Genomic DNA, 57,671 nt, shown 5'->3' with positions numbered 1-57,671 from the left:
GAGGAGCTAACCAAAGACGAGTAGATAAAGAACCACCAGGTACTTTGTCTAAAAGTTTACCAGCTGCACGGAAGTGACCGATGTTCGTCATACAAGAACCGATGAATACTTCATCAATTTTGTCGCCTTGAACCTCAGAAAGAAGTTTTGCATCATCTGGATCGTTCGGGCAGCAAAGGATAGGTTCTTTGATGTCAGCAAGGTCGATTTCATACACTTTCGTGTATTCAGCATCAGCATCAGCTTTAAGAAGTGATGGGTTCGCTAACCATTTTTCCATGTTCTCAACACGGCGTGCCATAGTACGAGCATCGCCATAACCTTCAGAGATCATCCACTTCAACATCGTGATGTTTGAACGAAGGTATTCAGCAACTTTCTCTTCAGAAAGTGTGATCGCACAACCAGCAGCAGAACGTTCAGCAGAAGCATCAGAAAGTTCGAATGCTTGCTCAACAGTTAAGTCAGTTTCCATTTCTGATAAGTCGATCTCTAAGATACGACCAGAGAAGATATTTTTCTTACCTTTCTTCTCTACAGTTAAGTCACCTTCTTTAATTGCGTAGTAAGGAATCGCATGTACTAGGTCACGTAGTGTGATACCAGGTTGCATTTTACCTTTGAACTTCACAAGAACTGATTCAGGCATATCAAGTGGCATAACACCAGTTGCTGCAGCGAACGCTACAAGACCAGAACCCGCTGGGAAAGAAATACCGATTGGGAAACGAGTATGGGAGTCACCACCAGTACCTACTGTATCTGGAAGAAGCATACGGTTTAACCAAGAGTGGATAATACCGTCACCTGGACGTAGTGATACACCACCACGGTTCATGATGAAATCAGGAAGCGTGTGTTGCATTTGAACGTCAACTGGTTTTGGATACGCAGCAGTATGACAGAAAGATTGCATTACGAGGTCAGCAGAGAAACCTAAGCAAGCTAAGTCTTTCAATTCGTCACGCGTCATTGGTCCTGTTGTATCTTGAGAACCAACAGTTGTCATCTTAGGTTCGCAGTAAGTACCTGGAAGTACACCTTGACCTTCTGGAAGACCACAAGCACGACCAACCATCTTCTGAGCAAGCGTGAAGCCTTTGCCAGTTGCAGCTGGTTGAACTGGAGTACGGAACAAGTCAGAAGCAGGAAGACCCAGTTCTTCACGTGCTTTAGTAGTCAAGCCACGACCAATGATCAAGTTAATACGACCACCCGCACGTACTTCGTCTAGAAGTACTGGAGTTTTTAACTCAGCTTCAGCAATTTGAGCGCCATCTTTGAACGCTGTAACTTTTGCAGTCGCTTTGTCAATCTTCAACGTGATTTCGTCACCCATGTTCATGTTAGCAACGTCGATTTCAACTGGTAACGCACCAGCGTCTTCCATAGTGTTGAAGAAAATCGGAGCAATCTTAGAACCTAAGCAGTAACCGCCTTCTTTCTTGTTCGGAATGTGAGCGATTTCGTCACCAAAGAACCAAAGTACAGAGTTAGTTGCAGATTTACGAGAAGAACCTGTACCAACAACGTCACCCACGTAAGCAACTTGGTTGCCTTTCGCGATTAACTCTTTGATTTGGCTTAATGGACCAACTTCACCAGGAACTTCTGGGTTAATACCATCACGTACGTTTTTAAGCATTGCATTCGCGTGTAACGGAATGTCTGGACGGCTCCAAGCGTCTTGCGCAGGTGACAAGTCGTCAGTGTTAGTTTCGCCAGTAACTTTGAAAACTGTAAGTTTGATTTCTTCTGGAACGTCTTTACGGCTAGTGAACCATTCAGCGTCAGCCCAAGATTGAAGAACAGCTTTCGCGTTTTCGTTACCTGCTTTTGCTTTATCAGCAACGTCATGGAACGCATCGAAAACAAGAAGTGTTTTCTTAAGCGCTTCAGCAGCTAAAGCACCAAGCGCTGCGTCTTCTAATAATTCTACTAAAGGAGCAACGTTGTAACCACCAAGCATAGTACCTAGTAAGTAAACCGCACGCTCTTTAGAAACTAATGGAGAAGTCGCTTCACCTTTCGCCAAAGCAGCCAAGAAAGCAGCTTTTACATAAGCAGCTTGGTCAACACCTGCTGGAACACGGTTTTCAAGCAAATCAACTAAGAATGCTTCTTCGCCAGCTGGTGGATTTTTTAATAATTCAACTAATGCAGCTGTTTGAGCGTCATCAAGTGGCTTCGGTGGGACTCCGAGTGCGGCACGTTCTTCAACGTGTTGGCGGTAAGCTTCTAGCACGGTGTTATTCCTCTTCTTTAAAAAATTACTTGCAATATCCTGCTTATAAAGCCTGCAAATAATATGGACTGCTAAATTTTACTAAAATTCCGGTTAAAAGTTAATGCAAGAAGAGTGTTTCTTTGTGATGACCATTATTTTCTTACTAAATGATCTCTCTTCTGATTACTCATTGCTCAATATGTTGTTTTATCGAACAATTCTGACATTAACATGAAGCTTTTACGGATCTGAAATAAATAAAAGGCAACAAGATGTTGCCTTTTAAATCCTTTTTTGACTATTCAACCTTAGTGGACAGTCGTGCGACCTAAATATTGTTGCAGACTTTCTCGTGTTCCTTAGAATCTGACCAGAATTTCATCATCATGTAGCATGCGGTGTTCGGCACAGGCAAAACTAATGTGTACCTGATAAATTTTGGCATGTTCATTGATCATATTTTTAAGATAGACTCGATCCCCTAAACTTAGGACGTAATGGCTGCCATTAATTACTGCAACACCATTGGCATCTTCAAGCAGAAGATCGGCATTATTCAGGTATGCGACCACTTCCATTGTTCCGCTCCTTTTGTTTTATTTATCTTATTTTTATATAAGCTTTTCTATTTTAATGCTAATTAAAATTTGTAATTAATTTCAACAAAAAAAGGGAAACTTACGCTTCCCTCTTTTTATGATCAATCTTTTTGTAGCGCCTTAAAACTGTTTGTAGTCAGGCAGATTATCTTTATCGTAAGGAGTGGCTAAACACTCATCCGTTGCTTCTTTTTTGAATTTAGCCATTAATGCATCACGATCCACTTCTAATTGATTCGCAGGATAAGCATAAACCTTCTCAATTTGAGCATCTACAAATTTCTTCGTCGTCGGATCGGTCAGTTTAGAAGCATGTTCGACCGCCGCAGTTTTCTCGATACCATTTTGACGGTCTAGCAAAATAGAGCGTGCAGCATTACCAATACTGGTACAGTAACCATGCCAGACTTCTTCAGGGGTTAGTGGCTTTTTTTCTTCACAAGCACTGAGCAAAACGGCTGAACCAAGTACAGCACCCAGAATCACGAATTTGTTCATACATCTCTCCTGTTGCGGCTATGATAATCGAGTTAAACCGAATAGGAAATCGTGCAATGACATTTCTCGTTCATTAACCGCAGCTTGAACGAATAATTTTATTCTGATCATCCACGGTTACTGTAATACGATCATTTCGATAATCCATAGTAACCAGATCATTTGGTCCGACCCGGCGAATAATTTTGGCTTTGGTTTTATTCAAAATCTGTTGATCATCAAGATTATGCATACCGACTATTTTTTTCGCTTCTTCAGGCTTGCAAATATTTTGATGATGTCTAAATAACTCCCATTCTTCTACTACAACGCCATCTGGCAACTGGCAATAACCCACTTGACCATTTGCCTCATCGCGTATTTCTAATTTTCCACCTTGTTGAACACAAAATTTGCTTGCAGGATTAGCCATTCCAATTTTTGGAGTAAGTTGCTCAGTTTGAGTGGTTTGACAGCCCGCCATGAGTGTTGCCGCTATCATCGCGATGAATATTGCAATTGTTTTCATTTTTTAATTCTTTCTTGTCCGATAAATTTTAAGTCTAGCATTTTAACAATAGGGCTTAAATTTAATTTCGGTTTATACAGTGAATTAAAAAAGGCTTCGATTGAAGCCCTTTTACCTTTTAGAATCGCCAATTGTAGAAAATATCAATGGCTTTTTCTAAAGACTGACTTGCTTCCAAATAGAGTCTTTGGTTCATCTGATATCGTAGCGTCAATTTATTGACTGGCGTAAAGACACCAACACCATAACGGATATATAAATCAGGGGTCAGATAACCTGTCACACTCACTTGAGTGTCATCACCTGTTCCTTGCGCATCAAGAGCAAGACCACTTAACCCAAATGTCTGTCCAATTTGATTGGTTAAAGCACGTGTACCACCAAGCCCTAAACTAATCCCCGCTGCAGCAATGGTATTGTTCACATCTGATTTAAAGCCTTCTGCTTGACTCAAGCTACTAGAACCTTCATTAATTCGACCTGTAATCAAGGCATTCATCGCCTCTTGTTCAGACAACCCGGCATCATTAAAGACTTGGATATTTGGACTGCTTGCAGTTCCAGTAACACGCACACCAACTGTACTGCCTGAAATGAGTTTACTTGCTTCAACCTCAAGGGTTGGGTTAGACAATGCACCATTGAAACGCGCAATTGCACGACTTAATTCTAAAGACTGCCCATAAGCTTCAATAGTAACGCGCTTACTTACACCAATCGCACCATTGGCACGCATGGCAGTTTCTAAACCGCGTTGCGTTAAGTAAATTCGCCCTAGCAATGGAATACGACTATTAAAGCCTTGGAAAATCACTTGGTTTCCTAAATTTAATTCTAAGTCAGCGCGGATATCCCATGGCTTTGCAGCCTTAAGTACCGCGAGTTGATTATCACCTTCACGTACCACTCGAACATCGGCGGATAAAGGCACTACGGATGCGCTCGATTCTGGCATTGAAATCAGCGCACGCGGAACTTCAACTTTACCATTCAAAGTTAATTGCTTACTGACGGGACGTGCATCTAAATCCATTTCAGTGTTCACAACAGCTGTGATTAATGGTGCTTGGCGAATAAATAAATTATCACCTTTGAGTTTTAAACGAATTCTAGGATCATTTTTCCAATCGATATCACCCGTTAACTTACCCACACCTCGACCACTATTGAAAGCGCCATCGATCGTCGCTTGGTTTTGACGAATAGATGAATACAGCTGAATATTCGTGAGATTAACAGGTAACGAAATCATGCTGATTGAACCATTTTTAAGTCGCATTTCGCCGTTAAATAACGGTTGAGTCAATGTCCCACTGATTTTACCTGCAAGGGATAAATTACCATCGATTTTACGCACATCCGAAATGAATGGTTTTAAAATTTTCAGTTGTACTTGACTCAGAGCAACTTCACCACGCATTGGTTTCGAATCAACAAATGGATTCACCACAACATTTGCATATCCAGTCCCAATATTCGGAGCTTTCAAATCAGCACGAAGTAATAATCCTTCACGAATACTTCGTGCAATAAGACTTACTTCATCGTAGTTCATCGTGGTGCTGATATCATCTGGATCGGCAGCTGCTAGACCGACAACACCATTACGCGTAACAAGTTTGGCATCGATTTTTGGTTGAATGCCTTGCCCCCAAGACGCTTTAGCATAACCATCCAATTTACCCGTAATTGCGAAACCTTCAGGCATAAATGCGGCAAAGTCACCAAGATCTAAATTCCGACTCACAAATGAGGCGCTACCTTTGGTCTTACTCACACGTAAGGGCTGATCAAAGCAAAGTTGGCTTTGATTACTGGTCCAGCAATGAGCACCCACAAATAATTCAGTTTTCGCAGTATTATAAATCACAGGTGCAGGTTGGGCCTGTTTCAAATGCACCCGTGCAGAGTCAAAGTCACCTTTTTGAATTTGACCTAACCAATCATTCGCAGGATTAAATCCACCTGCCAGTTGCACATAAAATTTAGACAGCTTGTTCGAGGCTTGCACTTTCAATAAATGTGCTTTTCGTGTACCAGCAATTGAGACTTCAGCGTTTTGAATCTCACGATTGCCACTTCTTAAACTGTCCATTCTTGCAGTTAATGCAGTAGGCACTGTGTCTGAAGTTGGTAATTCCCCTTGGATGTTGAGTGATTTGATACTGACAAGATCATTGAAACCAAAGTTATTCACCCTCACATTCGCAGTTGCAGACAATCTCGGTTGAGACTGCACGTTAACAAAACCTTGCGCACGACCACGTAAACCAGGATAAAGCTCAAATAATGCAGGCGCGTCAATCTTAACGCGAAGATTCTGAGCATTCCCTTCGGCTTGAATCTGATTCTGCGCATACACCAAATACAAATTATTGGCTTCAAACTGTTGTGGTAGGAAACCTGTCTGATTCGAATTAAGAATAACAGCAAGATTACCTTTTGCTCTCAGCGGTTTTTTATTGATCATGCCAGCGAGATTGAGTCGATCAATATTAATTTTTTTCAAACGATCTGACCAAACACCATCCGTTTTGATATTACCTGAAATTTCCCCTTTAACACTTGAAACAAAATAATGAGGCTTAAAGCGTATTAAAGAAGCATTAATGTCCCATCCGATTCCATTGGCTAAATTGACTAAACCATTGGCATTGATCTGACCCGCAGCACCCTGATGTTTAAATTCGGAAATATTGATGCGCTGAGGTGTGCCTGCTACACGTATTTTAAGCTGACCATCCCCTTGTGGCAGTTGGCTTGCATGTAATGCACCATCATAATTGACTGCGAAGCCTTTAAAGCCACCACCCGACTTTTCATCATGTAGAAGAATGGCTGCTGTACTTGAGCCAGTCAGCTTAATTGTTTCCGGTGGATTTTGATTGGCAAGTTGACCTGAAAGATTGATCTGATTTAACTGAATAATTTGCTGGTTAGGTCGAGCAAAGCCACTCGCTTGAATTTGTCCATTTAATAAATTTACAGGAACAGCAGAACTGATGGTTTGCGGATTAAAGTCTTTTGCATTAAGCACCGCATTCCACTTCAACTGTCTTTGATCAGATGGTAATTCAACCTTGGCATTTGCTTGTAAAGATCCTTTTCCATCTGCTTGATAGATAAATGAAGGAACATGAAGATCATTCCCTTTAAGGTCTAATTGGGCATTGTATTTGCCAGCAGGTAAAGTTCCTTTTTCATTTGCACCAACTACGGTTGCCACATGAATATTTTGTTGACCTTCAACTAAAGCAAGTTTTACATCCCCAGATTCACTACTTAACCAACCAATGTACGGAACAGCACGATCAATATTTTTCCAAGCGACATCTAGCAACATCGGATTCGGTTTATTATTTTTTTGTTCAGCTTGATTAAGATTTAAATTCCATGTTTCATATTGGTCAAAATCAATAAGTGCTGTGAGAGCTAATCCCTTCTCTAACGACCCAGCTGAGGCGATTTTGGCATCCAAACGTTCTGGCAGAAAATCTTGCACCACTTGTGGAATCACTTTATCTTTTGGATTGATTTTATCTAAGCGACCTTGCACATCCCAAGTGACTTTATCCTTCCACCCAACGACACCCGCAAGATTCAGCGCCCCGTTCATCAATTGACCATTCAGGTTTGAAATATTCAATTGATTGACGAGATCTGTATGCGCAAGCGCAGTATATTGTCCTTGAGGAATATTTTTACCAGAAATATCGGTGTTAATATCCAAATTCAAACGTTGGATATCTCCAGAAAACTTAGCAACTCCTTGTTTAGATAAGAGCTCCTGCTCTAGCATTAAAGGCCAGTGATAATCTTTAAAGTTTAAAGCACCTTGCATTGGTACATTTTTTCGAACTGGATGTACCACTGCCCAACCTGTTAATAAATCAGGGGTACGTGTGGCAATGCCCGCTTGAATGGTATCTAAAGAGCCTTTTGCATGGACATAAATATCCTCAACGTTGATCGACTTTAAAGATGGGAGTCTTACAACCGCTTGCGCATCTAACGGATATTTACCTTTAAAATCCATCTGACCTGTTGCTTTTTTTACAGACAAATAACCCATATCAAACTGCGAATCTTCAAACTTAAGCTCAGTACCTGACCATAGTGCTTCGTTTAGGATAATGTCATTAAATTGTACTTTAGAACTTGAAGTCTGAATGACCAATTGATCGATATCTGCTTGATCAACACGTAAAACAAAAGGGAGTTTAATTTCACTAAACTTAAATGGCTCATCACTTGGCGGTGACTTGTTAATGACACGCAAATTTCGGACATCGGCACGATTCAAATGAATTTCTTTATCTAATATGGCACGCCAACCCAAAGTGACATCAGCTCTATCAATTTTCACATCAACTGATTTCAGCGTCACCAATACATTTTTTAGAATAATGCCTTGAAGTAAATTTCCACCTTCATATTCATACTGAATAATCTGTTGAGTGGACAAAGCACGGTCAAGTAAGAATTTACTGCCTTTGTCTGTTGAAAACATTACGGCAAGCGAAGCCACAAAAAAGATCAGAATAAATAAAATGATCAGCAATACACGGCGCAATAAACTTCGCTGTGGCGTCACGTTTTGATCAGGTTGTTGCTCAGGTTGCTGCTCGATGTCTTCAGCCATACTTATTCCAAAAAATGATTGAGTACTTTTATTATCTTAAATATTAAAGTTGCGGCCCGATAAAGAAATGTAGACGAATCGGTTTACCAGGATCAGATATCCCCGATGCCACATCTAGACGAATTGGACCAATTGGAGAGTTCCAGCGGATTCCTGCTCCTATGCTATATTCAGTATCATTGGTAAATTTTTCATCATAAGCATTACCAAAATCACTAAATAACGCGGCGCGCCAGCCTTCTTTAAATTGGTAATTGTACTCTAAAGTCCCAATCGCACGCGCTTGACCTCCGACTTTATATCCAAATTCCACAGGGGACAAACTCTTATAGTCAAAGCCTCGTAGACTTTGGTCACCCCCTTCAAAGAATCTCAAGTTATAGGGCACTTTTTGAAAATCTTCTGTGATGATATAACCGAGGTTTGCCCCACCAATGAATTGATGATCATTGTTACTGCCTAATGAATATAAAAATTTCCAGTTCGCATTTACAATCGCCATATCAGCATCGGATAGCAGGCTTTCACTCCCCAATTGGATTTTGTAGTTTTGTTTAAATCCTTTTGTCGGATTTAATCGATTATCACTGGTGACTTTAGTGGCTTCATAACCAAGTAATAAAGATTGCTGCTCATCATTACCCGTTGCAACGACGAACTCTGGAATTTCATCCCAATTGGTATCTGGGTCAAGTGTCTCAGGAATATCACCTTCAATCGTCATACGATCTAGACGATAACGCACACCAAAAATATGCTGCCAATCACGACGCGCACCTTTAATAATTCTGTCAGCTCCGGCAACGGCGGATTCCACAATGAGATTTAATCCATTCCCAATTTCATCACGATCTTCACGCTCGTAACCACCAACTAGACTGACATAATCATTTAATGGGTGTTTATATGGAATATTATAGCGACCATCAATCGATTGTCTGACTTGTGACAACTCCAAGTTTGCATCAAATGAATGACCACGTTCATTCACAATAGAACGGCGGTACTGACTTCGTAAGCGCACACCGGTATCAGTACCATAACCAATACCCGCTTCAACACTATTTAATTTATCCGCATTCAATGTCACGATGACAGGGATTTTTTTCTCTTCACGTGCTAAGGCTTGTAAACGCTCAGTTTCTTCCTGCTTGGCTTGCGCTTGATTATCAGCATCATTACGCTCTTGCAAAGTACGACGTTCATTTCCACCCGCAAATTGAGTTTCATCTGCCACATTCTGCGTGACTTCTTCTGATGAACTTGCCTGTTGTTCAGCCTTTTCTTGACCTGTTAATAAACTTCTATCAATTTTTTGCTCATCCACTAAAGCCTGCAAATCAGGTGCGAGTTCAAGCGGCTTAATAATTGGATCAGGTTTAACAGCGTCAACAAGGCTATAGTTAAAATAACGTGAATTGGTTAAGTTGTTGGCTAATACATTTACACGCCATGCGGTAAAGTCTGCACCTTCTTGCCAAGGAGCTAAGGTTCTTAAAATATCTTCACGAATCGGTAATTTTTTTGATGGATCACTCATTCTAAACTGCACATCATCCAGCTTATAACGTTCACCTGTTTCCATCTTCAAATTTATATCTGCTTGATTTTGAGGGCGGGCCAACATGACATCGTGCATTCGCCAATAATAATCAAAGAAACCGTTGTTATTCGCCGCTTCAATGATTCGAGCTTTTGTCGCTTCGTATTTACCATGATCGAAAATATCACCCACCTCCAAATCAGGAAGCACTCGAATCACTTGCAATTGAGCAAGATTCTCCCCAGGCCCAGTAAATTCAATATTTTGTTCTCGCACCACTACTGGATTATGAGGTGTGACATTGACACGCACTCGGTTATCACTGACTTTTTCAAACTTAAATTCAGCATCGTAATAACCTACGGCTTGTGCAGCTTGGACAGTCATATTACGGAGTTGCGGGACGGCAGCATTGAAATCTGAAAATGACTCAACAGTGAATGATGATAACTTTGCTTTGATATTGTCCGCGAGTGGTTTAGGTGCGCCCGTAACATCTGCGGTAATACGTGGAACAGCAGCGGGCTGATTAAGACGTGGAGGACGTATTTTGTAGAAAATGCGTTTAAACACATTTACTTTTTCTGGTTCTTTATTTTCAGGTTCTTGGGTTTGAACGGATAATGAACGTCCTTCCACATTTTCAGACACCTCAATCTGACGATCAGACTGAATATTTTGCATCAACTGATCAATGTTGACTGGCGCTTTTGTTAACTCAGCTTCTGAAATGTCATTCGCAGGTAGATCTTGTACTTGAATGGCTGGAGTCGTCAATCCCGATCTGAAATTTTGCGCTTCCTGCTTGGCTTCTTCAGCGACTGATAAAATTTCATTGGCAAGTCGAGGGTCCACACTCTCCTCAGGCAGCAACTCCAAATCATCAAATTCTATCGGCTTGAATTGCTCTTGTGGACTCAATTGCTCTTGCTGCTGAAGCATTTCATAACTATTAAAATCATCTTGCCCACTCAACTGATCTATTTTTTGATCAATACTTTCAATTTTTTCTTTTGACAATCCCTGTTGCTGCGCAACGTTTTCTATTTTTTGTTTATTATTTTCGATGGCTTGTACGGATGTCGCAGGCTCAAGCTCCTGACTTGATACCACTGTGTCAGCTGCAAATAACACAGGTGAAGAAAGAGCACCTAAAAAAACACTTGCATATAACCATTTATTGATATCATTTGATATCCATGTGTGCTGTACACATTGGGAAAGTAATGATTTTTTAAATTGTGTTTTCGATGGCATACTGCGCTCTGAATACTTTATATTTTAAATAGAAAATACGGATTTTTCATTCAAGCTAACTGAATCAAATTTCTAGTATTTTCAAAATTTTTAGGATGAAAATATGATACATGATTTTCCGATATTGTTACTAAATCATCACATTTCTTAATAATTTTTAAAAAAGCTGAATTGTCATGCAAAAACAAGAGCATCTACTGAGTTCGCGCCGTTTTTCACCTATGTTTTTGACTCAATTTTTTGGAGCCTTAAACGATAATGTCTTTAAACAATCCTTATTGCTTGTCATTACCTATGGTTGGATTCAACAACAGACCGCAAGCGTAAGCACACTGAATAATCTAGCTGCACTTCTCTTTATTCTACCTTACTTCATTTTTTCAGCGACTGCAGGACAAATTGCAGACAAATACGAACGCTCTTTCTTGATTCGTAATATCAAATTGCTTGAAATCTTGATTATGCTGATTGGTACTGCTGGATTTTTACTCGGCAATTTATGGCTATTGTTATTTGCATTGTTCCTCATGGGTACACACAGTACCTTCTTCGGACCGATTAAATACGCCATTCTCCCTGAAATATTAAAACCAAATGAATTGATGTCGGGTAATGCTTTATTTCAATCAGGTACTTCCATTGCAATATTGATGGGGATGATCTTGGGTGGTGTAGTGATTTCAAACTCTGAAGGCAACTTAGTTTGGATCAGCCTGACGGTCGTGACCATCGCGATACTTGGTTATAGTTGTAGTCGCTTCATTCTCAAACAAAAAGTCCGTGAAAATCATATCAATGTCGATTGGAATTTCTTTCGAACCAGTTTTCAAACCATACGTTATGCAAAAAGTTTACCCCTCATCTTTACCATTTTATTGGGTAATTCTTGGTATTGGTTTTACGGCGCGACTTATTTAACTCAAATACCTCAAATGACTCAGCAAAATCTGCACGCTAATGAAAATGTGGTTAGCCTCCTCCTTACCTTTTTTTCTGTGGGTATTGGTGTAGGTTCATTGCTATGCCGAAAAATTGGTGGCTCAGAGGTCAATATTAAAATGGTGCCTATTGGTGCAGTAGGCTTAACCGTTTTCGCCTTCTATTTAGCAGGAAGTTTAGCCTTTGTTCCTGAAAGGACTGGAGATTTTATTGGCATATCAGACATGTTTAATTCTGGTATGATTTATTATCATGTGATGATTGCAGTTACTTTATTGGGGATCAGTGGTGGTTTTTATATTGTTCCGCTGTATGCCATGATGCAAGCCTATTCACCGTGTTCACATCGTGCTCGCGTAGTGGCTGCTAATAACATTATGAATGCAGTATTCATGGTGTCTTCTGCTATATTCTCCATTATTATTTTAAGTATCTTAAGTATTGATATTAAGATTCTATTCGGTATTACAGCAATATTGAGTGCTCTGTACACGATTTGGTTATTAACACGCTTAAAACCAATGTTAAAAAATGCTCAAATTGATTTAGAGGATTAAGGTTATGCGTCACTACACAGGTCTAGATAAATTTATCCATTCATTTGATCAAGCACTGCGTAGTTTGGTACCAGGCACCACCACCTCACAACGTGAAAATCCAGCAAGTCAAGCAGAGACTCATCTCGCAGTGAGTGAAGCAAGGCATGTTGCTGGACTCATGCGTGTTAATCACAGTGGTGAAGTCTGTGCTCAAGCGCTTTATCACGGTCAAGCATTGACAGCTAAGTTGCCTAATGTTCGTCGTGAAATGGAGCATGCCGCGATTGAAGAACAAGATCATTTAGCATGGTGTGAAGATCGTTTAAAAGAGTTAGATAGTCATACAAGTCTACTTAATCCTGTATGGTATGGTCTTTCTTTTGGTATGGGTGCGATTGCAGGTATTGCTGGTGACAAATACAGTTTAGGCTTCGTTGCAGAAACTGAACGTCAAGTGAGTCTGCATCTGCAACACCATCTCGATCAACTCCCACCACATGATGCCCGCTCTCGTCAAATTTTGACACAGATGAATCATGATGAACTTCAGCATCGAGATACTGCACTAAATGCAGGTGGTGTGGAATTACCAGCTGCGGTCAAAATCGCAATGACGGGTATATCCAAACTCATGACCAAAACAAGTTATTATATTTAAAAAAAACGCGGCTCATGGGCCGCATTTTTTATAGATGATGGAATCGTCTAAACTTATTTAATTCACGCTCAGCATGATTGAAATTCAAATCTAACCGCAATTTATCCTGCTTTAAGGACTTTATTTTCTTAAGATACTCTTCCCGCTTTTCTTTGGTGATTTTGTCATCCAGTAAGTAGTCTCGATAAGTTTCAATTTCTTTATCTTTAGCATCTTTGTCTTTCTTAGAACGATAGTACTGATCGGCCACATTATAAAAGGGTGCTAATTGGGCATGTAACTCTGATGGACAAACCCTATACCCACCTCTTCCATCCAAAGCTCCATCGAAAATAACTTCGGGTTGACAATATGAACGAAGCCCAAGTTGGTAACCTTTTTCATATAACTTGTGATCAGGTTCAATATTCACTTTTGAACAGGCTTTTTGATGTTTAACAATGCGATTCGAATAACCACTGCTTCCATCTTTTTCACCTATTTCCGACCATTGAGCAGTTCGACACTCTTGAGGGGAAAGCGTTGCACAACCTGAGAGGAACGCCAAAATTGCGCTTAACACAATAATTTTATACATCTTCTTGATATGGAGCTTATTTATTTTGAAGTGGCGTATTATAAAAATTAGTCCATTTAAAAGAAGCTGATTATTGTTACATCACAGCCTATTTCCGTATCAAAGACATATTTGATCAATGCTACCGTTGGACTATTCGGCGAAACTCATCCTATTTTAGAAAATGAACCATCTAGTGACACTTGAGGAAAATGATGCGCTTCATGCTCAAATAATGGATTTTCCCAAATATCAAACATTGGAATTTTAACATCTAAGGCTAATGGCATTTTTTTTGGATTAAATTGCATATTTTGGAGCGTATTTCCCCATGCAATGAGATCTACATCCAAAGAAATATCATGTGACGGACGGACTCGACCAGAAGCTTTTTCCAGCGCTTTTAAAAGATTGGTAATTTCATTGACTTGCCGCTTTGATTCTAATAAACATGCAGCATTCCAATAATCTTGTCCAACACCATCTCGACAAGGTATGACATAGATAGGAGAACGCGTAATACATCCCAATGACGCAATTTGTTTTAATGCATTCACCAGATGATTGTGCGGTTGGCTATTACTCGCCAATGCTAGCGCATAAATCATTACGGTGTCTTTCAAGACGAATTCCTACTGAATTAGCTTGTGGAATAATAGCAGGCTTACGCACAGTAATTTGGATAGACTCAATTGCTGGATATTGTTCAAACAAAGCTTTGAGGACAATTTTTGCAGCAAATTCAATTAATTCAGGTTGAGCTTTTTGAATCGTCTGAGTCGCGATTTCACAAATTTCAGCATAATTTAAAGTATCAGCGAGAAGATCTGAATTTGATGCCTGCTCTAAATCAGTCGCAATATGAAGATCAAGCAATAATGGTTGAATGATTTGCCGTTCCCAGTCAAAACATCCGATGACTGTTTCAACTTTCAATCCTTCAATTAATATGGAATCCATCTTCAATCATGACCTTTTCGTAAACTATCAAACAGTGATAGCACGCTTGACGGGAGGCGATAAAAGCAAATCCTCTTCTATTGAGGATTTGCTGTGATATTTTAACACTTGTTTAAGATTTAATGTTTCAACAAAAGATTAGGATCGATTGTTTGTACCATTTGTAAGCGCTGATCTGCATAAATATCAGTGTACGGCGCAAGAATTCTCATAAAACGATCAAAATAAAGCATTTGTTTAAACAACAATGCGAAATCCCGTGGAAAACGGATGCCATGACGCTCACCTACAGCCACCATATCCATCATGATGTCATTTAAGTCGGCTGGATTAGATGACAGAATTTGCTGAGGATCAGCTGTGAGTACACCACTGAATAATCGCTCTAAATCGTTTGCCAAAACTGTTGTATCAATTTGCGTATTGGTCATGCCCATTTTCAGCATATTTTCTGCCATCAATGGATAATTGGTATTTTGCAATGCATCCATGAAAGCAATACATGCCGTCCATACTTCAGGCTTTAATTGTCCCACAATACCAAAATCAATGAATCCAATGCGACCATCATCCAAAAGCATGAGGTTGCCAGCATGTAAATCTGCGTGGAAACTTTCACACATCATCAAACTACCAAACCATGTGTTCATGGCAGTAATCAAAACCTGTGATGGGTCTTTAGAAACTTGACGAACCACATCGAAATCCGTCAACGGCACGCCATAAAGACGCTGCATTGTCAGGACACGACGTGTTGAATATTGATGATATACCTTTGGTGCAGTCGCTTTAGTATTTTGAGTAATGTGCAGATAATTAACAAAATCATCAATATTTTTTGCTTCTTCAATAAAATCAACTTCACGAACCATACGTGTTTTGATTTCTTCAACAATATCCGCAAGTGAAGCAAATTTTACTTTAGGAACTGCCTTCTCTAGAATCTTGGTCGCCCAATGTAGGACATTTAAATCCGTATAAAGGATAGTTTCAACACCAGGTTTTTGGACTTTGATCACGACATCTTCGCCGCTCACCAATTTAGCAGCATGCACTTGTGCGATCGAAGCAGAAGCTAATGGCGTTTCATCAATAGATGCGAAAATTTCACCTAAATCGCGACCGTCAAACTCAGCATTCAAAACACTTTCAATATAGCTAAATGGGAGTTTAGGTGTCTGATCTAAACACCCTTGAAATTCCTCAACATATTCACGTGGAAATAATGAAGGCGTACTGGCAATAAACTGTCCCAACTTAATATACGTTGAACCAAGTGACTCGAAAGTTTCGCGCATTAATTTCGCATTACTCGGTTTTTCTGTCGCGTATTTAATCCCTGCTCGCGCAGCAATGACCGCAGTTTCACCTACACGGGCCACTGAGCGTAAACCATCTAACCAAATATTATTTTTCATAATGTCGATATTAAATTTCGATATGTTGAGTGTAGCAAATTAAATTGTCTTTGCGGATTGACTGATGTGACAGATTTGACATTCTTTATCCTTGTCAAAATTCAAAATTCGCTGTTGCATGTTCCTTCCATTCCATAGAAGGATCTTCTGTTTTAATGGTGTTAAATTTAACCCCAGATATAATAGCGCATGATGTGCTTGCATACTTGCCATCAGGTTAGGAGTTGTTGCTAAAACTCCTGAATCTGCACACCTTAAACTCTCATCTGCATGATCTTCTTTAGGAAAAAGACATTCATAACATGCTGATTCACCATCCACCATAAATAACTGCCCCTGCAAACCAATCGCAGATGCACTAATGAGTGGAACATTCGCATCCTTACACATTTGATTGACCAAATAACGGGTTTCAAAATTGTCACAACCATCTAACACAAGATCTTGCTGTGTAATCAGTGCGGCAGCATTATTAAAATCAAATTTAGTATTGATGTATTCAATCTTAATATAAGGATTAATTTGAGAAATTTTCTTGGCTAACACTTCAGCTTTGTAAAAACCCACATCATGATGATCAAAGGCAATTTGTCGCTGTAAATTACTAATTTCTACAGTATCAGCATCGATGAGTGTCAATTTACCCACGCCTGCTCTCGCCAATAACTCTGCAGTCAAACACCCTATTCCACCACAACCAATAATAAGCACATTGGACAGCTTTAATCTTTCTTGTGCATCAATATCCCAATCCTCTAGTAATATTTGTCTTGCGTACAACTGTAGCTCAACATCACTCAGTTCAATGCTATCACTCACCTAAACACCCTGATTACATGCTTGTATAAGCCTATGATACCGAATAAATAAGCAGTCTATTCATACAATTCTGAAGATAATTTTTACCCTAGAAGATCTGTACCTTATTGTTACAATTCGAATAGGTTTGTTTAATTTTTCTTATTTTATTTTGTACTATTAATAAACATAATCTCAATAATTGCTTCACTAGCAATTAATTTTAAAAACATCTAACTCCAATAAATGACAGTCATACTTATGAATAAAAAAATTTTTGCACTCGCTACATTATTAGTTTCGAGTTTATTCCTGACGGCATGTAAAGATGAAAAGATCACCAACATTACATACGTCAATCAAGGTTCGGATACCCAACCAGAATATATAGAAAGCACGCTTTATGATCTGGACGAAGAGAATGCTTCACCCAATCAAGACAATCGGCAAATGTTCTTGATTCTGCACTACACAGCAGTATCTAAAGACGAAACATTGGCTTTGTTTAAAGATCCTAATTTCCCTGCCAGTAGTCACTATTTTGTACCCGAATTACCAACCAATGGTAAATTTACTGTGTACCGTCTTGTGCCTGATGATAAAATAGCTTGGCATGCTGGCACGAGTTCTTGGCAGACCAACAGCAGTTTGAATGCCTCAAGTATCGGCATTGAAATTGAAAATCTCGGTTTCCCTGCAGACGATGAACAACTCCCTTTGATGCAACGTCGATGGTATCCATTTTCATCAAAACAACAAATCGAAGTCCTTGCAGATATTATTTTAAAAATAACTAAAAAATACGAGATCAGACCCGACCGAATTTTGGGGCACAGTGATATTTCTCCAGGTCGTAAATTTGATCCAGGTCCACTATTTCCTTGGAAACGTTTACATGAAGACTATAACATTGGTGCTTGGTACGATAACGACACTGTAAATTATTATCGTACCTATCATCCTTGGAAGAATGATATTGCTTCGTTACAAAGCAAATTGGCATTATACGGTTATAACGTTCCTGTCACTGGTCAATATGATCAAGTCACTCAAAATGTTGTATCTGCATTCCAAATGCATTTTTATCCTGAGAAATATGATGGTTTCGCGGATATTGAAACTGTAGCCCGCCTTGATGCATTACTTGAGAAGTATCGTAATGTAGCTCGTCCGGCGATTACACCATAAAGCATCTGAGATCAGTTTAGTCGTCTATTTAAGTGAAGACTAAACTGATTTTCATATATTATTTTGGCGCCATACGAATTGCGCCATCCAATCGAATCACTTCACCATTTAAATACGAATTTTCAAAGATATGTCCAACCAGTTTCGCAAATTCTTCAGGTTTAGCTAAACGTGGTGGGAATGGAACCATCTGTCCCAATGCATCCTGCACATTTTGCGGAAGACCTTTAAGCATCGGAGTTTCCATGATCCCAGGTGCAATAGTCATAACACGGATCTTTTCGCGTGCTAACTCACGCGCCAATGGCAAAGTCATACCAACAACAGCGCCCTTAGATGCAGAATATGCAGCCTGACCAATTTGACCATCAAAAGCAGCAACTGAAGCCGTGTTCACAATGACACCGCGTTCTTCCTCTTCCCCCGAAAGCGCATACTGTGACATTAATTGCGCAGCATATCGCAACATATTAAAGGTTCCACTGACGTTGATATTCAGTACTGTTTGGAACATATCTAAGGCATGCAGGCCATCACGACCAAGCACTTTAGCTGATGGTGCAATACCAGCACAGTTGATTAAACCATTTAATTGTCCATATTTTTCTTGTATGTGTGCAAAGAATGATTCAACTGCTTTTTCATCAGTTACATCTAGTTGAATAAATTCTGCACCAATTTCTTGACCCGTTTGCTCGCCCAAAGATGCATTCATATCAACAATTACGACTCGAGCACCCTGCTGTTGAAGATAAGCTGCTGTCGCCGCACCTAACCCAGAAGCGCCACCTGTAACAACAATCACTTTTCCTTGAATATTCATAAATCCCATTATCCATTTTTAGTTTTAGGTTGGCTTTAGGGTAATCTTCCTCCAATACGGATTCAATTTATTCAGTGACCAATTGGTCTAAATAATTCAAAATAGATATAATTTAATATTTATTTTATATAAAAATAAATCACCCATGACAATTTTTTTTGCCTTAATGACATGATTTAAAAACCATGCAGTCATCGATATTCTTTTGAATTCGGCTAATATTTAAACTATTTTAATCTTATTCATTTCGGCATTTTGCCATATCTCCTAAAGGTTCAATCATGTTTAAAATGATCGATGTCTTAGAGCAAAATTTTGCTCAAACTTTCACCCATGCACTTAATCAAGATTCAGATCAAATTTCAGAGCAGCTTCAAATGAGCATTCTGAATGCATCCGAAATAGATTTAAAAAATGCAATCAATCAATTCCTAGACACTCAAGATGCAAGTGAAACTGCACTTGCATTAGATATTTCAACTGATCGTCTTAATGAACTGAAATCTGGTATTGCGTTAAAAGATGCTTCAAAAATTTCGGACACTTTAAAGGTAGTAGCGCTATGCTTGGCTTTGGAGTCAGACTCATTAGACCTTCTAGAAGTGAGCGATATTTCAACTGAGTATTTCGTATAATGTAAGTATTGAGATCAAACTGATATGGTTTGGTCTCATTTTCACTCTTAGCCTTGCTATATTAAATTATGTGACCTTCATCTCATTGCATTAATTTATATAAAGTTCTGATAAATCACTATATTTTCACAAAACCACAATATTTATAAAATATTGATTTGATTTCAATGTGTTAACTCATAATTTTAACTTTATCAAAATTTGTTCTTTTAATATCTCATTTTCTTTTTTGTCACAAATCACCTGAAAGGCTATTTATATCGAAAATTTAGCGAATTAAATCAGGTACTTCAATGAAAAAATCGATATCTCCATTGAAATTAGGACTGTTGGGTTTAGTAATTAGTGTTGTTCATAGTGGAGCTAATGCTGCCCTCCCTAAGGAAATCAAACTGGATTATGCCTATTATGCTCCTACGAGCTTAGTGGTTAAAAATCAAAAGTTATTAGAAAAGGCTTTACCCAATACCAAAATCAAATGGGTATTTAGTCAAGGCAGTAATCGCTCCTTAGAATATCTCAATAGCGGCAGTGTTGATTTTGCTTCAACAGCTGGTCTTGCCGCTGTATTAAGTCGTGCCAATGGTAGCTCTGTTAAAACAGTTTATATCCAAAGCCAACCTGAATGGACAGCTTTAGTCGTGCCAAAAGACTCCCCGATTAAATCCTTAAAAGATCTAAAAGGTAAAAAAATTGCCGCAACAAAAGGAACTGACCCATTTTTATTCACGCTACAAGCTTTAGATACCGTTGGATTGAATAAAAAAGATGTACAGCTTGTTCATTTGCAACATCCAGATGGCAAAACGGCGTTAGAGCGTAAGCAAGTGGATGCTTGGGCTGGCTTAGACCCTTTGATGGCATCAGCTCAAGTTCAGTCGGGTGCAAAACTGCTTTATCGTAATGTAGGCTTTAATAGTTATAGCGTGTTAAGCGTCAAAGAGCCATTTACTCAATCTAGCCCAGAAGCAATTGAAGCCGTAATTAAAGCGTATGAGCAAGCACGTAAATGGGCAAAAGCCAATCCAGATAAACTGGCGCAGTTACTCGCCACTGAAGCTAAACTACCTTTAGAGGTTGCAAAACTTCAGCTTCAGCGTACTGACTTTAATCAAAACATTCCTACAGCCCAACACATTAATGCACTACAAAAATCCGGCAAAATCTTGACTGAAGAAGACTTAGTTCGTAAAGGAACAAATGTAAATCAAGTTGTTCAACAGTTATTTAATGCCTCATTCGCTCAAAAAGTGGTGACAAAATAATGGCGATCAGTGAAAAAGCGATTGAACATCGGAATATCGATGTCCATTCACAACTGTCGACAAAAGGGAATAAATGGTTGAAAGGTATTTTCCTCCCTGTATTACTGGTATTGCTGTGTGAAATTTTGGTTCGAGGTGGTGTAGTTGAACCTTATCTGCTACCTGCACCAAGTAGCTTATTAGTTTCCCTGCAAGAACTTGCTAAGAATGATTTAGGTCAACATATTTGGGCAAGTACATGGCGAGTGTTTTTAGGGTTTGCTATTGGTAGTGGCTTAGCACTATTTTTTGCAGTTTTGGTAGGACTCAATCACCATGCAGAAGAGTTTATTGAACCGACCTTTTCTGCAATTAAGTCAATTCCTAGTCTTGCGTGGATTCCTCTCCTTTTGTTATGGCTTGGTATTGATGAATCCTCAAAAATCACCCTTATTGCGATTGGTGCTTTTTTTCCAACCTATACCAATACTGTGGCTGGTATTCATGGTGTCGACCGAAAATTGATTGAGTTGGCTCAAGTGTATAGACTGAATCGCTGGCAACAAATCTACCAAATCGTTTTACCCGCAGCTTCTCCATCTATCCTTACAGGCTTGCGCAATAGTTTGAGTTTAGCTTGGATGTTCATGATTGCCGCTGAACTCATTGCAGCAACGCAAGGTATTGGATATTTATTAAGTGATGGACGTGAAACATCGCGTCCAGATATTGTGATCATTGCTATTATTTTATTGGCAATATTGGGAAAAATCACGGATACCATAATGAAAGTATTTGAATCAAAATTATTGTTATGGCGTGATGTCATCAAAAGATGAATCAATAAAAAAGCGACCTAAAGTCGCTTTTTTATTTCTAATGAGGCCATTGTGCTAAAGTCACGCGATCGTTACCACCATAATCTTTAACGGTTCTCACTTTCTTATAACCTGCTTGACGAAATAGATGCTGAACAGCGTCTGCTTGATCATATCCATGTTCAAGTACCACCCAACCTTCAACAGTCAGATGCTTCTTGGCTTGTAAAATAATTTGCTCAAGATCAGCTAAACCTTTTTTATCAGAGATTAATGCACGTTGAGGCTCGGTCGCCAAATTGTGCATATGTTCATCTGCTGGATCAATATAAGGCGGATTAGATACAATGACATCAAAAAATTGACGCCCAAACGGTTTTAACCAACTGCCTAGTACAAATTGAACCTGATCTAAGTCATGTTGCTCAGCATTAAATTTAGCGACTTCCAATGTAGGCTCATAAATATCGGTTGCTGTTAAAGACCAATTAGGACGTTCGGAAGCGAGTGACAATGCAATGGCGCCTGTCCCAGTTCCTAAATCTACAACGCGCGCATCCTCAGGCAACTCTAACTTTAAAACTGTCTCCACCAAAACTTCGGTGTCCGGTCTAGGCACCAAAGTATCGGACGTCACTTTTAAGTCCAATGTCCAAAAAGGTTGCGAACCTGTGACATAAGCTAAAGGCTCACCTGCTTCAATCCGAGCAATCGCCTCTCGATACGCCTGCTCTTGTTCTGCAGTGAGCTCTTTATCCTTCTTCATCACCAAATCGAATGAATCGATTTTAGTGATATGTTCGAGCAACCAAGCATTTTCTTGACGCTCATAACTTTCAGGCTCACCACGCAGTGCAAGCGCTTGTTGAATGTTCATTAACCACCATTCTGCTGTGCAAGCATTGCCAATTGATCCGCTTGATATTCACGATGTAAGCTATCTAAAAGCTCAGTCAAATCTCCCTCCATCACTGCATCCAACTTATATAAAGTTAAGTTAATACGATGATCAGTCATACGACCCTGAGGATAATTATAGGTACGAATACGTTCTGAACGATCACCTGAACCCACCAAATCACGGCGCATTTCAGATGTAGCAGCATCAGCTGCTGCACGTTTAGCATTCTCAAGACGAGATGCCAATAATGCCATTGCCTTTGCTTTGTTCTTATGTTGTGAACGCTCTTCCTGACATTCAACAACAGTACCTGTCGGAATATGCGTGATTCGTACAGCAGAATCCGTTTTATTGACGTGCTGACCACCCGCCCCAGATGCACGATAAGTATCAATACGCAAGTCTGAAGGGTTAATATCTACAGTCGTATCAACATCAATTTCAGGAAGAATTGCAACGGTACAAGCTGAAGTATGAACTCGCCCCTGTGATTCAGTTGCAGGAACGCGCTGAACTCGATGAGCACCGCTTTCAAATTTTAAGCGTCCGTAAACACCTTCACCATTAATTAAACAAATAATTTCTTTGTAACCGCCATGTTCACCTTCATTTTCAGAAAGGATTTCGACACGCCAACCCTGTGATTCAGCATATTTACTGTACATACGGAATAAATCACCAGAGAAAATCGCAGCTTCATCGCCACCTGTCCCTGCACGTACTTCCAGATATGCAGAGTTCGCATCATTTGGATCTTTCGGAATCATCAGAATATTCAATTCTGCCTCTAAAGATTCAATTAATGCTTTATTCTCTTTAATTTCTTCTTGTGCCATTTCCTTAAAGTCAGGATCTGACAACATTGCTTCAGCCGTTACAATATCTTCTTCCGCTTGGGTATATTTTTTCCAAACAGTGGTGATTTCAGTCAAATCATTGTGTTCACGTGACAAATTACGGAAACGCTTATTGTCGGAAATGACTTCAACATCAGCCAATAGCGCTTCTAATTCTTCATGACGATCACAAAGTTGGTCTAATCGTAAACGTAACGATTCTTTCATGTTAAATAAAATCTCTAATACTGGATTAATTTAAGGACTGCCTTAAATTAATATTTCTAAAATTGCGAGTAGTTTAACGACTCTGACATTCAATTAACATATTTATATAGAATGACTTTGCAAAACCATTTTCATTCCTTGTCACACCCAATTAATGGATAATCAAAAATTAGCTCCATAACTGCCAAGTTTAAAAACTGTTTACTGAATCAACTCTCCATAGTTTCTTCTTAATCAGCCCAATAATGCATATTGAATGATCAGTTGTAATATAAAAACAACATTGTGCAACCAAAACGTAAAACTCTAGGTTAACTTCTACATATTTAGCGCTTCAATTCTTGTTACATTGTGCTCAACGAATTATTACTCGTCCACGAACAAGGACATGGAGTCACACATGAAATTAAATACCCTATTAATGTCAGCCACCTTAGCCACTGCATCAATGTTCACGGTATCTGCACATGCAGACAGTACAGCGCGTGTCGCTGCTGCGAGTGCTTTAGGTAGTGTAGCAGGTACAGCAATTGGTAAAAACATGGGTGGCACAACAGGTGCAACTTTAGGTGCAGCACTTGGTGGTGCTGGTGGTGCTGCTGTTGCTAGTAATAAACGTAACCGTACTGAATCTGCCATCGGAGGTGCATTAGGTGGCGGTGCGGGATATACCGTAGGTAATAGTATGGGTGGAACCAATGGCGGTTATATCGGCTCTGCTTTAGGTGCTGCTGGTGGTGCTGCTCTTGGTAACAAAATTGCGAAAGACAAAGCATATGATTCACGTCAAGATCGTAAATGGAAAAAGAAAAAACATAGCCGTCGTTAATATAATCTGATTGATCGTTTCCCCTTTGAATACTCTGTATTCACCTCGATGCGCCTTAGGGCGCATTTTTTTATTAACAAATTAATTATGGATAAATTAGGGAGAGAAAAATACAAACCAGCAACTTGCTCTCCAAAATGATTGCAGAAATTTGGATTAAATTAAAACCATCAAATATAAGACTTCGACAAGGAGTTCACCATGAAATTTAATTCAAAGTTATTTGCTGCTGCGATCGCAACTGCGGCCTTGAGTACAACAACTGCTTATGCTGATAGTTCGTCTAGAGTTGCCCTCACATCTGCTTTAGGTGGAGTCGTTGGTGCTGCGATTGGTCAACAAATGGGTGGCTCGACTGGAGCAATGATCGGATCAGCGATTGGTGGTGCTGGTGGCGCAGCTGCATCAGCGAACAAAAAAGATCGTAATGCTGCTGCAATTGGTGCTGCATTAGGTGGTGCTGGTGGTTACACCGTTGGTAATAATATGGGCGGAACAAATGCTGGTTATGCTGGGGCTGCATTAGGTTCAGCTGGTGGTTCAGTTTTAGGTAAAAAAGTGGCTGAAGATCGTCGCGAAGATGACTATAGAGATCGTTATGATCGCCGTGAAAGCGGTTATCGCAATTCAAACTATCGTTATAATGACCGTAATTACAGAAGTGACAATGGTCGTCATTTAGGCTGGTATAAAAACGGTAAACGTTAATTCCAAACTCTTAGAATTCAAGCGCTCAACTTAGAGCGCTTTTTTATTTACACTTATATCGTTTTTTTTCAATATACAAATACTCGAGTTCGTATTAACATCTTTATGAGTGTTCAAAAGAGTAGAAAGTTATGCGAAGCTTAAAAGATATCGAGTTTTCAGTATTGGAACTCGCTCCTGTACGTGATGATAAAACGATTGCTTTTTCACTACAGCATGCTTTGGAGTTAGCACAAAAAATCGAACAATTGGGTTTTAAACGACTGTGGCTTGCAGAGCACCATAATATGGATGGTATCGCTAGCTCAGCTACAGCTGTGTTATTAGGCTATATCCTTGCTAACACCTCCTCTTTAAAAGTAGGTTCTGGCGGAATCATGCTGCCTAATCATGCACCACTTGTTGTAGCAGAACAATTTGGAACACTAGCAACGCTTTATCCTGATCGAGTTGAGCTCGGACTAGGACGCGCACCAGGTACAGATCAATTGACCATGCGTGCCTTACGCCGAGGTCGTCAAGAGACTGAAGATCAATTTCCACAAGACGTGCTCGAAATTTTGAGCTATTTGGGGGAACCATCGCCACATCAGAGAATCAAAGCGACACCAGGTCAAGGAACACATGTTCCCGTATGGCTGTTAGGTTCTAGCTTATTTAGCGCACAATTGGCTGCTAAACTTGGCTTACCTTATTCTTTTGCTTCTCACTTTGCCCCTCGTATGCTGGGTCAAGCGATTCAACTTTACAGAGAAAACTTCGAACCTTCTGAATATTTGGATCGTCCTTATGTATCTATGGGCGTTCCAACTGTTGTAGCTGATACTGATGAAGAAGCTGAATACTTGGCTACTAGCGCTTATCAACGTGTATTAGGCTTAATGCGTGGGCAAAGCTTAAAACTCAAACCTCCAGTTAAATCAATGGATGGAATTTGGTCTGCTCCAGAAAAGATGTCAGTTGACAATTTTTACGCAATGGCTCAAATCGGATCACCAGAAACAGTGAAACAAGGTCTTGAACAACTACTGGTGCCTTATGATGTAGATGAGTTTATTTTTACCTGTGATATCTACGATACAGACAAACGCATTCAAAACTTTGAGTATTTAATGCAAATTAAGCAAAATGCTTAGATCAAAAAATCCTGAAATGATTGAGTAATGGTTTTGATTTCAAATCTATAATTAATTACTCTTTCATTTCTTGAGTTTGTCAAACAACTATTGGCAATAAATGACATCAAATGTCCCTAAAAGACTATTCCAATGAAAAAATTCTTTTAACCAACAATATTAATTATTCATAATCAAATACTTAAAATTTGGCATTTTATATCAAACTAAAATAAGCACTTCTGCAAAACACATCACATTTTTAAGCGATAAAATTTCATGATTAAAAAATAAATACGGATGTATAACATGGCCTCTATCAACTTAGAAAAAATGTTGGATAAAGTAAAACATACTCAATGGACACTCTCGGATATTGACTGGGATGCTCCTGGCAAAGAATTAGTCACCGCAGAACAGTGGCCCAAGCTTAAAGATTTTATGGCTGATCTAATGTGGATCGAACATGTAGGTGCTCGTGCATTTTCTGCGATGTCAAAAAAAGCACCGACAGATACGCTTCGCGAAATGTATGCCATTTTCCACGCTGAGGAACAGCGTCACGCCAATGCTGAAATGGCACTGATGAAAAGATGGGGTATGCTTGAAGGCGATATTCCTAAACCCAATAAAAATTTAAGACTGATCATTGAATGGCTCGACACTTATGCTGATGAAATGCCCTTCTATATTCTAGGTGCTGTCATTCCGATGCTGGAAGTCGCTCTTGATGGCGCACTTTGCACATTCCTATTGGACACTGTAGAAGACCCAGTTTGTCATCAAGCTTTTGAACTGATTAATGGTGATGAAGCTCGTCATTTAGGTGTTGGATTTAGTGTCATGGAAGATCAAGGCTACAATAAAACCTTTATTGAGCTTTCTAAAATGGCAGCGCGAGTTGTAGATCCACGTTTATTACTTGGTATTCTTGCATACTTACCACTCATTAACAAAATGCGTGATAATGTGATTAAACTAGGTCTGCCAGAAGAAAAGCTCTATGCAGCGATGCACAAATTTGCTCGAATAGGTGGACGTACTGCAGAAGGTCGTCGTAATCCTTGGTATCAAATTATTAACTTCCATGCACGAAGTGCCATGAATCGACGTAATAAATGGTTTCATATCCCTGTCGACACCATGGTAAAAATGACTGATAAGATTCCAGAAAAATCTTTACCTAAAATCCCATCTTGGATATATGAATTAACTGCAGAACCAAAAGCAACCCACTAAAACAATAATTAGGTACAGAAATGAAAAAAAGGAATAAAGCCCACACGGATTCGTTCTTTCATAATGAAGCTGAGTATTTTTCCAACTTCAAAGGAAAAATTATCTCAGCTGAGGACATCAAACAAACCGATTTTTCAGGATTAAAGGTCGCGATTATTGGTGCCAATCAAATGTCAGTTTCACATTTAGATGTGGTTTGTCAAAATGCGCTATTCGTCAAAGTATTTCAAATGACACCTCATTTCGTTTTGCCACACACTGAAAAAGGGATTCAAAAAATTATTGCTCATCCCCTCATCGCTAAAAATAAACGATTATTTAATCAGCGAATTAAGACGACATTGGCAATACGATATTTAGATTCTCAGATTTCAGATACTTGGTTAAAAAGACAATTGATGCCAAATCCAGCTTCGTCGCAAAAAATATTTTTTAAATCCGATCATTATTACAGCGCCTTACAGCGAGAAAACTGTAAATTGATCACATGGCCAGTCGTGAAAATTACTGAAAATGCCGTTCAAAGTATGGAAGGAATCGAACACTTAGTAGATATTATTATTACAACGTACGAAAAATAACCATCATTTAGTAGATAAATGCGATTCTAAATTACATTTTATGATGAAATTATAGACACTTGAATTATATAATTTTTGAATTTTATGAGTATTTATGACGATTAATCTCTTAAAAAAAAGAAGCACAGCTAGTGCTTCTTTTTTTTAAATTAGATTTACCGATTTAACCAATCCGGCGTTTCAAGCCTGTCATTTGCAATACTCGTGTTGAGATTTCTTCAATCGACATTTCTGAAACATTTAGATATTTAATCCCTTCAGAAATATAAATACCTTCGATTGCACGCAATTCCATCTGACATTGGCTAAAACTTGCATAACGACTGTTGGCTTTGCGTTCAGATCGAATTGCCACCAAACGATCAGCATCAATCATTAATCCAAACAACTTATGCTTATGTGGACGTAAAACTGCTGGCAAACGGTTGTCATCCAAATCTTCTTCAGTTAACGGATAGTTCGCAACTCGAATACCAAATTGTAATGACAAATAAATTGAGGTCGGTGTTTTACCAGAACGCGACACTCCAATCAAAATTAAGTCCGCTTTATCATAGTGTCTTGTACGTGCGCCATCATCATTATCCAGCGCGAAATGTACAGCATCAATACGTGCCTTATAAGACTCAGAATCAGTCACAGCATGCGTTTGTCCGACTAAAGTTGTAGGGGCTGTTCCAAGCACCTCAGATAGCTTACTAATTAACCCTTCAAACACATCTAAATTAACCGCATTTGCCGTATTGATGATATCCCGAACATAGGGATCCACAAGAGTATCAAAGACAAGAGGTTGTTGGCCATCAGACTCTGCGCGCGCGTTAATCTCTGCAACGACGTTCATTGCGGCTTCTTCTGTAGTGATATACGGAATGATATGAATATCAAAATCGACATGAGGAAATTGAGCCAATAAAGAATGCCCGAGTGTTTCAGCCGTAATGGCAGTACCATCGGAAATAAAAAAAACACTTCGTTTAATATCTTTACTTTCTGCCATTAAATTAATCCTCAAATATTTGTCTAAGTACTATATAATCTTTATAGTAAACCGATCTTACATGACTGTCGCTTAGTAATGAAAGTTTGCTAAGTTTTCACAGAAAAATATCATGCCAAGATAGTGATTAATACTGCAAAAGTGGAGTAACAACTTTGGAAGCACGCGTAATCGGTCTGGAAAAATTAGGTAAACACGACGTAGAAATCGTGGGCGGTAAAAACTCATCTCTAGGCGAAATGATCAGCCATTTAGCAAATGCTGGTGTATCAGTTCCAGGTGGTTTTGCAACAACTGCTGCGGCTTACCGTGAATTCCTTGAGCAAAGTGGTCTAAATGCCAAAATTTCAGCCGAGCTCAAACAACTCAATGTTGACGACGTAAATGCACTTGCTGAAACTGGTGCTAAAATCCGTCAATGGATCGTTGATACTCCGCTTACTCCAGCACTTGAAAAAGAAGTTCGTGATGCATTCGCAACTCTTTCTAACGGCAACCCTGAGATCGCGGTTGCCGTTCGTTCATCTGCGACTGCAGAAGATTTACCAGACGCATCTTTTGCAGGACAACAAGAGACTTTCCTAAACATCCGCGGTATTGACAACGTCTTAATCGCGATTAAGGAAGTTTTTGCTTCACTTTATAACGACCGCGCAATTGCTTACCGTGTACACCAAAACTTCGATCATGACATCGTTGCTCTTTCTGCTGGTGTGCAACGTATGGTTCGCTCAGAAACTGGTGCTGCTGGTGTAATGTTTACACTGGACACTGAATCTGGTTTCCGTGACGTTGTATTCATTACTGCATCTTACGGTTTAGGCGAAATGGTCGTACAGGGTGCTGTAAACCCTGATGAATTCTATTTATCTAAGCCACTTTTAAATGCAGGTAAACACGCAGTATTGCGTCGTAACCTCGGCTCTAAACACCAAAAAATGATCTACGGTGAAGAAGGCTCTGCAGGTAAATCAGTTGTTGTTGTGGATGTTGAAAAAACTGAGCGCCAACAATTTGCTTTAAATGATCAAGAATTACAAGAACTTGCTAAGCAGGCGTTAATCATTGAGCAACACTATGGTGCGCCAATGGATATCGAATGGGCGAAAGACGGTGATGACGGTCAAATTTACATTGTTCAAGCACGTCCTGAAACTGTGAAAAGCCGTGAGAATGTCGGCACAATGGAACGCTACCTATTAAAACAAAAAGGTACAGTTCTTTGTGAAGGTCGCTCAATCGGTCAACGTATCGGTTCTGGTAAAGTACGTATTGTTAATTCAATCAAAGAGATGGACAAAGTCCAAGATGGCGACGTTCTTGTTTCTGACATGACCGATCCTGATTGGGAACCAGTTATGAAACGTGCTGCTGCGATCGTTACAAACCGTGGTGGTCGTACTTGTCATGCCGCGATTATTGCACGTGAACTCGGTGTTCCAGCGATTGTTGGATGTGGTAACGCAACAGAAGTACTTGTTGATGGTCAAGAAGTAACTGTTTCATGTGCTGAAGGCGATACAGGTTTCATTTACGAAGGCGCTTTAGATTTCGAAGTTCAACGTAACTCGATTGAATCTATGCCAACACTTCCGTTCAAAATCATGATGAACGTTGGTAACCCTGATCGTGCATTTGACTTCGCTCAAATTCCAAACGAAGGTATTGGTCTTGCACGTCTAGAGTTCATCATCAACCGTATGATTGGTGTTCACCCTAAAGCATTGCTCAATATTGACAGCTTACCTCGCGAAACACGTGCAGCTGTGATGACCCGTACTGCAGGTTACTCTTCACCGATTGAATTCTACGTTGAAAAACTCGTTGAAGGTATTTCTACACTAGCTGCTGCATTTGCTGATAAACCTGTCATCGTACGTATGTCAGACTTCAAATCAAATGAATATGCGAACTTAATCGGTGGTAAGTTATACGAACCTGAAGAAGAAAACCCGATGTTGGGCTTCCGTGGTGCAAGCCGTTATGTTTCTGACAACTTCCGTGACTGCTTCGAATTAGAATGCCGTGCATTGAAGAAAGTTCGTGATGAAATGGGTCTAACTAACATTCAAATCATGATCCCATTCGTCCGCACAGTTGCTGAAGCAAAACGTGTTATTGAACTTCTTGCTGCAAATGGCTTAAAACGTGGTGAAAATGGTCTTAAAGTGATCATGATGTGTGAATTACCAACCAATGCCCTACTTGCTGAACAATTCTTAGAACATTTTGATGGCTTCTCAATCGGTTCAAATGACTTAACTCAGTTAACGCTTGGGCTTGACCGTGACTCAGGCATCGTTTCTCATTTATTTGATGAACGCGATCCAGCAGTAAAAGCTCTTCTTTCAATGGCGATTCACGCATGTCGTAAAGCAGGCAAATATGTGGGTATTTGTGGCCAAGGACCATCAGACCACCCAGATCTTGCTCGCTGGTTAATGGAACAAGGTATCGAATCTGTTTCACTCAACCCAGACTCTGTTTTAGATACATGGTTCTTCTTATCTGAAGAAAAGACTAAACAAGCTTAATAAACTATGTTAAAAAAAGACCCATTCGTGGGTCTTTTTTTTACCACATTATTTTTTAGTAATTTTTGAGAAATTAGGTTTATGCAAATTTACTTGGCGAGAAATAATCAACAAGCTGGACCGTATACGGTAGAGCAGTTAAATCAAATGCTCTCGAGCCAACAAGTTTTACTCACAGACTTGGTCTGGCATCAAGGTATGACTGAATGGAAAGCTTTAGGTGAACTCACTCAAGGAAAATTATATTACCAACCTGAAGGCTATCAACCGACTCCACCAGTACAACAAAGCTATTCAAATCCTTCAATTGCGAATGTAAATATTCAAAAAAATACTGCTCAGCAAGAACTTGCCTCAATTGGATCTCGATTTTTAGCTAAACTCGTTGATCTGGCGCTTTGGTTGCCTGCCATGGTGATTCCTTCGTTCTTTATGCAGGAAGAACAAGTTGCTCAATTGACTGAACTTCAGCAAAAAATGCAGAATGCTAGCTCATCAGATCAAGCAATCAAATTACAGGAACAGTTATTTACACTGATTCCAATGGAAGCTTGGCAAGCAATGTTGGTTTACATTGTATTAATGCTAGCTGCTCAAGCATTTTTAATTGCGAAAAGTGGTCAGAGTTTAGGAAAAAAAGTAGCAAAAATTCAAATTGTTGATGCTGAAAATGGACAGCAAGTGAACTTAATGCGCGCATTCACATTGCGTAGTGTGATTTTTATTGTATTGAATTTACTCTTTATGCCATTCATTACCATCATTGATCATGCCTTCGGTCTAAGTCAAAAAAGACAAACTTTGCACGATAAATTAGCAAAGACTAAAGTCATAAAACGATAATTTTTATCTTAGGGGAGCAAATGCTCCCCTTTGTTTTGCCTCTGTTTTCACATCAAAAGTAATCAATTCTTCAACCAATTCCGACCAAACAAATTGGGTTTAATCCTTATATTTAAAGGCACTTTACATATAGCTTAGTTGGTCGTTATAGGGCATAATGCCCTACAACGTAGCGGTGTCATATGACTGAAATTCAGTAAATGTAATTTTCTGTTTTTCAATCATGTGACACTATAATCGCTATCCCATAATTTTATTAGGGAATGGGACTCTTCACCGAGGTTGTAAAATGAGACAAACAATTTTAGCTGTATTGTCTTTATCAACGCTTGCCGTGCTCTTAACAGGGTGTGGCGGTGATATGGTACTTCTAAACTCAAAAGGTCCAGTAGCACAAGGTCAGTCTGATCTTATGATGACTGCGATCTACCTCATGCTATTGGTAGTAATTCCATCAGCATTGATGGCTTTATGGTTTAGTTGGAAATATCGTGCGTCAAATAAAGATGCAGACTATAAACCTACATGGGCACACTCTACTATTATTGAAATCGTAGTGTGGGGTATCCCGTGTATTATTATTGGTATTTTAGCGTATTTAACATGGTGGGGCTCACACAAGTATGACCCTTATCGTCCGCTAGAATCAGAGAAATCACATTTAACTATTCAAGTTATTGCTGAACAGTTTAAATGGGTTTTTGTTTACCCTGAACAAGAAATTGCAACAGTTAACGAAGTTCGTTTCCCAGAAAAAACTCCGATTAATTTCAATATCACCTCTAACTTCACAATGAACTCTTTCTTCATTCCTCAGTTAGCTGGTCAGATTTATGCAATGGCGGGTATGCAAACTCAACTTCATGTCCTTGCGGATAATGAAGGTGTATACCGTGGTTTCTCTTCGAACTATTCAGGCTATGGTTTCACACAAATGCGCTTCCAAGCTCATTCTGTTTCAGAAGCTAAGTTCGCTGAATGGGTGTCTGCAGTAAAAGCTGGTAACGGTACTTCAATTAACCCTGAAGCTGTTCAAAAAACAGTTTTAGACCAAGCTGAATTTGCAACCTTGCGTGATGGTAACCGTTCAGAGAAACAAATCGCTGCGATGGTTCGTAACGCTAAAACCGATCTAGAGAAGCAACAAGCTGAAATTGCTCAAAAAGAAGGTCCATATAAGGCACATCCTCATCCTGTGACTTACTACTCTTCTGTTGAAAAAGGCTTGTTTGAATCAATTATCAACAAATACATGGCAAACTACCACGGTGCAGATCACTCAGCTAAAGCTGAAGGTCATGCTGTAGCTGCTGATGTAAATGCTGAACCTGCTTCTTCAGTTGTAGGGGAATAAGACATGAGCTTCTTAGGTAAGTTAAGTGTAGATGCTATCCCGTACGATCCAATCGTACAGGTAACAGTGTTAATGATGATTTTAGGTGGTATTGCAGTATTTGCTGGTATCACTTATTTCAAAAAATGGGGCTACTTGTGGAACGAATGGTTCACATCTGTAGACCATAAAAAAATTGGTATTATGTACCTTATCGTTTCTGTGATCATGTTATTACGTGGTTTCGCGGATGCGATTATGATGCGTCTTCAATTGTTCCTTGCAAAAGGCGGTGGCGAAGGCTATCTACACCCTGAACACTACGACCAGATTTTCACCGCACACGGTGTAATCATGATTTTCTTCGTAGCGATGGGTCTTGTAGTGGGTATGATGAACATTTCTGTTCCACTACAAATTGGTGCGCGTGACGTAGCATTCCCATTATTAAACTCTTTAAGCTTCTGGTTATTCGCTGGTGCTGCTGGTTTGATGATGGTTTCTCTTGCGCTTGGTGAGTTTGCGGCAACTGGTTGGATGGCTTACCCTCCTCTTTCAGGTATCGAATACTCTCCTGGTGTTGGTGTTGACTACTATATCTGGGCACTTCAGATCTCTGGTCTTGGTACACTTCTTACTGGTGTTAACTTCTTCGTTACCATCATTAAAATGCGTGCTCCTGGCATGGGTCTTATGGATATGCCGATCTTTACGTGGACATCTTTATGTACTGCAGTATTGATCATCGCATCATTCCCAGTGTTGACTGCAACAATTGCAATGTTAACGCTTGACCGTTACTTCGGTTTCCACTTCTTTACAAATGACATGGGTGGTAGCCCAATGTTGTATGTAAACTTGATTTGGACCTGGGGTCACCCAGAAGTTTATATCTTGATCTTACCTGCATTCGGTCTATTCTCTGAGATTACTTCTGTATTCTCTCGTAAGACATTGTTTGGTTACAAATCAATGGTGTATGCAACGATCGCGATTACAGTTCTTGCATTCGTTGTATGGTTACACCACTTCTTTACAATGGGTTCAGGTGCCAACGTTAACGCGTTCTTCGGTATCATGACCATGATTATCGCGATTCCTACAGGTGTGAAAATCTTCTCTTGGTTATTCACAATGTATAAGGGTCGTATTACCTTCACATCACCTATGTACTGGACAGTTGGCTTCTTAGTGACTTTCGGTATCGGTGGTTTGACCGGTGTACTTATGGCGGTTCCACCTGCGGACTTCCTTGTACACAACTCACTATTCTTAATCGCTCACTTCCATAACGTAATTATTGGTGGTGTTGTATTTGGTATGTTTGCTGGTATTACTTTCTACTGGCCGAAAATGTTCGGTTGGCAGTTAAGTGAATTCTGGGGCAAAGCATGCTTCTGGTTCTGGTTCTTCGGTTTCTACTTCGCGTTCATGCCATTGTATATCCTAGGTTTCATGGGTATGACTCGTCGTCTAAACTCGTATGACAACCCAGACTGGGATCCATATGTTGGTATCGCATTATTCGGTGCTGTATTAATCGCAATTGGTATTGCTTGTTTCATCATGCAAATCATTGTTGGTTTCTTACAACGCGAACAAACTCGTGACGTTACAGGCGATCCATGGGATGCACGTACGCTTGAATGGGCGACTTCATCTCCAGCTCCATTCTATAACTTTGCAGTATTGCCTCAAGCGAACGGTATCGACCGCTTCTGGACTGACAAAGAAAATGGTGTAGCTTACGTACGTCCTGCTAAATATGAAGATGTTCATATGCCAACTAACCGTGCTGCGGGTGTACTTATTGCACTGATCATCACTGTTATGGGCTTTGCACTTATCTGGCACATTTGGTGGTTAGCGATTGTTTCTTTCGTTTCTGCAATCATCGGCTTTATCTGGAGCTCATTCACGAAGAAAGTGGATTACTATGTTCCAGCTGCTGAAGTAGAACGTATTGAAAACGAACGTTATGCGTTACTCGAAAAACACTTGAAGAAGGACTAAGGATATGGCTGAAGTACTTCATCACGAAAACCACGAGCATGATGAACATCATCACGATGATACAGACATCACGGTCTTTGGTTTTTGGACTTACTTGATGAGTGACTTGATTTTATTCGGTACACTCTTCATCGCGTTCGCTGTATTAAGCAGTCATATTCCACCTGGCACTCCAAGTGCAAAGGATCTTTTTGCAGATTCTTTAGGTTTCGTTTTAACTGAAACTTTCGCACTTTTGATTTCATCAGTGACATTTGGTTTTGCGGTACTTGCTTCTTACAAGAAAAATGTTGGTCAAGTTCTAGCTTGGTTAGCAGTTACATTTGTATTCGGTGCAATCTTCATCGGCATGGAACTTTATGAATTTAATCATTTAGTTCATGCTGGTCATGGACCAAGCGTTAGTGCGTTCTTATCTGCGTTCTTTACTTTAGTTGGTACGCACGGTATTCACGTTACTTCTGGTTTGGTATGGATGATCGTGTTGATGATTCAAATCAAAAAATATGGTTTGACTACAATCAATACTCGTCGTCTTGCTTGCCTAAGCTTGTTCTGGCACTTCCTTGACATCGTATGGATCTGCGTATTCAGCGTAGTGTACTTAATGGGAGTATTATAATGAGTCATGATCATAATGCTGCTGGTGCATCACACGGTAACGTAAAGCAATACACAATCGGTTTTGTACTTTCTGTTTTATTGACTGTAGTTCCATTCTACATGGCAATGAATACTGATAGCTTCAGTCGTGGTGCAATTATTGCTGTTATCGGTATTACAGCTGTTGCTCAGGTACTTGTACAATTAGTTTACTTCTTGCACATGAACTCATCTTCAGAGCAACGTTGGAACGTGATTGCATTTATCTATACAATTCTAACTATTGCTGTTCTTTTAGTTGGTTCTGTATGGATCATGAACTACTTACATTCAAACATGATGATCTAAACTGATTGTCATGTTTAAAAAGTACTTATTCCTGACTAAGCCAGGAATTCTCTTTGGTAACTTTGTTACCACTTTGGGTGGCTACTTTGTAGCTACCCAAGGTTCAGTAGATTTCCTTCTCCTGCTTCTTACCCTCATTGGCACTACCCTCGTAGTTGCATCTGGATGTGTGGTTAATAACGTTATTGATCAAGACATCGACCAAAAAATGCAGCGCACTCAAAATCGTGCGTTAGTTAAGAAAACCATTTCTGTTCAAATTGCATTAGCTTTTGCTTTGCTGTTAGGCATACTCGGTTTTGGTATTTTATGGTTTTGGGTAAATGCGTACGCTTTTTTATTCGCAGTTATTGGTTTTGTCGTATATGTTGGTTTTTACAGCTTATGGACAAAACGAACAACGATCCACCAAACTGTGGTCGGTAGTATTTCTGGTGCAGCCCCCCCTGTCATTGGATATACAGCGGTCGCGAATCAATTCGATTTAGGTGCGCTACTCATTTTCTTGGGTTATGCATTTTGGCAAATGCCTCACTCATGGGGAATTGCAATTTATCGTTTTGATGATTACAAAAATGCGGGTATTCCGATTCTTCCTGTTGCGCGCTCGATTGTTCGCACCAAGATCGAATCGCTGATTTACATTGTGCTATTTGCAATCTCAATGAACGCTTTATTTGTATTTGGCTATGCAAATTGGCTTTATTGTATAATTCTCAATGTATTGACTGTTTATTGGCTATATTTAAATATCATTGGATTTAAAGCTGAAAATGATCAATTATGGGCAAAGAAATATTTTTTATTTTCTGTTCTCCTAATTACGATTATTAGTATCTGCTTTAGTTTTACTGCTACTACACCAATAAACAATCTTGTCATTTTTTAAAAGATAGAGAAGCCTCTATCTTTTTTTTATCTTCGCTTTAAGGAGTCTATAAATATCTATACTCAACACTACTTTCAAATACTTTCTAAAAGTAAGTTAATTTTCAAAATTGAATAGTCCAATTTATTTTCTTCGTCGTTATATTTTGCTTTATTTTTCTTGTAATCCCCTGCCGACATCCTTACAATACAGCTTCGCATTTTTTTGCGACACATTAAGTTTTTTTGAAACCAATAAAATTTATTTGTGACTCCTTGCTTCTAACAAATGCGTTAGGGGCTGCATAAAACCGTAAGGAGCTGACAATGCGTCACTACGAAATCGTAATTTTGGTACATCCAGACCAAAGCGATCAAGTGGTAGGTATGGTAGAACGCTATATCTCTCACATTAAAGATGCTGAAGGTCAAATTCACCGTCTTGAAGATTGGGGCCGTCGCCAATTGGCTTACCCAATTAACAAAATTCACAAAGCGCACTACATTTTAATGAACGTTGAATGTAACCAAACTACGCTTAATGAATTGGAAGAATTATTCCGTTACAACGATGCTATTCTTCGTAACGTTATTATTCGTCGTGAAAACGCAATCACTGAAGAGTCTTTATTGGCTAAGAGTGCTGAAGAAAAACGTGCGCGTAAAGCTCAACGTGAAGAAGCACAACAAGCTCAAGACTCTGCTGAAGCATAAGGAGAACATCAATGGCACGTTTCTACCGTCGTCGTAAGTTCTGCCGCTTTACAGCTGAGAACGTTACATATATCGACTATAAAGATATCGATACTTTAAAACAGTACATCACTGAAAACGGCAAGATTGTTCCTAGCCGTATTACAGGTACTAAAGCTCGTTACCAACGTCAATTAGCTCTTGCTATCAAACAAGCTCGCTACTTAGCGTTGATTCCTTACACTGACAATCATAAGTGAGGTTGAGCTGTGGATATTATCTTATTACAACGCATTAAGAACCTTGGTAAATTAGGTGATAAAGTTTCAGTTAAAGCTGGTTACGGCCGCAACTACTTAATCCCTCAAGGTAAAGCAGTTGCTGCTACTGAAGCTAATACTGCTGCATTTGAAGCTCGTCGTGCTGAACTTGAGAAGCAAGAAGCTGAAGTATTAGCTGCTGCTCAAGCACGTGCTGACCAATTGAACGAAGTAAATATCGTAATCACTGCGAAAGCTGGTGACGAAGGTAAACTATTTGGTTCTATCGGTACTCGTGACATCGCTGACGCGTTGACAAATGCTGGTCTTGAAGTTGACCGTGCTGAAGTTCGTTTACCGAACGGTGCACTTCGTCACACTGGCGAATTCAACATCGCAATCCAATTGCACCATGATGTTGTTGCTGAAGTTCTCGTTACTATCGTATCTGAGTAATTTTATGCAAAGAAAAAGAGCATGCATCAGCATGCTCTTTTTTTATCCCTAATAATTATAAAATTTGATTTAGCAAGCTGAAATTTAGACTTAGTTTTTTATTTGTTATCGATATTATTTGTTGCACTGTCTTGCTTGTGCATTTTGCATTAAGATAAGTCTCCCCTATTCATTTTCGTAATTATTGTAAATCAAGGTTTTATATGTCTCAGGCGACTGCCAAAAAAAATACGAATAACACTGAGTTAGATTTGCTAAAGAGTGAATCTTCAGCACTCAAAGAGTTTCGTACGCCTCCGCACAATCTTGCTATTGAACAGGCTGTTCTTGCCGCACTCATGACAGTAGCTGAGTCATTCGAACAGGTCAGCGATATATTAACCGAGAATGATTTTTACGCGACTCGACATAAATATATTTTTAGAGCAATTGAAAAACTTTCTAAAGAAAGTTCACCTTATGATGCCGTATTGGTCAATGATTGGTTAATCAAGCAGAACCTGCTTGATGCGATTGGTGGTGAAGAATATTTAATGCAATTGATGGCGGATTCTCCATCAAGCTTTTATAACCTTGAAACTTATGCCAATAAAATACGTGAATTTGCAACTTTGAGAAATATGATCAAAGTTGGTAATGAAATTCTACAAAATGCGTATGACACGAAAGGTCGAGAAGTCAGTGAAATTTTAGATTTAGCTGAGACCAGTATCTTTTCTTTGGCTGAACAACACAATAACAATGCAAAAGCTCAAGGGCCAAAAGCAATTAATACCGTTGTCGCAGATGTATTCGATAAACTCAACGAATTATCACAACTTGATGGGAATATTACAGGTCTGACCACAGGATTTGTGGAGCTTGATAATAAAACATCAGGTATGCAAGCTGGAGATATGATCGTTGTTGCTGCCCGTCCATCAATGGGTAAAACAACTTTCGCAATGAATTTAGTCGAAAGTGTGCTATTCAATTGCAACCTTCCTGCTCTTGTATTCTCCATGGAGATGCCTGCTGACTCTATTGCCATGCGTTTAATTTCCTCGTTTGGTAAAGTGCATCAAGGACATTTACGATCTGGCAAATTAGATGGCGAAGAATGGAACAAGGTCACAGGAACGATTCTTCAACTGCAAGAGAAGCATCTCTATATTGATGATTCTTCTGCCCTTCCACCGACTGAAATGCGCGCACGTGCAAGACGTATCGCGAAACAACACGGTGGTAAACTCGGTTGCATCATGGTCGATTACCTGCAGTTAATGAAAGTACCAGGTATGGGTGATAACCGTGTGGGTGAAATTGGTGAAATTTCTCGAAGCTTGAAAGCATTGGCGAAAGAGATGCATTGCCCTGTGATTGCACTTTCGCAGCTTAACCGCTCACTCGAAAACCGTCCAAATAAACGTCCTGTGATGTCAGACTTACGTGAATCTGGAGCAATTGAGCAGGATGCCGATTTGATCATGTTCATTTACCGTGATGAGGTATATAACAAAGAATCTAAAGAAGCAGGAACTGCTGAAATCATTATCGGTAAACAACGTAATGGTCCAATTGGTACCGTTCGACTCGCTTTTGAAGGTCAATATACGCGTTTTAGTAACTTGTCACCTGAATATTACGCGCAGAACCAAGAAGAAGAGTAATTTTGCTTTGATCAATTCTTAGTTAAGAACGCACGAATTGATCGACCACAATTATCTTTTTTCAGTTTAAAAGATTTAACCTTTCCACATGCCTCTAGGAGTAAATTAGAGTGCGCCAAGCAACGGTTTGTATTGACACACACGCATTGCAATACAATTTAAATCGCGTGAAACAACTTGCACCAAACTCTAAAGTTGTAAGTATGGTAAAGGCAAATGCTTATGGTCATGGAGTCTCAGACTGCTTAGCCGCATTGAGCCAGTCTGATGCTTTTGGCGTTGCATGTTTAGAAGAAGCACTTGAAATACGTGAATTAGGTTTTAAACAACCTATCACCTTAATTGAAGGAGTTTTTTCTGAAGGTGAAATGCAAATTGCGATTGAGCAACATATTGAAGTAATCGTTCATCATCATCAACAACTGCAGTGGTTGTTGCAAGTTAAAGATGCTTATATCGCCCGAAATCTAAAAGTATGGGTTAAACTAAATAGCGGAATGAACCGTTTAGGCTTCAAAATTGATGTAATCAAATCGATTATTCATCAATTAAAAAATGAAGGTTTTACCTGTGTACTTGCAATGCATTTTGCTAATGCAGATGTTGATCACCCTTTAAATGAACAACAAATATCTCAATTTCTTGAAGTAAAACAAGATTGTGCACCAATTTTAGCTTCATGTTGTAATTCAGCGGCAATTTATAAATACCCTGAATTGCATTTTGACTATGTTCGTCCTGGTATTATGCTGTATGGCGCAACGCCATTTGCAGATCGTGACGTCCACGCTCTAGATTTAAAACCTGTCATGACATTTAGTGCTGAGATTATTGCACTTAACTCCATTCAATCAGGTGAAGCTGTAGGTTATGGCTCAACCTTTGTTGCACAGCGACCTATGCAATTAGCAATTGTCTCGATCGGATATGGTGATGGGTATCCAAGAGCTTTTATTCGTGAGAATTCGGTTTCACTAGATGGTCAATTAACCCCAGTGATTGGCAGAGTTGCCATGGATATGATTGCCATAGATGTCACCGATCTCAACGCAAAAATTGGTGATCCAGTAGAATTATGGGGTAAACATCGTTTAGTGGATGATGTTGCTGAAGCGAATGGTACGATTGGTTATGAGTTGTTATGTCGATTAAGCCAACGTCCGAAGCGTCTCAAAATGTAATGAGCAAATTAAATCAACGTAATGCTAAACAGCATTACGTTGTAGTTCATTAAAATCCGTATCCTGAGCGCGTGTCAAAAATCGAATTAAATAATCAGCTTGATCTTGTGTAAACTGGGTAGGCGTAAATTGACTAAATCCCATATCTATTAAAGCCTGCTTCACTGGACTTTGTCGTCCTACAAACTTCATAGACCATTCTTGAAATTGTTTTTTTTCAATATTTTTTCGCTGAAATAGGCGAATTTGATGATGGCGTTTATCCCTGTGAAGCTTTTGCAACAATATATCTAGTGTGGCTTCATCACCCTCTAGACATTGAAAATAGTGCCCATCTGCATAATAAAGTGCTCCAGAAATTTGATGCTCAAAATTGAAATGACGGGCTTCAGTCAAGATTTCACGAACATCAATCAATAAGCGACTTGCATCTGCAGTTGACACACTCGCATAACTGAACTGTTGCATTGCTTCCCCTAATTTTTATAGTAATGATTTAATATTCAATGCAACTCAATTTAATCTAAACTTAACCATAAAGCAAAATTATTGCCAATAGTCTTCTGTTGGACGTGGCAAACCGTTTAATCCTTGACGCAAAGTATCTGACCAAAGTTTACTAATAGATGAGAAATATGGATCATCATCATGAATACGTTTAGACAATGGAATCGCAAAACTATCTTTTTTATAGATACATGCATCTAGTGGTAAGCCCACAGAGACATTAGATCTAAGGGTTGAATCAAATGAAATTAAACCGCATCTTAATGCTTCATCTAGCTCAGTATTGTAATTTAATGCACGATCTAAAATTGGTTTACCGTATTTACTTTCCCCAATCTGAAAAAAGGGCGTATCTGACGTCGCATTGATAAAATTACCCTGAGGATAAATATTATATAACTGAATATCCTCCCCTTGAATTTGACCAGAAAGTAAAATCGTACAGTGATAATTACTTTGCTCTAGTTGATCAGTAGTCACATCCATAATGACTCGTTTTAAAGTATGACCAACCAATTCAGCCATCTCGAACATGCTATTCACACTATACAAATTAGGTTCGTGTTTTAAATCTAGCTGATTCTGCAAATGTCCTATAACGGCTTGTGTCGTCGCCAAATTACCCGCAGTTTGTATACAGATAAAACGCTCACCCTCAATACCGAAAAGATAGAGTTTACGAAATACAGAGATATGATCTACACCTGCATTTGTTCGCGTGTCACTGATACAAATTAAGCCATCACGTAAACGCATAGCACAACAATAGGTCATTGAAATATCTCTTCAAAATTTTGTTCTAACACGGTAATACCTGAACGATGGTCGTCATACTCTCCACGCCACCAGCTTCTCGCACACCTCTGATAGGTGCAACGTCCCAATAATCACGCCCTAATGCAATATAAATGTGTGAACTTGGCGTATAGAGCTGATTGCTAACATCAAATGTATACCAAAGTCCATCTATATAAGCTTCAGCCCAAGCATGGCTCGCCAAATGACTCATTTCCGGAACGTAAAGATATCCAGAAACATAGCGCGCAGGAATATTTAACTCTCTACACATACCTACAAATACATGAGTATGATCCTGACATACCCCTTGTTGATGATGGAATGCATCTATTGCTGTAGTATTCACTTGAGTAGAATCTGAAATATATGGCATATGCTCAAGCAATGCAGAACTTAAATGTTTTAATTCATCACGAGTCTTTTTACTTACATGTTGAGCTGCAAAAGCTTTCATTTCAGCATCACATTGAGTCGCTGGGGTAATTTGTAGAAAAATACCGACTGGCACTTCTGACTCAATAGCTTGTTCTGAAACTGTATCGATTTCAATGATGCCCTGCGCCATAATACTTAAATTTTGATATGCATAGCGTTGAGTCGAAGTGATCCAAATATTATTAAAGGCATCTTTTGCTTCGACCTTATAACCAGGAATACTCACTGACCAAGCATCTACTTTTTGGTGAGCATTACTTTGAGGACACATTCTTATATATTGGATACTATTTTTTGCTGTTTCCGTATATTGATAATGGGTTTGATGATTAATCATCAATTTCATGCATCCACCTCAAATAAACATTGCACCTGATCATTCAATTGGTAAAAGCTATTAGCATTTGGATGCGCTACAAGATGTTGCCAAGCCTCATCTAAACTGTCCCATCCTTTGGACTTCAACAGTTCAATCACAACACCTAAAGAATTGACTGTAGAATTAACATCCTGATTCAATCTTATTTCACGATCAAGATTTTCGAAATATTGTCCTAGACTAAAAAACAGAAATATGTCTTCATTTTCAGCTTCTAGAATATCGCTACACTCATCAACAACAGTACAAATTAATCCTGCATTTTGTGTCGCTGTATCCACTATCTGTTTTAATTCTGAATAAGCCTGAACTGACAATACACCACGTAAATCTTGAATATTATTTTTCACATATTCAAATTGTTGAAAAAAAGAAGCTGGCTGATCATTACTCAGAATCAGCTCATTGAGCGAACACGCATTAAAAGCAGGTAAGCAAAAAGCATGGGCATACTGCAATGCTTGAACATCATCTTGAAATGGAAACTGACCACATAAATGTTGAATACGAGATAAATAACGGCCAACCCAGTAAATATTTTGTGCATTGCTGTTTAATATAATCATGACAAGCTCCTGGTTGTATATTTATGAATGTAGCGGATCTATAACCCACGTATCTTTAATGCCACCACCCTGCGATGAATTTACAACTAATGCCCCTTCTTGCATCGCAACTCGGGTTAAACCTCCCGGCACGATTTCTGTACGATACGGTGAACTTAAAATAAACGGTCTTAAATCAATATGGCGTTCAGCGATGCCGAATTCAGTTAAAGTGGGAGCGACTGAAAGCGCTAAAGTTGGTTGTGCAATGTAAGCATGCGGCTGTGCAATTAACTTTAATCTAAATTGTTCAATTTCTTGTTCGGTCGCTTTAGGACCAATTAACATGCCATAACCGCCTGAACCTTGCGCCTCTTTAACCACTAACTTTTCTAAATTACAAAGTACATAATCGAGTTCTTCACGTTCACGACATTGGTAAGTCGGTACGTTATTTAAAATTGGCTTCTGGTTTAGATAGTAATCAATCATTTTATCGACATAAGGATAGATTGATTTGTCATCTGCTACCCCCGTGCCAGGCGCATTTGCAATCACGACATTGTGTTGTAAGTATGCAGACATTAGGCCAGGTACACCTAATGTACTGTCTGGCATAAAACACAATGGATCAAGAAATCCATCATCTAGGCGTCGGTAAATTACATCGACTTGTTTTTTACCCCAAACGGTTTTGGCATAGACCTTAGCATTTTCAACAAATAAATCCTGACCTGTAACTAGAGGAACATCCATCTCACGTGCGAGGAAGCAATGCTCATAATATGCACTGTTATATCGACCCGGTGTAAGCACCACGATAAATGGATTATCTACTTCAGCATTTTCCTCGAGTATTTGTCTTAAAAGTTGTGGGTATTGCTCTACACCTTGTAAATTTGATGACTTACAAAGTTCGGGCATCATTTTTTCACTAATTTTTCGACTTTCCAACATATAAGACACGCCTGATGGTGTTCTTAAATTGTCTTCTAATACAAAGAAGTCACCTTGCTGATCACGAATAATATCGATTCCGCTAATTTGACTATAAACTTTACCTTTCAATGAATGTTTATACATCAATGGTTGGTATGCCTCATGAGTGAGCACTTGCAGCTCAGGCACTAAACCATCTTTTAAAATCGCCTGATTATGGTAAATATCATCTAAAAAAAAGTTCAATGCTTGCACTCTTTGTGCACAGCCTTGCTCTATTTTGTGCCATTGTTGTTTGGCAATTACACGTGGAATTAAGTCATAAGGAATAATACGATCTGTACCCTCAGCATCACCATAGACTGTAAATGTAATGCCCTGATAGAGGAAATGTTCCTTCGCTTGATGATTTAATGATTTCAGCTCATCCAAGCTTCTTTCACATAACCAATTTTCGATTTTGCTAGATGCCTCTAAGCCAATCGTTTTATCATCTAAAAGTTCATTATAAAATTCAGATTTAAGTTGATCGAACAAGTACGCAGTGCTGTTTTGTTTAACTTCGATCTGCTTAGATTTTTCGAAAGCTTCGACGGTATGATCAGCCTTAAAATTTGCGAGAATTGAAGTGGTATCTTTTTCCTCTTTTAGCATACATACCTCTTAATTGTTATCAATTGTAAACAAAATTAAGCAATTTCAATGCCAAAAATTTACCTATTCATCTATTAATGCCCCATTTTTGAAGCATTCACAACGAAAAATGGCCTAAAGATGTATCGAAATATAGTCAATAGCTTCACTTTCCATGCTTGCTTATCTCTTAAAGATTTTTTATTGTGTGTTTGAAAAATATTTTCTCTTTATTCATTAGTTGATTATGTCCTCTCAAGAAAAAGAAACATCGAATAGCTTATATCGACAGTGGCAAATTCTTTCACGCTTAACCACTGGTAAATGGATGGGTACACGAGAGTTGCAAGAGACCCTGCAAAGAGAAGGTATTGAAATCAGTTTAAGAACCATTCAACGTGATTTAAATCAAATTTCTCAAAGATTTCCTATTGAGAGTAATAAAACTGTACCACAAGGTTGGCGTTGGCGATCAGATGCCCCAATTCAAAGCTTGCCGCATATGACCAGCTCACAAGCCGTCACCTTCATGATGGTTGAAGAACATTTGAAGCATTTGCTTCCACCAAGTTTAATTGAGGAGATGAACCCTTGGTTCGAGCTTGCAAAACGCAGCTTATCTACACAAAACAATGTACGTCAATGGATTAACCGTGTCCGTATTGTTCCAGCAAGCCAGCCCTTGATCCCTCCTGTTGTAGAGAAACATGCGCAGCAAGCCATTTATGAAGGTCTATTGCAAGATAAACAGATCGAATGCATATATCGTGCGCGTGGACCTGAAAGTGAAGAACGTAGTTATACCTTAAACCCGCTTGCATTAGTTCAAAAGGGTTCAATCATTTATTTGATTTGTACTCGACATGACAAATCAGAAGTTCAAACCTTTGCTTTACATCGTTTTAAATCTGCAAAAGTTCTAGAGCAACGCGCCTTACACCCTGTTGACTTTGATATTGATGCTTACATTGAATCTGGTGCGCTCGGCTTCAGAGTTGATTTCAATAAACCCACTGAGCTCGTTCAACTCGAACTCTTTATGAATAAAGCTGATGCACTTTACTTTTCCGAAAGCCAACTCAGTAAAGATCAATCCATCACACAAGTATCTGATGATCTCTTTAAAGTGGTCGCTAATGTGCCCTTTACTTCACAATTGGTTTGGTGGCTCAGAAGCTTCGGCAAAAAAATTATTCGTATTGAACCACTCGATGTATTTAACGCCGTTCATGAAATTGAAAATTAAAAAAGAGCCAAATTGGCTCTGAAGATTTTTTATTATCATATTTTCAGTATTGCGCTGATTTCTTATTGTGTTGAGTTTAAATACGTGAACTAAACTCCCCTTTAGCCCACGTACACTTTTCAATGTCGTTGGATTATGATTTACATCGTGCAGCATGCAATTTCATAACCATTATAACGAATACGCTTCATCGTCATGGCCTTTCCTCTTTGTTGTGAACGTAGAATCAATATAAGGACATCAACTTGGATTGAGAAATAATCATAATTTCTTTATTAATCTCTATTCTTGTTAAACGTAAATAATAAATTATTTATCTTATTTATGAATAAATCGTTATATGAGGATCAAAAAAACCCGCATCAAGCGGGTTTTTTGGACTGCAACAGGCTTAAGCAGATTTTTTAGTTTGTGCATTCTTACGAATCGTAATCATCACCAATTGAACAGCAGCAGGTGTAACGCCCGGAATACGACTTGCTTGAGCGAGAGTTTCAGGGCGAACTTCTTTGAGTTTCAAAGTAATTTCACGAGATAAACCAGATACCACGTCATAATTAAAATCAGCTGGAATCTTAGTCTCTTCTAAGCGCTTCATTTGCGCTACATCCTGATGCTGACGGTTAATATAACCCTCATATTTAACTGCAATCTCAATTTGGTCACCCACTTGAGCAGAAACATCAGAACCAGTGAGTTCCGCAATTTGAGCAAAAGTAATGTTCGGACGTTTCAACAAATCAATCGCAGAACATTCTTTAGAAAGATCCGCACCTGTCATTTCAACGAATTTTTTACCCATTGGATTGTTAGGTGCAGCCCAAAGATGTTGTAAACGACCTGTTTCACGCTCAACCGCTTCCATTTTTTCGCAGTACGCTGCCCAACGCTCGTCATCCACAAGACCCATTTCACGACCGATTGGTGTCAAACGTTGGTCTGCATTATCTTCACGAAGCATCAAACGGTATTCCGCACGTGAGGTAAACATACGGTAAGGTTCTTTCGTACCTAAAGTGATTAAGTCATCGACCAATACACCCATGTACGCTTCATCACGCTTCGGTGTCCATTGTTCTTGATCCCACGCACGGCGTGCAGCATTCAAACCTGCAAGTAAACCCTGTGCACCGGCTTCTTCATAACCTGTCGTACCGTTAATTTGACCCGCAAAGTACAAGTTATTAATCGCTTTAGTCTCTAAAGTGAATTTCAACGCTTGTGGGTTGAAATAATCATACTCAATGGCATAACCCGGGCGCAGGATATGCGCATTTTCCATACCACGGATTGAGCGTACTAATTCAAACTGGACATCAAACGGTAAAGATGTAGAAATACCATTTGGATAAAGTTCATGTGTATCTAGGCCTTCAGGCTCTAAGAATACTTGGTGAGAATCTTTATCGGCAAATTTATGAATTTTATCTTCGATTGACGGACAGTAACGTGGTCCTACACCTTCAATCACACCAGTATACATCGGTGAACGGTCTAGGCCGCCACGAATAATATCATGAGTTTTTTCGTTGGTATGCGTGATATAGCAGTTGACTTGCTCTGGGTGCATAGATGCATCACCCATAAATGACATCGTTGGTGATGGGAAATCACCCGGCTGTGGTGTCATGACAGAGAAATCTACAGAACGTGCATCAATACGTGGTGGCGTACCTGTTTTTAAACGACCTACTGGCAATTGAAGCTCACGTAAACGGTGCGCTAAAGAAATTGAAGGTGGATCACCTGCACGACCGCCGCTTGATTTCTCAAGACCAACATGAATCACGCCACCCAAGAATGTACCAGCGGTTAACACGACAGTTTTCGCATCAAAGCGAATCCCCATTTGTGTTACCACACCTTTAACGGTATCGCCGTCAACAATGAGATCATCTGCTGCTTGTTGGAAAATATCAAGATTGGCTTGGTTTTCTAATGTTTCGCGAATAGCCGCTTTATAACGTACACGGTCAGCCTGCGCACGCGTTGCACGAACTGCAGCACCTTTACGTGAGTTCAGAATACGGAACTGAATACCACCCTTGTCTGCTGCGAGTGCCATCGCACCACCTAAGGCATCAATTTCGCGAACAAGGTGTGATTTACCAATACCACCAATCGCCGGGTTACAGCTCATCTGCCCTAAAGTCTCAATATTATGAGTTAAGAGTAAAGTCTGTCGACCCATACGTGCCGCAGCAAGCGCTGCTTCTGTACCAGCGTGTCCGCCACCGATAACAATGACATCGTAAACTTTAGGATAATGCATAGTGGTATATGAGGAGATAAAAATAATGACAGAAAATTATAGCAAATTTTGTTTGCCTTGAGACAATCGAGAACGATTTAATTCTAATTTTTTTGAAGTCCAATAATATAAACCATTTTGATATAAAAATTTATAAATTTTGCAGATTTAAGTGATTTTTTAACAATTTAGAAAATTTATTTACAGCATTGCCCTTCCATTGATTTGACTATTTTTTCAACATATTCAAGTCATATTTTTTAACAAGAGTATACGAACATGAAAGTCCAGTTATTTACGATGTCAATGTTATGTTGTTTGGGTCTAAGCGTAAGTAGTATGAGTATTGCGAATGACAAAGTTGATAATGCCTATAATGCCAAACAATTCCAAAGCGTATGTAAGGGTAAAAGTGAAGGCGATGCTGTCAGTTTCCCGTATAAAGGAATAATTTGGAATGGTACTTGCCAAACTCAATTTTTCCCTACCCAAAGTAAAGATTTGAAAGGCAATGAAGAGCAGCTTAATTCAGCCTGTAAGTCTGATGCAGCGAGTGTTTCCGTGAATATTGAAGGTCAAGAATATAAAGGCAAATGTGCACTCGGATATGCGCCACCGATGCCAAAAGCGTCTTAACCTATTTTTTTAAATTCGACCGTTTATGCAACCAATTGAAAAATTGGTTGCTTTTATTTATTGATAACGATAAAACCAAATTAAAAATAACGATCTATTTATAAATAACACAACAAAATTCAGGATGAATTTATGGACACAGGGATCCTTACGATTTTTTTACCTTTAGCACTTGCAATTGTGATGGCGGGTTTAGGACTTGAACTCACTGTTCAAGATTTTCTACGCGTTCGTAAACACCCTAAAGCAGTGCTCATCGCATTATTTTCCCAACTCGTCATTTTGGTTGGCGTTGCATTTATTATATGTAAAATACTCAATCTTTCGCCTTACTTGGCTGTCGGCTTAGTGTTGCTTGCTGCCTCACCAGGGGGTGCAACAGCCAATCTATTTAGCTATTTATACAAAGGTGATGTTGCCCTCAACATCACCTTGACTGCGATTAATGCCATTATTGCTGCAGTGACCTTGCCGCTTATCGTGAATTTTGCAATCACACATTTCATTCAGGATTCAACTCAAATTGGTCTACAATTTAGTAAAATTTTACAAGTGTTTGCCATTATTCTTATCCCAGTTGCCCTCGGTATGTTTGTGCGCTACAAATTTCCAAATGTTGCAACTAAACTAGAAAAACCAGTGCGTATTTTTGCCGTTGTATTCTTAGTGTTAATTATTGTCGGTGCAGTACTTTCTGAACGTGCCAACATTATGAATTATCTTGCTCAAATTGGTTTGGCGACAGCGTTATTTTGTATCGCAAGTCTTAGCGTCGGTTATTTTCTCCCTCGCTTCTTTGGTGTACCGAGTTTTCAAGCAAGAGCGTGTGCTTTTGAAATTGGTATCCATAACAGTACTTTGGCCATGGCGATTGCAATCACGATAATGAATAGCAGCGAAATTGCGATGCCAGCAGCTGTTTATTCAATCTTTATGTATATCTTCGCTGCTATTTTCGGCATGTTGCTGAATCGTTTTGCACCATTAGACCATCCGGCTGAGTTAACTCGAAACCACTCATAAATTAACTGATATTAATTGAGTTAACCAACTCATCTTAAAGGCACTGTAATCGTGCCTTTATTTATGCTTCAGGTTTTATCTGCATTCTTAAAGCGAATACAGTACAATGCTAACTCTCGTATTGCATATTTAGGTTTTTTTACTGTGAAGTGGTTACAAATCCATATTACTGTCGATCAAGCACAAGTTGATTTTACTGAAACATTATTATTATCTCTTGGTGCAGTCAGTGTGACGCTAGATGATGCAGAGGATCAAGCGTTATTAGAACCACTTCCAGGTGAGACTCCACTTTGGAACAAAGTCATCGTAACGGGTATTTACGCTCAAGAAGATGATGAAGAAATCGATGTCGTCGCACTAGAAACTTTCATTAAAGACCAGATGCCTGAAGCGCCTTTACGTTCTGAGTTTATCGAAGATCAAGAGTGGGAACGCACTTGGATGGATGCATATGAGCCAATTCAAATTGGTGAAAAATATTGGATCGTTCCTGAATGGATGGAAGCTCCTGAAGCGGATGCGGTCAATATTAAATTAGATCCAGGCTTAGCTTTTGGTACGGGTAATCATGCTTCAACATTCCTCTGCCTACAATGGTTAGGTAAAACCGATGTAAAAGACAAAATCGTCATCGATTACGGCTGTGGTTCTGGCATTCTAGGTGTTGCTGCCCTATTGCTGGGTGCAAAAAAAGTATATGCGACAGATATTGATCCTCAAGCTGTACTCGCTACACAACAAAATGCTGAATTAAATGGCGTTCTCGAAAATTTATATGTCGGCTTACCTGAAGAATTTAATCAAGCACTTGGTGAGCAAAAGGCAGATGTATTTGTCGCAAATATTCTTGCTGGCCCACTGATAGCACTTGCTGAGGAGTTTTCAACACTCATTCAACCTGAGGGTGAATTCGCACTAGCCGGTATTATTGAGGAGCAAGTTGATGATGTTTCTCGTGTTTATGCTGATTTTTTTGATATATTAGACAAAGAAAAGCGTGATGAAAATTGGTACCGTCTTTCTGGGAAACGCCATAAATAAGTAGAGCTTAATTTAAGATATGAGTGATAAACAAACCCGCTGCCCAAATTGCTCCACAATTTACAAGGTATCAGTCACCCAGTTAACTGTTGCCGAGGGTATGGTTTGTTGTCCTAAATGTTCTGCTGAGTTTAATGCGCTTCTACATCTATTCAATCCTCAACCGAAAGTGATTGAACCTTTAATCACAGAAGCCCAAGACAGTACAGCACCATCTGAAGATGTGATTGAACCTAAACAAGAACAACACCTATTGGATATTTTCGATCGTAAAGTTGCAAATTCAAACATAACCTTGCGTACGTATTTAAATAACTTAAATACGTTCAATCATGATCCGATTACCAACTACCCTTCTTTAAATCTTTCATCATCAATCCATGCCAATAGCCAATCAAAACCAAGAACTAGGCTTTATATTGCGACATGGGCGATCGTAAATACAATTTTAGCGTTATTACTGGTTTTTCAATTTTTATGGTTTAACCCAAATGTATTGCAACGCTCACCTGCGCTAAATCAGGCATTTATATCAGCATGTAATTTATTTAATTGTGACACGCTCGATGAACGCTATACCCATATAAAAGTACAAGACCTCAATATTGAGTCAACATCAGCGATATCTACTGTTTTTTCAGGTCACTTGGTGAACCAATATAGCAAAGGGTTAAAACTGCCTCTGTTGAAAATAAGCATTTATCAACAAGGGAAGCTGATTTCATCCTCTATTAAAGCACCCAATGAATATTTAGTAGAAAGTTTGCATGGAATTACACGAATTCCTCAAGACAGTCCATTTGGTTTCAAATTTAGTATAAATTTTTCCCAATCTGAGTTTGACAATTATAAATTGGAAGTTATACGACCATAAGATCAAAAAAAACGATAAAAAAATTAAAAAAAATGTAGTTTTCTTGCTCACTTTTTCATAGACAATGGTATGATACGCGCCACGAAAGCTTTGTACCGCAAACTCCTCGCAATTTCTCAAAATAAATACAGTTCTGTTCATGTGCTTAATTTTTTTATTCAGCGCATCAGGGATGTTTTTTGTTTTATGTGGAACCGTAACAAATATTAAACTATTGTTACGCTTATTTTTCACTCAATTGCTCTAGTTGTGGCAAGCTAATTGTTCTTGTTTTAGAGTCGACCGTTTTAGGACCTAAAACGGAGCTCGTTTTTTTTATTTTGACCACAAATTCACTTTTACCCTAAGTGATTATTGATTCTCGGATTAACTCGCATGAATAGCAAATCTCCTATTTTTACTGCACAATCTGATGTCGCTCTTCGTATTCACGTAGATCGCGCAGTTCGCCATTATTTTGCACAATTGCAAGGCGAGCAACCATCTCAAGTTTATGACATGGTTTTAGCAGAAATGGAGAAACCTCTTTTATCTGTAGTGTTAGAATATACACGTGGCAACCAGACTCGCGCTGCTGAGATTCTAGGCCTTAACCGTGGTACTTTACGTAAAAAGTTGAAAGCTCACGGTTTAATGAGTGAATAAATGATAAAATGCTTGCGGCTTCCGCGGGCATTTTTTTTACCTGCTATTTAGCTTTTTTGTTTTAATTCTTGATAACTGTGACTAAATCATGACTATTAAACGCGCATTAATCTCTGTTTCTGATAAAACAGGCATTGTTGAATTTGCCCAAGACCTTGTTGCTCTAGGGGTAGAAATTTTATCTACTGGCGGTACTTATAAGTTGTTACGTGACAACAATATTGCTGTAGTCGAAGTTTCAGAGCACACTGGTTTCCCAGAGATGATGGACGGACGTGTAAAAACACTTCATCCGAAAATCCACGGTGGTATCTTGGCTCGTCGTGGTCTAGATGAAGCTGTGATGGCTGAACACAACATCGATGCGATCGATTTAGTTGTGGTAAACCTTTATCCATTTGCTGCAACTGTTGCAAAACCTAACTGCTCACTTGCTGATGCGATTGAAAATATCGACATCGGTGGTCCAACGATGGTTCGTGCTGCTGCGAAAAACCATGCGTCTGTAGGTATCGTTGTAAATGCATCTGACTATGCGACTGTAGTTGCTGAGCTTAAAGCTGAAGGCTCACTTTCATATGCAACTCGTTTTGACTTAGCAGTTAAAGCATTTGAACATACTGCTCAGTACGACGGTATGATCGCATCTTACTTAGGCGCTCGCGTTGGTAAAGAAGAAGGTCAAGCTGATCAATTTGCACGTACATTCAATACGCAATTAAATAAAGCTCAAGATTTACGTTACGGTGAAAATCCACATCAATCTGCTGCATTCTATGTTGACCCTGCTGCAACTGAAGCTTCTGTGTCTACTGCTAAACAGTTACAAGGTAAAGAATTATCTTATAACAACATCGCAGATACTGATGCAGCACTTGAATGTGTGAAATCATTCGCTAAACCTGCATGTGTGATTGTAAAACACGCAAACCCATGTGGCGTTGCAGTCTCTTTAGACGGTATTAAAGCTGCATATGACCTTGCATATGCAACTGATCCAGAATCTGCATTCGGTGGCATCATTGCGTTTAACCGTGAATTAGACGTTGCAACTGCACAAGCGATTGTTGATCGTCAATTTGTTGAAGTGATTATTGCACCAAGCGTTGCTGAAGGTGTATTAGAAGTTACAGGTGCGAAGAAAAACGTACGTGTACTTGTATGTGGCGAATTACCTGCAATTGACGAACGTGCTCCACAAATGGACTACAAACGTGTAAACGGTGGTTTACTCGTTCAAGATCAAGACTTAGGTATGATTACTAAAGATGATCTTAAAGTTGTGACGAAACGTGCCCCAACTGAACAAGAAATTGATGACATGATCTTTGCTTGGAAAGTTGCGAAATACGTGAAATCAAACGCAATTGTTTATGCTAAAAACCGTCAAACGATTGGTGTAGGCGCAGGTCAAATGAGCCGCGTAAACTCTGCTCGTATTGCTGCGATCAAAGCTGAACATGCTGGCCTTGTAGTTGAAGGTGCGGTAATGGCATCTGATGCATTCTTCCCATTCCGTGATGGCATTGATAACGCTGCTAAAGCAGGTATCAAATGTATTATCCAACCGGGTGGTTCTATGCGTGATGAAGAAACGATTGCTGCTGCTGACGAAGCAGGTATTGCAATGGTGTTCACTGGCATGCGTCATTTCCGTCATTAATTAATGGTTCGTGTCATGATGACTTCTCATAAGTCACCTATAACACTGATAAGAGATTTTTAATCTTGCCTAAAGTCCTCTTCTATTCATTTAGTTGAGGACTTTATGTCATTTTCGATTCATGGAGTATGAACCGATGAATATTTTAGTTTTGGGTAATGGCGGTCGTGAACATGCATTGGCATGGAAAATCGCTCAAGATGAAAAAGTAGCTAAAGTTTTTGTTGCACCGGGTAATGCGGGCTCAGCAACTGAACCAAAATGTGAAAATGTAGCACTTAACATTTTAGACAACCCTGCCATTATCGACTTTGCAAAAAATAATGCCGTGGATCTGATTGTTGTCGGTCCTGAAGCACCGCTTGTAAATGGTGTAGTCGATGCTTGTCGCGCTGCAGGTGTGAAAATATGGGGTCCTACCCAATTTGCAGCCCAATTAGAAGGCTCTAAAGCATTTGCTAAGCATTTCTTAAAACGCCACAACATCCCAACTGCTTTTTATGATGTATTTACAGAAGTCGATGCAGCTAAAGCATTTGTTGAAAAAAATGGCGCGCCAATCGTGATCAAGGCCGATGGTCTTGCTGCAGGTAAAGGCGTGATCGTTGCGATGACCAATCAAGAAGCGTTTGATGCGATTGACGACATGCTTGCAGGCAACAAATTTGGTGATGCAGGTTCACGCGTTGTCATCGAAGAGTTCTTGGCAGGTGAAGAAGCATCTTTCATTTGTATGATTGATGGCGACAACATTTTACCTATGGCTACGTCACAAGATCATAAACGTATCTTTGAAGGTGACCAAGGTCCTAATACTGGTGGTATGGGTGCTTACTCTCCTGCTCCTGTGGTAACGGCTGAAGTTTTTGAAAAAACCATGAATGAAGTGATGCGTCCTACCGTTGAAGGTATGAAAAAAGACGGGCACGTTTATACAGGTTTCTTATACGCAGGTTTGATGATTGATGAACAAGGTCAGCCTAAAGTAATCGAGTTTAACTGTCGTTTTGGTGACCCTGAAACTCAACCAATTATGATGCGTTTAAAATCATCTTTAGTTGATTTAGTTGAAGCTGGTATTGCGGGTAACTTACCTGCGGAAGCTGAATGGGATGAACGTAAAACGGTTGGTATCGTACTTGCGTCACGTGGCTACCCTGAAACGTCTAGCAATGGTGATGTGATTTCAGGTTTAGACACTGAAATGGCTGATGCTAAAGTTTTCCATGCGGGTACGAAAGCACTTGAGAATGGTGATATTGTGACTGCAGGCGGCCGTGTACTTTGCGTGACCGCGCTTGGTAATACGATTGGTGAAGCACAAGCGAAAGCTTTAGAACTTTGCCAAAAAGTTACGTTTGATGGCGTGCAGTATCGTAAGGATATTGGTTACCGTGCTATTGCTCGTGAAAATGCTTAATTTAGTTTAAGCATTAAAAAACCCCGCTAAGTGCGGGGTTTTTTGATATATTCAATTAAATATCAAACAAATACTTTATAAAAATGCGCTTTAATTTATTTAATCAACCATCTGAAGAAATACAATATTTAGGGACACCTCATACGCAAGATTGCATTGAAGCAATTGCCTTAGTTCTACAATTTGAAGAACAAGTTGAACGAGCACTTGTTTTAACTAATGATCACAATCATTGTTTTTTAATTAAAGGTTATCGAACTGTTTATCTCATTAGATATGGCTTTAGATCAGATTATATCTCAGAAGGTTATAAAGGTTTTGTTAAAGCTTTAAAACTATTGCAAAGGCATAAAATTGAAATCAAAGAGCTGCTTATATCAACTAAAGAATTTGAAATCATTAGGCAAAATGCGTTAAGTGATAGTGACGTAGAGTCTTTCTTAAATAGTTCTTATAGACGGACTAACACAATTTATGATTGCATTAGCAATTTAGATTTTATGCTTAATGAACCTTTAAAAATAAATGACTATTATCCTAGCGAATTGCCATTAAATTTAATTGAC

General features: G+C 39.3%; 52 protein-coding genes and 1 pseudogene (2 of these 53 only partly in view). 32 read left to right on the top strand and 21 right to left on the bottom strand.

Going from position 1 to position 57,671, the window contains the following annotated elements; genetic code table 11:
• The 6 genes from AC1M9A_RS01900 to AC1M9A_RS01875 all read right to left on the bottom strand — a co-directional run.
• Positions 1–2,245: the 5' portion of a bifunctional aconitate hydratase 2/2-methylisocitrate dehydratase gene (locus tag AC1M9A_RS01900; protein ID WP_481609500.1), read on the bottom strand. Its footprint begins 395 nt before the window's first position; only the first 2,245 of its 2,640 coding nucleotides appear in the window; it begins with the start codon at positions 2,243–2,245; the stop codon falls past the left edge of the window.
• Between the two features lie 341 nt (positions 2,246–2,586).
• Entirely contained in the window at positions 2,587–2,805 is a 219-nt protein-coding gene (locus AC1M9A_RS01895; RefSeq protein ID WP_481609499.1) for a hypothetical protein, read from the bottom strand.
• A 141-nt stretch (positions 2,806–2,946) separates the two neighbouring features.
• A complete protein-coding gene (locus AC1M9A_RS01890; protein ID WP_035267099.1) occupies positions 2,947–3,324 on the bottom strand; it encodes a hypothetical protein in 378 nt (125 codons plus the stop codon).
• A 73-nt stretch (positions 3,325–3,397) separates the two neighbouring features.
• Entirely contained in the window at positions 3,398–3,832 is a 435-nt protein-coding gene (locus AC1M9A_RS01885; RefSeq protein ID WP_180027654.1) for an I78 family peptidase inhibitor, read from the bottom strand.
• A 118-nt stretch (positions 3,833–3,950) separates the two neighbouring features.
• Complete coding sequence (locus AC1M9A_RS01880) at positions 3,951–8,474, bottom strand: translocation/assembly module TamB domain-containing protein (RefSeq protein WP_481609498.1); 4,524 nt, start codon at positions 8,472–8,474, stop codon at positions 3,951–3,953.
• 43 nt (positions 8,475–8,517) lie between these two features.
• Entirely contained in the window at positions 8,518–11,274 is a 2,757-nt protein-coding gene (locus AC1M9A_RS01875) for an autotransporter assembly complex protein TamA (RefSeq protein WP_481609497.1), read from the bottom strand.
• Positions 11,275–11,450: 176 nt separating this feature from the next.
• Here AC1M9A_RS01875 and AC1M9A_RS01870 point away from each other — a divergent pair, with 176 nt between their 5' ends.
• On the top strand, positions 11,451–12,770 hold the full coding sequence (locus tag AC1M9A_RS01870; RefSeq protein ID WP_481609496.1) for an MFS transporter: 1,320 nt from the start codon (positions 11,451–11,453) through the stop codon (positions 12,768–12,770).
• Between the two features lie 4 nt (positions 12,771–12,774).
• The gene (gene coq7, locus AC1M9A_RS01865) at positions 12,775–13,410 is read left to right on the top strand and encodes a 2-polyprenyl-3-methyl-6-methoxy-1,4-benzoquinone monooxygenase (RefSeq protein WP_035267094.1); all 636 of its coding nucleotides are present in this window, start codon (positions 12,775–12,777) and stop codon (positions 13,408–13,410) included.
• 28 nt (positions 13,411–13,438) lie between these two features.
• On the opposite strand, the gene AC1M9A_RS01860 is transcribed toward coq7, so the two are convergent.
• From AC1M9A_RS01860 to AC1M9A_RS01840, 5 genes are all read right to left on the bottom strand, one after another.
• Positions 13,439–13,987 carry a DUF2799 domain-containing protein gene (locus AC1M9A_RS01860; RefSeq protein WP_481589836.1) on the bottom strand — a complete coding sequence of 183 codons (549 nt, stop codon included), beginning with the start codon at positions 13,985–13,987 and terminating at the stop codon, positions 13,439–13,441.
• Between the two features lie 146 nt (positions 13,988–14,133).
• Entirely contained in the window at positions 14,134–14,589 is a 456-nt protein-coding gene (locus AC1M9A_RS01855; protein ID WP_481589835.1) for a 2-amino-4-hydroxy-6-hydroxymethyldihydropteridine diphosphokinase, read from the bottom strand.
• Positions 14,546–14,926: a dihydroneopterin aldolase gene (gene folB, locus AC1M9A_RS01850; RefSeq protein ID WP_481589834.1), complete on the bottom strand. Its 381-nt coding sequence runs from the start codon at positions 14,924–14,926 to the stop codon at positions 14,546–14,548. Before folB ends, AC1M9A_RS01855 begins: the two co-directional genes overlap by 44 nt.
• A 119-nt stretch (positions 14,927–15,045) precedes the next feature.
• A complete protein-coding gene (locus AC1M9A_RS01845; RefSeq protein WP_481586997.1) occupies positions 15,046–16,344 on the bottom strand; it encodes an ABC1 kinase family protein in 1,299 nt (432 codons plus the stop codon).
• A 39-nt stretch (positions 16,345–16,383) separates the two neighbouring features.
• Positions 16,384–17,163, bottom strand: coding sequence for a HesA/MoeB/ThiF family protein (locus AC1M9A_RS01840; RefSeq protein ID WP_481586996.1), 780 nt, complete (start codon positions 17,161–17,163; stop codon positions 16,384–16,386).
• Positions 17,164–17,403: 240 nt separating this feature from the next.
• On the opposite strand from AC1M9A_RS01840, the gene AC1M9A_RS01835 reads away from it, so the two are divergent.
• A complete protein-coding gene (locus tag AC1M9A_RS01835) occupies positions 17,404–18,330 on the top strand; it encodes an N-acetylmuramoyl-L-alanine amidase (protein ID WP_481609495.1) in 927 nt (308 codons plus the stop codon).
• Positions 18,331–18,388: 58 nt separating this feature from the next.
• On the opposite strand, the gene AC1M9A_RS01830 is transcribed toward AC1M9A_RS01835, so the two are convergent.
• Positions 18,389–19,153 (bottom strand): 3-hydroxyacyl-CoA dehydrogenase, encoded by a 765-nt coding sequence (locus AC1M9A_RS01830; protein ID WP_481596903.1) that lies wholly within the window; start codon positions 19,151–19,153, stop codon positions 18,389–18,391.
• 281 nt (positions 19,154–19,434) lie between these two features.
• Between AC1M9A_RS01830 and AC1M9A_RS01825 the strand changes: the two genes are divergently transcribed.
• From AC1M9A_RS01825 to AC1M9A_RS01815, 3 genes and pseudogenes are all read left to right on the top strand, one after another.
• Positions 19,435–19,788 carry a hypothetical protein gene (locus AC1M9A_RS01825; protein WP_481586993.1) on the top strand — a complete coding sequence of 118 codons (354 nt, stop codon included), beginning with the start codon at positions 19,435–19,437 and terminating at the stop codon, positions 19,786–19,788.
• A gap of 293 nt (positions 19,789–20,081) precedes the next feature.
• Complete coding sequence (locus tag AC1M9A_RS01820; RefSeq protein WP_481586992.1) at positions 20,082–21,053, top strand: aliphatic sulfonate ABC transporter substrate-binding protein; 972 nt, start codon at positions 20,082–20,084, stop codon at positions 21,051–21,053.
• Between the two features lie 116 nt (positions 21,054–21,169).
• Positions 21,170–21,871, top strand: a pseudogene (locus tag AC1M9A_RS01815) (ABC transporter permease); the annotation flags it as partial.
• A 37-nt stretch (positions 21,872–21,908) separates the two neighbouring features.
• On the opposite strand, the gene prmC reads toward AC1M9A_RS01815, so the two are convergent.
• Positions 21,909–22,727, bottom strand: coding sequence for a peptide chain release factor N(5)-glutamine methyltransferase (prmC, locus tag AC1M9A_RS01810; RefSeq protein ID WP_092766184.1), 819 nt, complete (start codon positions 22,725–22,727; stop codon positions 21,909–21,911).
• Positions 22,727–23,815, bottom strand: coding sequence for a peptide chain release factor 1 (gene prfA, locus AC1M9A_RS01805; protein WP_035267080.1), 1,089 nt, complete (start codon positions 23,813–23,815; stop codon positions 22,727–22,729). Before prfA ends, prmC begins: the two co-directional genes overlap by 1 nt.
• 400 nt (positions 23,816–24,215) lie before the next feature.
• On the opposite strand from prfA, the gene AC1M9A_RS01800 reads away from it, so the two are divergent.
• The 5 genes from AC1M9A_RS01800 (at position 24,216) to AC1M9A_RS01780 (ending at position 28,287) form a co-directional block, all read left to right on the top strand.
• On the top strand, positions 24,216–24,644 hold the full coding sequence (locus AC1M9A_RS01800) for a glycine zipper domain-containing protein (RefSeq protein WP_092766183.1): 429 nt from the start codon (positions 24,216–24,218) through the stop codon (positions 24,642–24,644).
• A gap of 201 nt (positions 24,645–24,845) precedes the next feature.
• The gene (locus AC1M9A_RS01795; RefSeq protein ID WP_092766182.1) at positions 24,846–25,352 is read left to right on the top strand and encodes a hypothetical protein; all 507 of its coding nucleotides are present in this window, start codon (positions 24,846–24,848) and stop codon (positions 25,350–25,352) included.
• Between the two features lie 131 nt (positions 25,353–25,483).
• On the top strand, positions 25,484–26,488 hold the full coding sequence (locus tag AC1M9A_RS01790; RefSeq protein WP_481586991.1) for an LLM class flavin-dependent oxidoreductase: 1,005 nt from the start codon (positions 25,484–25,486) through the stop codon (positions 26,486–26,488).
• 288 nt (positions 26,489–26,776) lie between these two features.
• The gene (locus tag AC1M9A_RS01785) at positions 26,777–27,706 is read left to right on the top strand and encodes a ferritin-like domain-containing protein (protein ID WP_481596900.1); all 930 of its coding nucleotides are present in this window, start codon (positions 26,777–26,779) and stop codon (positions 27,704–27,706) included.
• A 20-nt stretch (positions 27,707–27,726) separates the two neighbouring features.
• The gene (locus AC1M9A_RS01780; RefSeq protein WP_481586989.1) at positions 27,727–28,287 is read left to right on the top strand and encodes an NAD(P)/FAD-dependent oxidoreductase; all 561 of its coding nucleotides are present in this window, start codon (positions 27,727–27,729) and stop codon (positions 28,285–28,287) included.
• Between the two features lie 163 nt (positions 28,288–28,450).
• Here the strand turns inward: AC1M9A_RS01780 and ppsR are convergent, their stop codons facing one another.
• Positions 28,451–29,287: a posphoenolpyruvate synthetase regulatory kinase/phosphorylase PpsR gene (ppsR, locus tag AC1M9A_RS01775; protein ID WP_035267069.1), complete on the bottom strand. Its 837-nt coding sequence runs from the start codon at positions 29,285–29,287 to the stop codon at positions 28,451–28,453.
• 155 nt (positions 29,288–29,442) lie between these two features.
• Between ppsR and ppsA the strand changes: the two genes are divergently transcribed.
• From ppsA to alr, 12 genes are all read left to right on the top strand, one after another.
• A complete protein-coding gene (ppsA, locus tag AC1M9A_RS01770; RefSeq protein WP_035267067.1) occupies positions 29,443–31,821 on the top strand; it encodes a phosphoenolpyruvate synthase in 2,379 nt (792 codons plus the stop codon).
• An 81-nt stretch (positions 31,822–31,902) separates the two neighbouring features.
• Positions 31,903–32,664, top strand: coding sequence for an RDD family protein (locus tag AC1M9A_RS01765; protein WP_481595474.1), 762 nt, complete (start codon positions 31,903–31,905; stop codon positions 32,662–32,664).
• Between the two features lie 289 nt (positions 32,665–32,953).
• Positions 32,954–34,018 (top strand): ubiquinol oxidase subunit II, encoded by a 1,065-nt coding sequence (gene cyoA / locus AC1M9A_RS01760; RefSeq protein WP_092766177.1) that lies wholly within the window; start codon positions 32,954–32,956, stop codon positions 34,016–34,018.
• Between the two features lie 3 nt (positions 34,019–34,021).
• Positions 34,022–36,010 carry a cytochrome o ubiquinol oxidase subunit I gene (gene cyoB, locus AC1M9A_RS01755; RefSeq protein ID WP_481609494.1) on the top strand — a complete coding sequence of 663 codons (1,989 nt, stop codon included), beginning with the start codon at positions 34,022–34,024 and terminating at the stop codon, positions 36,008–36,010.
• Between the two features lie 4 nt (positions 36,011–36,014).
• Positions 36,015–36,632 carry a cytochrome o ubiquinol oxidase subunit III gene (gene cyoC / locus AC1M9A_RS01750; RefSeq protein WP_035267060.1) on the top strand — a complete coding sequence of 206 codons (618 nt, stop codon included), beginning with the start codon at positions 36,015–36,017 and terminating at the stop codon, positions 36,630–36,632.
• Complete coding sequence (gene cyoD, locus AC1M9A_RS01745) at positions 36,629–36,961, top strand: cytochrome o ubiquinol oxidase subunit IV (protein ID WP_171076771.1); 333 nt, start codon at positions 36,629–36,631, stop codon at positions 36,959–36,961. Before cyoC ends, cyoD begins: the two co-directional genes overlap by 4 nt.
• Positions 36,962–36,971: 10 nt before the next feature.
• A complete protein-coding gene (gene cyoE / locus AC1M9A_RS01740) occupies positions 36,972–37,850 on the top strand; it encodes a heme o synthase (protein WP_481608385.1) in 879 nt (292 codons plus the stop codon).
• Positions 37,851–38,155: 305 nt separating this feature from the next.
• Positions 38,156–38,542, top strand: a complete 387-nt coding sequence (rpsF, locus tag AC1M9A_RS01735; protein ID WP_035267614.1) for a 30S ribosomal protein S6 — start codon at positions 38,156–38,158, stop codon at positions 38,540–38,542.
• 11 nt (positions 38,543–38,553) lie between these two features.
• Positions 38,554–38,781 (top strand): 30S ribosomal protein S18, encoded by a 228-nt coding sequence (rpsR, locus tag AC1M9A_RS01730; protein WP_004719336.1) that lies wholly within the window; start codon positions 38,554–38,556, stop codon positions 38,779–38,781.
• Between the two features lie 9 nt (positions 38,782–38,790).
• Positions 38,791–39,237, top strand: coding sequence for a 50S ribosomal protein L9 (gene rplI / locus AC1M9A_RS01725; RefSeq protein ID WP_035267617.1), 447 nt, complete (start codon positions 38,791–38,793; stop codon positions 39,235–39,237).
• 203 nt (positions 39,238–39,440) lie between these two features.
• Positions 39,441–40,886: a replicative DNA helicase gene (gene dnaB / locus AC1M9A_RS01720; protein ID WP_035267619.1), complete on the top strand. Its 1,446-nt coding sequence runs from the start codon at positions 39,441–39,443 to the stop codon at positions 40,884–40,886.
• A gap of 110 nt (positions 40,887–40,996) precedes the next feature.
• Positions 40,997–42,067, top strand: coding sequence for an alanine racemase (gene alr, locus AC1M9A_RS01715; RefSeq protein WP_481609493.1), 1,071 nt, complete (start codon positions 40,997–40,999; stop codon positions 42,065–42,067).
• A 24-nt stretch (positions 42,068–42,091) separates the two neighbouring features.
• Here alr and AC1M9A_RS01710 read toward each other — a convergent pair whose 3' ends face one another.
• The 5 genes from AC1M9A_RS01710 to AC1M9A_RS01690 all read right to left on the bottom strand — a co-directional run bounded on the left by AC1M9A_RS01710 (position 42,092) and on the right by AC1M9A_RS01690 (position 46,324).
• Positions 42,092–42,535 carry a BLUF domain-containing protein gene (locus AC1M9A_RS01710; RefSeq protein WP_481609492.1) on the bottom strand — a complete coding sequence of 148 codons (444 nt, stop codon included), beginning with the start codon at positions 42,533–42,535 and terminating at the stop codon, positions 42,092–42,094.
• 78 nt (positions 42,536–42,613) lie between these two features.
• The gene (locus tag AC1M9A_RS01705; RefSeq protein WP_481609491.1) at positions 42,614–43,348 is read right to left on the bottom strand and encodes a proteasome-type protease; all 735 of its coding nucleotides are present in this window, start codon (positions 43,346–43,348) and stop codon (positions 42,614–42,616) included.
• A 25-nt stretch (positions 43,349–43,373) separates the two neighbouring features.
• The gene (locus AC1M9A_RS01700; RefSeq protein WP_481609490.1) at positions 43,374–44,153 is read right to left on the bottom strand and encodes a transglutaminase family protein; all 780 of its coding nucleotides are present in this window, start codon (positions 44,151–44,153) and stop codon (positions 43,374–43,376) included.
• On the bottom strand, positions 44,150–44,752 hold the full coding sequence (locus AC1M9A_RS01695; protein WP_481609489.1) for a hypothetical protein: 603 nt from the start codon (positions 44,750–44,752) through the stop codon (positions 44,150–44,152). The genes AC1M9A_RS01700 and AC1M9A_RS01695 overlap by 4 nt, the downstream gene beginning before the upstream one ends.
• A 21-nt stretch (positions 44,753–44,773) precedes the next feature.
• Entirely contained in the window at positions 44,774–46,324 is a 1,551-nt protein-coding gene (locus AC1M9A_RS01690) for a circularly permuted type 2 ATP-grasp protein (RefSeq protein WP_481596894.1), read from the bottom strand.
• Positions 46,325–46,550: 226 nt separating this feature from the next.
• Between AC1M9A_RS01690 and AC1M9A_RS01685 the strand changes: the two genes are divergently transcribed.
• Complete coding sequence (locus AC1M9A_RS01685) at positions 46,551–47,549, top strand: helix-turn-helix transcriptional regulator (RefSeq protein ID WP_035267629.1); 999 nt, start codon at positions 46,551–46,553, stop codon at positions 47,547–47,549.
• A 391-nt stretch (positions 47,550–47,940) separates the two neighbouring features.
• Here AC1M9A_RS01685 and mnmG read toward each other — a convergent pair whose 3' ends face one another.
• Positions 47,941–49,821 (bottom strand): tRNA uridine-5-carboxymethylaminomethyl(34) synthesis enzyme MnmG, encoded by a 1,881-nt coding sequence (mnmG, locus tag AC1M9A_RS01680; RefSeq protein WP_481588395.1) that lies wholly within the window; start codon positions 49,819–49,821, stop codon positions 47,941–47,943.
• 258 nt (positions 49,822–50,079) lie between these two features.
• Here mnmG and AC1M9A_RS01675 point away from each other — a divergent pair, with 258 nt between their 5' ends.
• The 8 genes from AC1M9A_RS01675 to AC1M9A_RS01640 form a co-directional block, all read left to right on the top strand.
• Complete coding sequence (locus AC1M9A_RS01675; protein WP_035267631.1) at positions 50,080–50,436, top strand: hypothetical protein; 357 nt, start codon at positions 50,080–50,082, stop codon at positions 50,434–50,436.
• Positions 50,437–50,568: 132 nt separating this feature from the next.
• On the top strand, positions 50,569–51,459 hold the full coding sequence (locus AC1M9A_RS01670) for a bile acid:sodium symporter family protein (protein WP_481586981.1): 891 nt from the start codon (positions 50,569–50,571) through the stop codon (positions 51,457–51,459).
• Between the two features lie 144 nt (positions 51,460–51,603).
• Positions 51,604–52,503, top strand: a complete 900-nt coding sequence (prmA, locus tag AC1M9A_RS01665) for a 50S ribosomal protein L11 methyltransferase (protein WP_481609674.1) — start codon at positions 51,604–51,606, stop codon at positions 52,501–52,503.
• Positions 52,504–52,522: 19 nt separating this feature from the next.
• Entirely contained in the window at positions 52,523–53,377 is an 855-nt protein-coding gene (locus AC1M9A_RS01660) for a DUF3426 domain-containing protein (RefSeq protein WP_481609488.1), read from the top strand.
• 375 nt (positions 53,378–53,752) lie between these two features.
• Positions 53,753–54,022, top strand: coding sequence for a DNA-binding transcriptional regulator Fis (gene fis, locus AC1M9A_RS01655; protein WP_001086304.1), 270 nt, complete (start codon positions 53,753–53,755; stop codon positions 54,020–54,022).
• An 88-nt stretch (positions 54,023–54,110) separates the two neighbouring features.
• The gene (gene purH, locus AC1M9A_RS01650; protein ID WP_092766164.1) at positions 54,111–55,685 is read left to right on the top strand and encodes a bifunctional phosphoribosylaminoimidazolecarboxamide formyltransferase/IMP cyclohydrolase; all 1,575 of its coding nucleotides are present in this window, start codon (positions 54,111–54,113) and stop codon (positions 55,683–55,685) included.
• A 136-nt stretch (positions 55,686–55,821) separates the two neighbouring features.
• The gene (gene purD / locus AC1M9A_RS01645) at positions 55,822–57,105 is read left to right on the top strand and encodes a phosphoribosylamine--glycine ligase (protein ID WP_481609487.1); all 1,284 of its coding nucleotides are present in this window, start codon (positions 55,822–55,824) and stop codon (positions 57,103–57,105) included.
• Between the two features lie 83 nt (positions 57,106–57,188).
• On the top strand, positions 57,189–57,671 hold the 5' portion of the coding sequence (locus AC1M9A_RS01640; RefSeq protein WP_481609486.1) for a TIGR02391 family protein. Its footprint extends 360 nt past the window's final position; the window shows 483 of its 843 coding nt (coding positions 1–483); it begins with the start codon at positions 57,189–57,191; its stop codon lies off the right edge, out of view.

The organism is Acinetobacter sp. ANC_7634, assembly GCF_056779875.1.
Note: the sequence above shows the minus strand (reverse complement) of the source record. Positions and strands in the feature narration are given on the sequence as shown.

What these genes read in the sequence shown, in the direction of transcription:
- AC1M9A_RS01895 (WP_481609499.1), bottom strand. Translation starts at nt 2,805, where the DNA reads ATGGAAGTGGTCGCATACCTGAATAATGCCGATCTTCTGCTTGAAGAT.
- AC1M9A_RS01890 (WP_035267099.1), bottom strand. Translation starts at nt 3,324, where the DNA reads ATGAACAAATTCGTGATTCTGGGTGCTGTACTTGGTTCAGCCGTTTTG.
- AC1M9A_RS01885 (WP_180027654.1), bottom strand. Translation starts at nt 3,832, where the DNA reads ATGAAAACAATTGCAATATTCATCGCGATGATAGCGGCAACACTCATG.
- AC1M9A_RS01880 (WP_481609498.1), bottom strand. Translation starts at nt 8,474, where the DNA reads ATGGCTGAAGACATCGAGCAGCAACCTGAGCAACAACCTGATCAAAAC.
- AC1M9A_RS01875 (WP_481609497.1), bottom strand. Translation starts at nt 11,274, where the DNA reads ATGCCATCGAAAACACAATTTAAAAAATCATTACTTTCCCAATGTGTA.
- AC1M9A_RS01870 (WP_481609496.1), top strand. Translation starts at nt 11,451, where the DNA reads ATGCAAAAACAAGAGCATCTACTGAGTTCGCGCCGTTTTTCACCTATG.
- coq7 (WP_035267094.1), top strand. Translation starts at nt 12,775, where the DNA reads ATGCGTCACTACACAGGTCTAGATAAATTTATCCATTCATTTGATCAA.
- AC1M9A_RS01860 (WP_481589836.1), bottom strand. Translation starts at nt 13,987, where the DNA reads ATGTATAAAATTATTGTGTTAAGCGCAATTTTGGCGTTCCTCTCAGGT.
- folB (WP_481589834.1), bottom strand. Translation starts at nt 14,926, where the DNA reads ATGGATTCCATATTAATTGAAGGATTGAAAGTTGAAACAGTCATCGGA.
- AC1M9A_RS01845 (WP_481586997.1), bottom strand. Translation starts at nt 16,344, where the DNA reads ATGAAAAATAATATTTGGTTAGATGGTTTACGCTCAGTGGCCCGTGTA.
- AC1M9A_RS01835 (WP_481609495.1), top strand. Translation starts at nt 17,404, where the DNA reads ATGAATAAAAAAATTTTTGCACTCGCTACATTATTAGTTTCGAGTTTA.
- AC1M9A_RS01830 (WP_481596903.1), bottom strand. Translation starts at nt 19,153, where the DNA reads ATGAATATTCAAGGAAAAGTGATTGTTGTTACAGGTGGCGCTTCTGGG.
- AC1M9A_RS01825 (WP_481586993.1), top strand. Translation starts at nt 19,435, where the DNA reads ATGTTTAAAATGATCGATGTCTTAGAGCAAAATTTTGCTCAAACTTTC.
- AC1M9A_RS01820 (WP_481586992.1), top strand. Translation starts at nt 20,082, where the DNA reads ATGAAAAAATCGATATCTCCATTGAAATTAGGACTGTTGGGTTTAGTA.
- prmC (WP_092766184.1), bottom strand. Translation starts at nt 22,727, where the DNA reads ATGAACATTCAACAAGCGCTTGCACTGCGTGGTGAGCCTGAAAGTTAT.
- prfA (WP_035267080.1), bottom strand. Translation starts at nt 23,815, where the DNA reads ATGAAAGAATCGTTACGTTTACGATTAGACCAACTTTGTGATCGTCAT.
- AC1M9A_RS01800 (WP_092766183.1), top strand. Translation starts at nt 24,216, where the DNA reads ATGAAATTAAATACCCTATTAATGTCAGCCACCTTAGCCACTGCATCA.
- AC1M9A_RS01795 (WP_092766182.1), top strand. Translation starts at nt 24,846, where the DNA reads ATGAAATTTAATTCAAAGTTATTTGCTGCTGCGATCGCAACTGCGGCC.
- AC1M9A_RS01790 (WP_481586991.1), top strand. Translation starts at nt 25,484, where the DNA reads ATGCGAAGCTTAAAAGATATCGAGTTTTCAGTATTGGAACTCGCTCCT.
- AC1M9A_RS01785 (WP_481596900.1), top strand. Translation starts at nt 26,777, where the DNA reads ATGGCCTCTATCAACTTAGAAAAAATGTTGGATAAAGTAAAACATACT.
- AC1M9A_RS01780 (WP_481586989.1), top strand. Translation starts at nt 27,727, where the DNA reads ATGAAAAAAAGGAATAAAGCCCACACGGATTCGTTCTTTCATAATGAA.
- ppsR (WP_035267069.1), bottom strand. Translation starts at nt 29,287, where the DNA reads ATGGCAGAAAGTAAAGATATTAAACGAAGTGTTTTTTTTATTTCCGAT.
- AC1M9A_RS01765 (WP_481595474.1), top strand. Translation starts at nt 31,903, where the DNA reads ATGCAAATTTACTTGGCGAGAAATAATCAACAAGCTGGACCGTATACG.
- cyoA (WP_092766177.1), top strand. Translation starts at nt 32,954, where the DNA reads ATGAGACAAACAATTTTAGCTGTATTGTCTTTATCAACGCTTGCCGTG.
- cyoB (WP_481609494.1), top strand. Translation starts at nt 34,022, where the DNA reads ATGAGCTTCTTAGGTAAGTTAAGTGTAGATGCTATCCCGTACGATCCA.
- cyoC (WP_035267060.1), top strand. Translation starts at nt 36,015, where the DNA reads ATGGCTGAAGTACTTCATCACGAAAACCACGAGCATGATGAACATCAT.
- cyoE (WP_481608385.1), top strand. Translation starts at nt 36,972, where the DNA reads ATGTTTAAAAAGTACTTATTCCTGACTAAGCCAGGAATTCTCTTTGGT.
- rpsF (WP_035267614.1), top strand. Translation starts at nt 38,156, where the DNA reads ATGCGTCACTACGAAATCGTAATTTTGGTACATCCAGACCAAAGCGAT.
- rpsR (WP_004719336.1), top strand. Translation starts at nt 38,554, where the DNA reads ATGGCACGTTTCTACCGTCGTCGTAAGTTCTGCCGCTTTACAGCTGAG.
- dnaB (WP_035267619.1), top strand. Translation starts at nt 39,441, where the DNA reads ATGTCTCAGGCGACTGCCAAAAAAAATACGAATAACACTGAGTTAGAT.
- AC1M9A_RS01710 (WP_481609492.1), bottom strand. Translation starts at nt 42,535, where the DNA reads ATGCAACAGTTCAGTTATGCGAGTGTGTCAACTGCAGATGCAAGTCGC.
- AC1M9A_RS01705 (WP_481609491.1), bottom strand. Translation starts at nt 43,348, where the DNA reads ATGACCTATTGTTGTGCTATGCGTTTACGTGATGGCTTAATTTGTATC.
- AC1M9A_RS01700 (WP_481609490.1), bottom strand. Translation starts at nt 44,153, where the DNA reads ATGAAATTGATGATTAATCATCAAACCCATTATCAATATACGGAAACA.
- AC1M9A_RS01695 (WP_481609489.1), bottom strand. Translation starts at nt 44,752, where the DNA reads ATGATTATATTAAACAGCAATGCACAAAATATTTACTGGGTTGGCCGT.
- AC1M9A_RS01690 (WP_481596894.1), bottom strand. Translation starts at nt 46,324, where the DNA reads ATGCTAAAAGAGGAAAAAGATACCACTTCAATTCTCGCAAATTTTAAG.
- AC1M9A_RS01685 (WP_035267629.1), top strand. Translation starts at nt 46,551, where the DNA reads ATGTCCTCTCAAGAAAAAGAAACATCGAATAGCTTATATCGACAGTGG.
- mnmG (WP_481588395.1), bottom strand. Translation starts at nt 49,821, where the DNA reads ATGCATTATCCTAAAGTTTACGATGTCATTGTTATCGGTGGCGGACAC.
- AC1M9A_RS01675 (WP_035267631.1), top strand. Translation starts at nt 50,080, where the DNA reads ATGAAAGTCCAGTTATTTACGATGTCAATGTTATGTTGTTTGGGTCTA.
- AC1M9A_RS01670 (WP_481586981.1), top strand. Translation starts at nt 50,569, where the DNA reads ATGGACACAGGGATCCTTACGATTTTTTTACCTTTAGCACTTGCAATT.
- AC1M9A_RS01660 (WP_481609488.1), top strand. Translation starts at nt 52,523, where the DNA reads ATGAGTGATAAACAAACCCGCTGCCCAAATTGCTCCACAATTTACAAG.
- fis (WP_001086304.1), top strand. Translation starts at nt 53,753, where the DNA reads ATGAATAGCAAATCTCCTATTTTTACTGCACAATCTGATGTCGCTCTT.
- purH (WP_092766164.1), top strand. Translation starts at nt 54,111, where the DNA reads ATGACTATTAAACGCGCATTAATCTCTGTTTCTGATAAAACAGGCATT.
- purD (WP_481609487.1), top strand. Translation starts at nt 55,822, where the DNA reads ATGAATATTTTAGTTTTGGGTAATGGCGGTCGTGAACATGCATTGGCA.